General features: G+C 73.0%; 44 protein-coding genes (1 of these 44 running past the window's edge). 18 read left to right on the top strand and 26 right to left on the bottom strand.

The features are described from left to right. The 5 genes from scpA to A949_RS31940 form a co-directional block, all read left to right on the top strand. Positions 1-931, top strand: partial view of a methylmalonyl-CoA mutase gene (gene scpA / locus A949_RS0100485; RefSeq protein ID WP_237735696.1) — the 3' portion only. Its footprint begins 1,376 nt before the window's first position; only the last 931 of its 2,307 coding nucleotides appear in the window; the start codon falls outside the window, past its left edge; the stop codon is at positions 929-931. Between the two features lie 4 nt (positions 932-935). Continuing rightward, positions 936-1,931, top strand: a complete 996-nt coding sequence (meaB, locus tag A949_RS0100480) for a methylmalonyl Co-A mutase-associated GTPase MeaB (RefSeq protein WP_026004209.1) — start codon at positions 936-938, stop codon at positions 1,929-1,931. A 362-nt stretch (positions 1,932-2,293) separates the two neighbouring features. Then, positions 2,294-3,715 (top strand): APC family permease, encoded by a 1,422-nt coding sequence (locus A949_RS0100475; protein WP_019354046.1) that lies wholly within the window; start codon positions 2,294-2,296, stop codon positions 3,713-3,715. Between the two features lie 524 nt (positions 3,716-4,239). Continuing rightward, a complete protein-coding gene (locus A949_RS0100470) occupies positions 4,240-5,028 on the top strand; it encodes a hypothetical protein (RefSeq protein ID WP_019354045.1) in 789 nt (262 codons plus the stop codon). Then, complete coding sequence (locus A949_RS31940) at positions 5,025-6,224, top strand: S8 family peptidase (protein ID WP_019354044.1); 1,200 nt, start codon at positions 5,025-5,027, stop codon at positions 6,222-6,224. Before A949_RS0100470 ends, A949_RS31940 begins: the two co-directional genes overlap by 4 nt. 79 nt (positions 6,225-6,303) lie before the next feature. Here A949_RS31940 and A949_RS31935 read toward each other — a convergent pair whose 3' ends face one another. The 3 genes from A949_RS31935 to A949_RS0100450 all read right to left on the bottom strand — a co-directional run bounded on the left by A949_RS31935 (position 6,304) and on the right by A949_RS0100450 (position 10,401). Beyond that, entirely contained in the window at positions 6,304-7,617 is a 1,314-nt protein-coding gene (locus A949_RS31935) for a CapA family protein (RefSeq protein WP_078565297.1), read from the bottom strand. A 387-nt stretch (positions 7,618-8,004) separates the two neighbouring features. Next, positions 8,005-9,171, bottom strand: coding sequence for a polyprenyl synthetase family protein (locus A949_RS0100455; protein WP_019354042.1), 1,167 nt, complete (start codon positions 9,169-9,171; stop codon positions 8,005-8,007). An 807-nt stretch (positions 9,172-9,978) separates the two neighbouring features. Next, positions 9,979-10,401 (bottom strand): ATP-binding protein, encoded by a 423-nt coding sequence (locus tag A949_RS0100450; protein WP_019354041.1) that lies wholly within the window; start codon positions 10,399-10,401, stop codon positions 9,979-9,981. Positions 10,402-10,917: 516 nt separating this feature from the next. Here A949_RS0100450 and A949_RS0100445 point away from each other — a divergent pair. From A949_RS0100445 to A949_RS0100435, 3 genes are all read left to right on the top strand, one after another. Further along, positions 10,918-11,418, top strand: coding sequence for an STAS domain-containing protein (locus A949_RS0100445; protein WP_019354040.1), 501 nt, complete (start codon positions 10,918-10,920; stop codon positions 11,416-11,418). Between the two features lie 106 nt (positions 11,419-11,524). After that, positions 11,525-12,769 (top strand): PP2C family protein-serine/threonine phosphatase, encoded by a 1,245-nt coding sequence (locus A949_RS0100440; RefSeq protein WP_019354039.1) that lies wholly within the window; start codon positions 11,525-11,527, stop codon positions 12,767-12,769. A gap of 192 nt (positions 12,770-12,961) precedes the next feature. Further along, positions 12,962-13,810 carry a metallophosphoesterase family protein gene (locus A949_RS0100435; RefSeq protein WP_019354038.1) on the top strand — a complete coding sequence of 283 codons (849 nt, stop codon included), beginning with the start codon at positions 12,962-12,964 and terminating at the stop codon, positions 13,808-13,810. 9 nt (positions 13,811-13,819) lie between these two features. Here A949_RS0100435 and A949_RS0100430 read toward each other — a convergent pair whose 3' ends face one another. The 3 genes from A949_RS0100430 to A949_RS0100420 are packed head-to-tail and all read right to left on the bottom strand — an operon-like array spanning position 13,820 to position 16,829. Continuing rightward, positions 13,820-15,541 carry a hypothetical protein gene (locus tag A949_RS0100430; protein ID WP_019354037.1) on the bottom strand — a complete coding sequence of 574 codons (1,722 nt, stop codon included), beginning with the start codon at positions 15,539-15,541 and terminating at the stop codon, positions 13,820-13,822. Then, positions 15,538-16,257, bottom strand: coding sequence for an ABC transporter ATP-binding protein (locus tag A949_RS0100425; RefSeq protein WP_026004208.1), 720 nt, complete (start codon positions 16,255-16,257; stop codon positions 15,538-15,540). Before A949_RS0100425 ends, A949_RS0100430 begins: the two co-directional genes overlap by 4 nt. Beyond that, positions 16,254-16,829, bottom strand: coding sequence for a GNAT family N-acetyltransferase (locus A949_RS0100420; RefSeq protein ID WP_019354035.1), 576 nt, complete (start codon positions 16,827-16,829; stop codon positions 16,254-16,256). The genes A949_RS0100425 and A949_RS0100420 overlap by 4 nt, the downstream gene beginning before the upstream one ends. 301 nt (positions 16,830-17,130) lie before the next feature. Between A949_RS0100420 and A949_RS0100415 the strand changes: the two genes are divergently transcribed. From A949_RS0100415 to A949_RS31930, 5 genes are all read left to right on the top strand, one after another. Then, positions 17,131-19,470 carry a YncE family protein gene (locus tag A949_RS0100415; RefSeq protein WP_026004207.1) on the top strand — a complete coding sequence of 780 codons (2,340 nt, stop codon included), beginning with the start codon at positions 17,131-17,133 and terminating at the stop codon, positions 19,468-19,470. A 53-nt stretch (positions 19,471-19,523) separates the two neighbouring features. Next, the gene (locus A949_RS0100410) at positions 19,524-20,474 is read left to right on the top strand and encodes an AAA family ATPase (RefSeq protein ID WP_019354034.1); all 951 of its coding nucleotides are present in this window, start codon (positions 19,524-19,526) and stop codon (positions 20,472-20,474) included. Beyond that, positions 20,474-21,649, top strand: a complete 1,176-nt coding sequence (locus tag A949_RS0100405) for a DUF58 domain-containing protein (RefSeq protein WP_019354033.1) — start codon at positions 20,474-20,476, stop codon at positions 21,647-21,649. The genes A949_RS0100410 and A949_RS0100405 overlap by 1 nt, the downstream gene beginning before the upstream one ends. Positions 21,650-21,840: 191 nt before the next feature. Next, positions 21,841-24,204 carry a transglutaminase domain-containing protein gene (locus A949_RS0100400; RefSeq protein ID WP_237735695.1) on the top strand — a complete coding sequence of 788 codons (2,364 nt, stop codon included), beginning with the start codon at positions 21,841-21,843 and terminating at the stop codon, positions 24,202-24,204. Further along, positions 24,201-25,769: a serine/threonine-protein kinase gene (locus A949_RS31930; protein WP_051019346.1), complete on the top strand. Its 1,569-nt coding sequence runs from the start codon at positions 24,201-24,203 to the stop codon at positions 25,767-25,769. Before A949_RS0100400 ends, A949_RS31930 begins: the two co-directional genes overlap by 4 nt. Before the next feature lie 27 nt (positions 25,770-25,796). Here the strand turns inward: A949_RS31930 and A949_RS0100390 are convergent, their stop codons facing one another. Next, a complete protein-coding gene (locus A949_RS0100390) occupies positions 25,797-27,728 on the bottom strand; it encodes a hypothetical protein (RefSeq protein WP_158687517.1) in 1,932 nt (643 codons plus the stop codon). Between the two features lie 136 nt (positions 27,729-27,864). After that, positions 27,865-28,173: a hypothetical protein gene (locus tag A949_RS0100385; RefSeq protein ID WP_019354030.1), complete on the bottom strand. Its 309-nt coding sequence runs from the start codon at positions 28,171-28,173 to the stop codon at positions 27,865-27,867. Between the two features lie 306 nt (positions 28,174-28,479). On the opposite strand from A949_RS0100385, the gene A949_RS0100380 reads away from it, so the two are divergent. Continuing rightward, positions 28,480-32,907, top strand: a complete 4,428-nt coding sequence (locus A949_RS0100380) for an FtsK/SpoIIIE domain-containing protein (RefSeq protein ID WP_019354029.1) — start codon at positions 28,480-28,482, stop codon at positions 32,905-32,907. A 229-nt stretch (positions 32,908-33,136) separates the two neighbouring features. Here A949_RS0100380 and A949_RS0100375 read toward each other — a convergent pair whose 3' ends face one another. From A949_RS0100375 to A949_RS35295, 5 genes are all read right to left on the bottom strand, one after another. Next, positions 33,137-33,403 (bottom strand): WXG100 family type VII secretion target, encoded by a 267-nt coding sequence (locus tag A949_RS0100375; RefSeq protein WP_019354028.1) that lies wholly within the window; start codon positions 33,401-33,403, stop codon positions 33,137-33,139. A gap of 264 nt (positions 33,404-33,667) precedes the next feature. Further along, on the bottom strand, positions 33,668-35,752 hold the full coding sequence (locus tag A949_RS0100370) for a serine/threonine-protein kinase (protein ID WP_019354027.1): 2,085 nt from the start codon (positions 35,750-35,752) through the stop codon (positions 33,668-33,670). Between the two features lie 52 nt (positions 35,753-35,804). Beyond that, the gene (locus A949_RS31925; RefSeq protein WP_019354026.1) at positions 35,805-37,982 is read right to left on the bottom strand and encodes a serine/threonine-protein kinase; all 2,178 of its coding nucleotides are present in this window, start codon (positions 37,980-37,982) and stop codon (positions 35,805-35,807) included. A gap of 5 nt (positions 37,983-37,987) precedes the next feature. Next, on the bottom strand, positions 37,988-40,198 hold the full coding sequence (locus A949_RS35830) for an outer membrane protein assembly factor BamB family protein (protein ID WP_237735697.1): 2,211 nt from the start codon (positions 40,196-40,198) through the stop codon (positions 37,988-37,990). 24 nt (positions 40,199-40,222) lie between these two features. Then, positions 40,223-42,562, bottom strand: a complete 2,340-nt coding sequence (locus tag A949_RS35295; protein ID WP_019354024.1) for an outer membrane protein assembly factor BamB family protein — start codon at positions 42,560-42,562, stop codon at positions 40,223-40,225. Between the two features lie 265 nt (positions 42,563-42,827). Between A949_RS35295 and A949_RS0100350 the strand changes: the two genes are divergently transcribed. Then, on the top strand, positions 42,828-43,265 hold the full coding sequence (locus A949_RS0100350; RefSeq protein ID WP_019354023.1) for an SPW repeat protein: 438 nt from the start codon (positions 42,828-42,830) through the stop codon (positions 43,263-43,265). Positions 43,266-43,697: 432 nt separating this feature from the next. Then, positions 43,698-44,852, top strand: coding sequence for a YihY/virulence factor BrkB family protein (locus tag A949_RS0100345; protein WP_019354022.1), 1,155 nt, complete (start codon positions 43,698-43,700; stop codon positions 44,850-44,852). A 143-nt stretch (positions 44,853-44,995) separates the two neighbouring features. Here the strand turns inward: A949_RS0100345 and A949_RS0100340 are convergent, their stop codons facing one another. From A949_RS0100340 to A949_RS0100330, 3 genes are all read right to left on the bottom strand, one after another. Then, the gene (locus A949_RS0100340) at positions 44,996-45,220 is read right to left on the bottom strand and encodes a (4Fe-4S)-binding protein (RefSeq protein ID WP_019354021.1); all 225 of its coding nucleotides are present in this window, start codon (positions 45,218-45,220) and stop codon (positions 44,996-44,998) included. A gap of 28 nt (positions 45,221-45,248) precedes the next feature. Continuing rightward, positions 45,249-45,557: a GNAT family N-acetyltransferase gene (locus tag A949_RS0100335; protein ID WP_026004203.1), complete on the bottom strand. Its 309-nt coding sequence runs from the start codon at positions 45,555-45,557 to the stop codon at positions 45,249-45,251. A gap of 145 nt (positions 45,558-45,702) precedes the next feature. Beyond that, complete coding sequence (locus tag A949_RS0100330; protein WP_019354019.1) at positions 45,703-46,359, bottom strand: hydrolase; 657 nt, start codon at positions 46,357-46,359, stop codon at positions 45,703-45,705. A 330-nt stretch (positions 46,360-46,689) separates the two neighbouring features. Here A949_RS0100330 and A949_RS0100325 point away from each other — a divergent pair, with 330 nt between their 5' ends. Further along, positions 46,690-47,157 carry a MarR family winged helix-turn-helix transcriptional regulator gene (locus A949_RS0100325; RefSeq protein ID WP_026004202.1) on the top strand — a complete coding sequence of 156 codons (468 nt, stop codon included), beginning with the start codon at positions 46,690-46,692 and terminating at the stop codon, positions 47,155-47,157. Positions 47,158-47,311: 154 nt separating this feature from the next. On the opposite strand, the gene A949_RS0100320 is transcribed toward A949_RS0100325, so the two are convergent. The 5 genes from A949_RS0100320 to A949_RS0100300 form a co-directional block, all read right to left on the bottom strand. Then, complete coding sequence (locus tag A949_RS0100320; protein WP_019354017.1) at positions 47,312-48,316, bottom strand: MerR family transcriptional regulator; 1,005 nt, start codon at positions 48,314-48,316, stop codon at positions 47,312-47,314. Then, positions 48,310-48,993, bottom strand: a complete 684-nt coding sequence (locus A949_RS0100315) for a HEAT repeat domain-containing protein (RefSeq protein WP_019354016.1) — start codon at positions 48,991-48,993, stop codon at positions 48,310-48,312. The genes A949_RS0100320 and A949_RS0100315 overlap by 7 nt, the downstream gene beginning before the upstream one ends. Before the next feature lie 42 nt (positions 48,994-49,035). Next, entirely contained in the window at positions 49,036-49,698 is a 663-nt protein-coding gene (locus A949_RS0100310; protein ID WP_019354015.1) for a class I SAM-dependent methyltransferase, read from the bottom strand. Between the two features lie 214 nt (positions 49,699-49,912). Further along, a complete protein-coding gene (locus tag A949_RS0100305) occupies positions 49,913-50,899 on the bottom strand; it encodes a helix-turn-helix transcriptional regulator (protein WP_019354014.1) in 987 nt (328 codons plus the stop codon). A gap of 236 nt (positions 50,900-51,135) precedes the next feature. Beyond that, on the bottom strand, positions 51,136-52,344 hold the full coding sequence (locus A949_RS0100300; protein ID WP_019354013.1) for a S1 family peptidase: 1,209 nt from the start codon (positions 52,342-52,344) through the stop codon (positions 51,136-51,138). A gap of 485 nt (positions 52,345-52,829) precedes the next feature. Here A949_RS0100300 and A949_RS31915 point away from each other — a divergent pair, with 485 nt between their 5' ends. After that, entirely contained in the window at positions 52,830-53,861 is a 1,032-nt protein-coding gene (locus A949_RS31915) for a hypothetical protein (RefSeq protein WP_019354012.1), read from the top strand. A 209-nt stretch (positions 53,862-54,070) separates the two neighbouring features. Here A949_RS31915 and A949_RS31910 read toward each other — a convergent pair whose 3' ends face one another. From A949_RS31910 to A949_RS0100270, 5 genes are all read right to left on the bottom strand, one after another. Further along, positions 54,071-54,292, bottom strand: coding sequence for a hypothetical protein (locus A949_RS31910; RefSeq protein ID WP_019354011.1), 222 nt, complete (start codon positions 54,290-54,292; stop codon positions 54,071-54,073). Positions 54,293-54,302: 10 nt separating this feature from the next. Further along, complete coding sequence (locus A949_RS0100285) at positions 54,303-54,509, bottom strand: hypothetical protein (RefSeq protein WP_019354010.1); 207 nt, start codon at positions 54,507-54,509, stop codon at positions 54,303-54,305. Positions 54,510-54,657: 148 nt separating this feature from the next. Continuing rightward, complete coding sequence (locus tag A949_RS0100280) at positions 54,658-55,266, bottom strand: DUF5947 family protein (protein WP_019354009.1); 609 nt, start codon at positions 55,264-55,266, stop codon at positions 54,658-54,660. Then, complete coding sequence (locus A949_RS0100275; protein WP_019354008.1) at positions 55,263-55,808, bottom strand: NifU family protein; 546 nt, start codon at positions 55,806-55,808, stop codon at positions 55,263-55,265. Before A949_RS0100275 ends, A949_RS0100280 begins: the two co-directional genes overlap by 4 nt. Next, positions 55,801-57,615, bottom strand: coding sequence for a nickel-dependent hydrogenase large subunit (locus tag A949_RS0100270; RefSeq protein WP_019354007.1), 1,815 nt, complete (start codon positions 57,613-57,615; stop codon positions 55,801-55,803). The genes A949_RS0100275 and A949_RS0100270 overlap by 8 nt, the downstream gene beginning before the upstream one ends. Between the last annotated feature and the right edge of the window lie 56 nt (positions 57,616-57,671).

The raw sequence follows: 57,671 nt of genomic DNA, 5'->3' as shown, positions 1-57,671 counted from the left end.
GCTGCGCGTCGAGGAGGCGGCGGCGCGCACCCAGGCCCGGATCGACTCCGGCCGGCAGCCGGTGATCGGGGTCAACAAGTACCGGGCGGTCGACGACGAGCAGATCGACGTGCTGAAGGTCGACAACTCGGCGGTGCGGGCCCAGCAGGTCGAGAAGCTGCGGCGGCTGCGCGCCGAACGGGACGAGGCGGCCTGCGGGGCGGCTCTGGAGGCGCTCACCCGGGCCGCCGGGGCCGCTTCGGGGCCGGGTCTGGAGAACAACCTGCTGGCGCTCGCGGTGGACGCGGCGCGGGCCATGGCCACCGTCGGGGAGATCTCGGACGCGTTGGAGAAGGTGTACGGGCGGCACGCGGGCCAGATCCGTACGATTTCCGGTGTGTACCGCGAGGAGGCCGGAGTGTCGTCGTCCCTGACCCGCACCCGCGAGCTGGTGGACGCCTTCGAGGAGGCGGAGGGCCGCAGGCCGCGGCTGCTGGTGGCCAAGATGGGGCAGGACGGCCACGACCGCGGACAGAAGGTGATCGCCACCGCCTTCGCCGACCTGGGGTTCGACGTCGACGTCGGCCCGCTGTTCCAGACTCCGGCGGAGGTGGCGCGGCAGGCGGTCGAGGCGGACGCGCACATCGTGGGCGTCTCCTCGCTGGCGGCCGGTCACCTCACGCTGGTCCCGGCGCTGCGCGAGGAGCTCGCGGCGGCGGGCCGGGACGACATCATGATCGTCGTCGGCGGGGTGATTCCGCCCGCCGACGTGGCGGCGCTGCACGAGGCCGGCGCGACGGCCGTCTTCCCGCCCGGCACGGTCATCCCCGACGCGGCCTACGACCTGGTGCGCAAGCTGGCCGCCGAGCTGGGCCACCCCGCGGAGCCGGGTGCGGGCGAGCCGGGCGGGAGCGAACCGGGCCGGGACGCCGCCGAGGGCCGTGAGGGCTGAGCGGATGCCGCGGGCGATCGACATCGACAGCTATGCCGAGGGCGTGCTGGCGGGCTCCCGCGCGTACATCGCCCGGGCGATCACGCTGGTGGAGTCGCGCCGGGCCGATCACCGGGAGCTGGCCCAGCAGTTGCTGACGGTGCTGCTGCCGCATGCGGGCGGCGCCCGGCGGGTGGGGATCAGCGGGGTGCCCGGGGTCGGCAAGTCGACGTTCATCGACGCGCTGGGCACTCTGCTGACCGAGCGCGGCCACCGGGTGGCGGTGCTGGCGGTCGACCCCTCCTCCACCCGCACGGGCGGCTCCATCCTGGGCGACAAGACCCGGATGGAGCGTCTCGCGGTCAACCCCGACGCCTTCGTGCGCCCCTCCCCCACCGCGGGGACGCTGGGCGGGGTCGCCAAGGCCACTCGCGAGACGATGCTGGTGATGGAGGCCGCCGGCTACGACGTCGTGCTGGTGGAGACGGTCGGCGTCGGCCAGTCGGAGGCGACCGTCGCGCAGATGGTCGACTCCTTCCTGCTGCTGTCCCTGGCCCGTACCGGCGACCAGCTCCAGGGCATCAAGAAGGGCGTCCTGGAGATCGCCGACGTACTGGCCGTCAACAAGGCGGACGGCCCGCACGAGCGGGACGCCCGCTCGGCGGCCCGCGAGCTGGCGGGTGCGCTGCGGCTGATGCGGGCTTCCGACGCGGCCTGGACCGCGCCGGTTCTCACCTGCAGCGGACGTGAGGGCACCGGGCTGGCCGAGGTGTGGGAGCGGTTGGAGCGGCACCGCGCGGTGCTGGAGTCGACCGGGGAGCTGGCCGCCAAGCGCCGCGACCAGCAGGTCGAGTGGGTGTGGTCGATGGTCCGGGACGATCTGCTCAGCCGTCTCGAACAGCACCCGGAAGTGCGGCGGCTGGCACCGCTGCTGGAGGAGCAGGTCCGCGAGGGCGGGCTGACGGCGACGCTGGCGGCGCAGCGCATCGTGGAGGCGTTCGGCCTGCCGCGCGCGGACTGACCATTTCCCGCCTCCCGCCTCCCGCTGCCCTTCCGCGGGCCCCGGGATCGGCCGGCCGGCCGCATCCTGAGACGGCGCAGGCTGCGCGGGGGTGCGGGGCCGAGAATTCGAGAATCGTCGCTGCGGTTTCCTCGTAAGCAGGAATCGGCCGCACAGGACGCGTCCCGCAACCGTAAAAGACCCCATGAGGCCGTTTGGGCAACGGATTCCGTCGAGTGGAGGTCTTGACTCCGGTTTGCCGCAGGGGCTTGTATGCGGCGACCGGATCGCGTTCCGGCACCGCCGCTTCCGCACCGCCGCACGGTGCGCCACCGGAGGCGACAGCGCACCCCGCCCAGTACGCACGGTACGAACGGAACAGCATGACCGACACGCGCGAGGCGAACAGCAGGCCGCGGCTCACCCGCTCCATCGGCGTCGTGGGCGGCACGCTGCTCACCCTGTCCTGTCTGACCCCCGCCTCGTCCCTGTTCGTGATCGTGCCGGACTCGTTCGGCACGCTGGGCACCGGGACCGCGCTCGCCCTCACCGTCGCGGCCCTGCTGTGCGTCGGCGTCGCCTTCACCTACTCCGAGCTGGGCACCCTGATCCCCAGCTCGGGCGGCGAGTACGCGATGGTCGGCACCCTGCTGGGGAGGCTGGCCGGCTGGCTGGTGTTCGTCCTGTCGCTGACCGTCGTCATGATCGTGCCGCCGATCATCGCGCTGGGCACCGCCGACTACCTCGCGCCCCTCGTGCACCTCGATCCGCGGTTCGCCGCGGCCGCCGTGATGCTGCTGTCCACCGCCATGGGGCTGCTGGACCTGCGGGCCAACGCCTGGATCACCGGCGTCTTCCTCGCCCTGGAGGTGGTGGGCGCCGCCGTCGTCGCCGTGCTGGGCTTCACCCACACCCGCCGCTCCGCCGCGGTACTGGTGCACCCGGTCATGGACGGCGGGGACGGTCACACCGCGCCGGTCACGGCCGGGCTGATCGTCGCCGGGCTCGCCACCGCGCTCTTCATCCTGCAGGGTTTCTCGACCGCCGTGTACCTGGCCGAGGAGATGGAGAACCCGCGGCGCACCGTGGCCCGCACCGTGCTGTGGACTCTCGCGCTCGGGTTCACGGTGGTCATCGTCCCGGTCGTCGCCATCACCCTGGGCGCACCGGATCTGCACGCCCTCGCCGGTGGCGACATCGCGGGCATGGTCCGGGGCTGGAGCAATTCGGCCGTCGGGACGTTCATCAGCCTGTGCATCGCGTTGGCGATCATCAACGCCGCCATCGTCATGGTCATCCAGAACTCGCGGGTGGTCTTCGCCTCCGCCCGGGACTCCGCCTGGCCCGCGCCGGTCAACCGCGCCTTCTCCCGGCTCGGCAGGCGCTTCGGCTCCCCCTGGGTGGCCACTCTCGTGGTCGGCGTACCCGGTGCGCTGCTGTGCTTCGTCGACCTGGAGATGCTGAGCGAGGTCACCGGCGTCGCGGTGGCAGGCATGTACGTCTTCGTCGCGCTCGGCGCTCTCGCGGCCCGGCGCGCGGAGTTCAAGCACCGGGCCGCCTGGCGCATGCCGCTGTGGCCGGTGCTCCCCGCGCTGCTGATGGCGGTGCTGCTGTGGGTCCTGTTCCGGCAGAGCCCGGAGAGTCTCGCCGTCACCGGCGGCATCGTCCTGGTCGCCGTCGCCTACTGGGCGTGCTATCTGCGCCCGCGCCGGCGGACCCGCTGGGTCATCGCCGTCCCCGAGGACGAGCAGGCTCCGTCAGCGGCCCGCCAGGACAGCGCCGCCGAGGCGTTCCAGCCGGTCTGAGGGCACGGGCGAACCGATACGGCGGGCCTTCCGGTGCGATCGGTGCGGCCCTCCTCCCCCGCCCACGGGCTGGTATGTCCTGAACTGTTCTGACCTGCAGTTCTGTGACACAGACGAGACCGGAGACAGAGCTTCCGGCCCAGGAACGGCCGATAGGGTCTGCTACGCAAACGCGGGGGCACGCGCGTTAAATCAGTGAGCGCAGACGTCTCCCCCCGCTGCTCTGCACCCGCGCTCAGGGGTGCCGATCGCCGAGGAGGGGAGCCATGTCCTACCCGAGCCCACCCGAGCCCCCGGGCAGTGCCGGGGGCTACGGGCGGCAGCCGGGCCCGCCGCCCGCGATGCCGCCCGGCCCGCCGCCGGGTCCGCCGCCGGGTCCGCCCGGCATACCGGGGCCACCCGGCATGCCTCCGGGCCAGGGTGGCCCCTCCCCGCAGGGCGGCCCGGCCCCGCACGGCGTGCCGGGACCGCCGCCGGGCATGCCGCCGTCGGGGATGCCCGGCGGCGGACCGCCAGGAGCCGGGATGCAGCCGGGTATGCCGCTCCCGCCGCCCAAGAAGAACACCGGTCGCACCTGCCTCACCGCGTTCCTCGGCGTCGTCGGCGCCCTGGCACTCCTCGCGGGCGGCGCACTGGCGGCGCACACCGTCTCCAACGCGCAGCAGGACGTCTCCAACCGCACCGGCTACGGACCGGCCATGTGGCGCAACGAACCGGTGGACAAGCTCTTCCCCAAGACACTGGGGCCGAAGGCGGACGCCCAGTCGGAAGCGGACGACCCCAAGAGCGCCGAATGGCACCGGCTGGGCATATCCGAGCAGACCGGCTGTGCCGACGCGCTGACCGGGACGCTGGCGGCCGAGGCCGAGAAGCGCGGCTGCAAGGCGGTGCTGCGGGCCACCTACGCCGACCCCACGGGCAACTTCGTCGCCACCGTGGCACTGATCGTCCTGCCCGAGGTCGAGGACCCCGAGGAGGGGATGGGTACCTTCTTCGACGCGGAGCGGGACAAACGCACCGAGAGCCACGGGGTCAAGGCGCTCCCCGTCCCCGACACGGTGGCCGCCGGCTGGAAGGACTCCCGGCGCAACGGCTCGGACGGGATGCAGGCGGGCGGTCTGTATCTGCCGTATGCCATCGCGGCCTCGGCCGGATCGGCGGACGGCCGCAAGGCGGGCCGGCTGCCCGGGCAGTGGGGCCGCACCGAGCACGACGCCAAGTCGGACCGGATGCCCTGGCGGGAAGCGGCCGAGACACTCGCCCACGACCTGTCCCTGCACATCGGTGACCTGCTGATGGAGGAGACGTCATGACGCGTCGGCGCATCGGCACCGCGGTCGCCGCTGCCGGACTGAGCGCGCTGCTGTGCGCGGCCACCGCGGCCCCCGCCCGGGCCGACACCCCTGCCAGTTGGGAGGCGGGAGCGCTCGGGCTGTCCTCGGCCCAGCGCGCCTCGCAAGGCGACGGGGTGAAGGTCGCCGTGCTGGACAGCGGCGTCGAGGAGGACCACCCGGCCCTGGCCGGCAAGGTCACCACCGGGCCCGACTTCCTCAAGGACGGACTCCACTCCGGCGATCCGCGCTGGGGAGGCCACGGCACGGCCATGGCCTCCGACGTGCTCAAGGTCGCCCCCGAGGCGGACATCCTGTCGGTGCGGGTGATCGACGACAAGAAGGAGCACGACGTCGGTGACTGGAAGACCGGCCCCAGCCCGGTCGCCCAGGGCATCACCTACGCGGTCGACCACGGTGCCGACGTCATCTCCATGTCACTGGGCGGCGACACCTTCGGGTCCTCGTTCGACGAGGAGGAGACCAAGGCACTGGCACACGCCGCCTACCAGGGGGTGACCGTGGTGGCCTCGGCGGGCAACGACGGCGACGTCTTCAACGAGTCGTCCTACCCGGCCGGCTACCCGGGGGTGATCGCGGTGGCCGCCGTCGCGCAGGGCGGCAGCCGGGCCGGCTTCTCCACGGTCCGGACGTACAACAGCGTCGCGGCTCCCGGCGTGGGGATCGTCAGCGCGAAGAACACCGGCGGCTACGCGCCCGTCAACGGCACCTCGCCCGCGGCGGCCCTCACCTCCGGTGTGGTGGCACTGATGCTCGGCAAGGACCACGAACTCAAGCCCTCCCAGGTCCGCGCCATCCTCACCGACACGGCCCACCACCCGCCGGGCGGCTACGACCCGAGGGTGGGCCACGGGACGATCGACGCGGCCGCGGCCGTGCGCGCCGCCGGTGATCCGCCCGCCGACGGCGCGGCCGCCACCGCGTACAAGGACAAGAAGTTCCTGACCCCGCCGAACGGCGTGAAGCCCACCCAGCACCCGCCGATGGAGACGGCGCCGCTGGCCATCGGCTCCTCGGTGGCGGGCGTCGGACTGCTGATGGTGATCGGTGCCGTGGTGATCAGCCGGACGGGCCGGCGCCGTGCCGCTGCTGCGAACCCGGGAGGACCGGGGGCACCGGCAGGACCGGCAGGACCCGGGGGCTTCCCCGGCCGGTAGCCTCCCGAACCGTGGGCGGGGCCCGCACCCCGCCCACGGCCCCCCTCCCCCGCACGGCCGTTCCGCAGCCGTTGCGCCGTCAGGGGGCCATGCGCAGCCCGTCCTTCGCGGCTCCCCGGCTGAAGACCGCCTCGCGGATGGCCGCGTACGCCTCGTCCTGGGCCGGGTCGCCCGCGCTCCGGCTGGCCTTCGAGGCGAGGTTGACGAGGGTGTGGCGGGGCGAGGTCTTCATCATGAACGGGGTGAACTCGGCCTTCCGCACGGTCCAGGCGGCCGCGCCGCGGTCGTCCTCGGGTGGCACGAAGCGGAAGCGCGCTGCGGTGCCCATGCTGCCGCGCGGGTCGTTCATCTTGCCGGCGATCTGGTCGCCCATGCCGTAGACGACCCACGTCCCGTTGACCTTCTCGTACGCCTGGGGGACGTGGGCGTGGGTGCCCAGGATCAGGTCGATGTCGCGCCGTCCGCCGGAGCGCGCGGCCGTCAGCTTCCTGGCCAGGGAGCGCTGGAGTCCGTCGGGTTCCTGCTGCCACTCGGTGCCCCAGTGCATGCTGGCCACCACCACGTCGGCGCCCGCGCGGCGGGCTGCCCGGGCATCCCGGATGATGCGCTCGGGGTCGATGAGGTTGACGAGCCACGGCTTGTTCTCCGGCAGGGAGATGCCGTTGGTGCCGTACGTGTAGGAGAGCTGCGCCACCTTCGCGCCGCCGGCCCGCAGCATCGTGGGGCGGTGGCCCTCGCGGGCCGACCGTGCCGACCCCGCGTGCCGGAGACCGACGCTGTCCATGGCGTCGAGGGTGCGGTTCACCCCGTCCGCGCTGTCGTCCAAGGTGTGATTGGAGCCGGTCGAACAGGAGTCGTAGCCCGCGTCCTTGACGGAGCGGGCGAGCTGCGGCGGCGTCTGGAAGAGCGGGTAGCCGGTGAAGGGGCCGTCGTCCGGGCCGTAGACGGTCTCCATGTGGCAGATCGCCAGATCGGCTTCTCGGGCCGACGGTTTCGCGGCCGCGAGCATGCGCCCGAAGTCGTACCCCGAGCCGCCCGCGTCCGCACGCGCCTGCCGGATGAGCGAGTCGTGGACGAGCAGGTCGCCGGTGGCGAACAGCGAGAAGCCGTGTGGGGCCCGTCCGCCGCGCACCCGCTCCGCCTGCTCTGCGCTGCCGTGCCCGGCCGGTCCTCCGCCCCGTCCGGAGCCCCCTCCGGTCTGTCCGCACCCTGCCGCGCCGCCGACCAGGGCTGCGAGGGCGAGCGCCGCCGTGGTCCGGTGGAGGACGCCGCGCGTCCGGGGGCGGCGAGGGGCGGCGCGTGGCCGCGGACCACGGGTCGCGGCGGGCGTCCGGGGGATGGTGGGGAGCACGGTCGGGAGCAGGGTGGGCAGCGGGCATGGGCTCTCCTCCATGACGAGAAAGTCATATAAGTCCTATTAACTGACTTCGTCACTCGTCCCCGCTGCCACGCAGCGACACCGCTTCCACCGCCGAACGGCCCACAAGATCCACCCGGTCACTCGTTCGAGGCAGTCGTCGATCCTCGTCGCCGACGAGGCGCACCGCCCTGGCCGCGATCGACAATGCACAGCTCGGACGCCCTCCGCCGGCGCCCCCAGGAGGCTTCCGCGACCGCCCTCCGTGCCGCGCGCCAGGACACCCGCGCACCGGCAGCGCAGCGGGGCGGCCGTCGGCTGGTCCACGGTGGACCAGCCGACGGCCGCTCCGCTGCTCGTCCCCCTCTGCATGTCGGTCGCGGCCCGCGGCCTTCGTCGTACTGGGCCGGTCGGCGGCCCGGCTCAGGAGCGGGTGACGGTGTGCCGGAAGAGTGCGCGGAGCGCCGTGTGCGAGGCGGCAGGCAGCGAGGCCTTGTCCAACTGCGCGTACGCCTCGGCAAGCTGCCAGGCCGAGATCTCGTGCGCGGCGGCGCGTCCGCCCGCGGTCTCGATGAGGTCGGCGAGCTCGTCCGGGGGCGGCGGACAGGCGGGGCCGCCGCCCAGCGACCGGGCGAGAGTGCGAGCGGCCGGGTTGACCGCACGCAGCGCGGTGATCAGCGGAAGGCTCGGACCGCCCTCGCGTAAGCCGCTCATCACCGGCCGGCCGCTCAGCGCGGTCCCCGACCAGAGGTCCTCGATGTCGCGCTCCGCCTGTGCGGCCACCCCCAGATGGTGGCCCGCCCGCGTCAGCGCCTCGACGACCCGCTCCTCCGCGCCGCCCAGCAGCGCCCCCGCCGCCAGCGCGCACTCCAGCAGCGAGCTGGTGCGGGCCGCCGCGACCGCCGCGTACTCCGCCACGCTGATCCCCTCCGGGGCCCGGCGGCGCAGCGCCAGTTCGGCCGAGCGGCCGCTGATCAGCCGCGACGTCGTCCGGGACAGCAAGCGCAGTACGGCGGCCCGCTCCTCCCCCACCGCCTCGTCGTTCTCCAGTATCTCCGCCTCGGCGGCCGCGTCCCGGGCCGCGGACAGCTGCGTCCCTTCCGCCGCCCGGGTGCCGTCCGGCTGCCCGGACGCCAGCAGGCAGCGGGTGGCGGCGCCCAGCAGGGCGTCCCCGGCCAGCACGGCCCAACCGGTGCCGTAGACGGCCCACACGGCTGAACGGCCCCGCCGCAGCGCTTCCCCGTCCATCACGTCGTCGTGCAGCACGGCCCAGTTGTGGACGAGTTCCACGGCCGCGGCCCCCGGCAGTGCCGCGGCCGTGGAGGTCTCCGGCGCTCCGCCGTTCCGTTCCGGCTCGCCCGCGCCCGCCGCGTGCAGGGCGAGCGCCGCGTGCGGATACGGGCCCGGGGTGACGCCGTAGGTGGGGCTGCCGTCCGGCCTGGTCCAGCCGAAGTGGTAGCCGCAGACCCGCCGCAGCTCGGGTTGGAGTGCTGCGACGGCCTCCCTGAGTACGGGTTCGGTCCGCTCATGCGCGTACGCCAGCAGGGAGGGTGCGGCGGCAGGGACGTCAGAGAGGTCGTAAGTCGTCATACCGGAGCGGGTTCTCCTTTCTCCGGCCCAGGCGCGCCATGCAGCGCGAAGCCTTTAGGAATGGTGCGCTCTCAGTAATCGGCTTTCCCACCCTCCGCTGCGGTGACTCCCACTCGGCGGCCCCGGCGGGAAGCACGCGGGGGCGCAAGGGGCGGCAGGGCGCGACAGGGGGAGGCAGGGGGAGGCAGGGGGAGGCACGTGACGACACAGGGCGGCGGGGCGGAGCGGGGCCGGTGCGCGCGCCGGGCGGGGAGGCGCGCACTCGGCGGGCCTCGGCACGTGTGCGCTCCGCCTGGGCGAGGGGGCGCGTGGAATCCGCCGGAGGCGGTGGCGCGCCCTTCGGCGGAGCGGGAACCCGGCAGAGCACGAATTCGGCGGAGCAGGCACGAGGAGTGCGGGCCCCGGGCGGTGCGGGCCCGGCGGGCTCCTGGACGGCGTCCGGGCGGCGGCACCGGGCGTCCCGATGCCGGGAGGGGACGCGAACCGTCCCGTACCTGCGAACCGCGCCGTCGCCCGGGGTGCGGGAACGGACCGGGGACCGAGGGGGCACGGAGGCGCGCGACGACAGCGCGGGCGCGGGGAGCGACAGCGCGGGCGCGGGGAGGCCGCCGCTGCGCGGAGTGTCCGTCCGGTGTCACCGCGGCCGGGGTGCTGCCGCGCATTCGCGGCTCAATACGGCTTCCGGGCCGCTCGATTTCCCGGACCCCGGCCCGGCCCCGCGGGCCACCCATTCCTTCTCAGCGTCGAGACGGGAACACGCTTTTCCGATAAGGGAGTTCGCCGTCCGCCGCAGCGTTCGACGCGCCGCTACAGCGGGATATTCGCACGGATGATCTTTCCGGTGTCGGGGTGCAGCCGAATGGTGAGGTCGCGGGCCAGACGGCAGACGATGGGCCAGCCGAAACCGCCGCCTTCCGCCTCGGCGAAATCCTGCGGGCTGCGGTCCCGGGGAAGCACCGGACTGGAATCGGCGACCTCGACCGTGACGGAGTCGTGCCCGGCACTCAGCCGGAAGTCCCGGACCCCCCGGCCGTGCCGAAGCGCGTTGGTCACCAGCTCGGACACGACCAACAGGACGGTCTCCACGGCGTCGGACGAGGGCGGGGGCGAGACCGTGGCCAGGAAATTCCGCGTGATCCCGCGCGCCTGGAAACTGCTGCGCAAATACCGCGTCCGAGCTGTGTCCGCTGTCACACCCTCTTCGTCCCGGAGGGCCGCTGCCTGTTCCATGCTTGTCTCCCGTCTCCGCGGGGTGTTGCCGCCGAAAGCAGCCCGACCCGCGAATGTGGGGGTCTTTCCTCTGCCAACGGGGTACCGCGCTCTGCGTGAATACCCACCGCCGTCGAACGGTCCCCCATGTGAACGCTCGAACGGCTGCAGGGTCAGTTACCCGGGGCCTTCGTCTTCATGCATCATCCGGCGCGAAGAGCGCGGACGAGGAAAGGTCAGACCATTACGGGAGACCGCAGGCGATCTTTTCCGCGACGGGAGCTCCGCCGATGCCGACCGCTCGCGCCGCGGGTTACCAGGGGAAACGGCCGCCGGTCCCGCGCGAAGCGGCTCTCGCGCCCGGTGGCAGCACGTACGATCACTGGTGCAGAAGAGGCACTGGCGGGTGAGAGGCGCGGGCGGGTGAGGGGCACGGGCGGCCTCGCAGGGCACCGGCTTTGGAATACTCGGAATCCGCGGATCCGCGCCTGGGCGGATCCGCAGAGCACCGGCTCCGTGCCGGGGGACGGAGGCCGATTGAGGTCGCGGGAGAACGACCGTCTGGCCATCACGCCGCTGACCGTCAAGGACGAGTGCGCGGTGCTCCGCTTCAGCGGCGAACTGGACCAGGGGTCCGAACAGTTCTACCTGGACCGCATCGGTGCCGTGGTCACCAGCGGCTACCGCCATCTGGTGCTGGACGTCACCGCGCTGGTCTTCTGCGACTCGCGGGGGCTCAACTGCCTGCTCGCGCTGCGCTGGCTGCTGCAGCGCCGGGACGGCAGCCTGCTGCTGGCCTGTGTGGGGCGGCGGCTCGCGGCGGTGCTCGCGCTCACCGGCAGCACCGAGATGCTGCCGGTGTTCTCCAGCGTCAGCGAGGCCCTCCGCTCCCTCCCCGCCGACCAGCGTCCGGACTGGCCTCCCACCGGCGGCGCCGGCCCGGAGATCCCGCTGCACAGTCCGGAGCCGCTGGAGACCTCGTGGCAGAAGGACCACAACCCGCACTTCCCGCGGGATCCCGAGGGCAGGGACTCCTGACCCGAGGGCCTCGTACGCGGTGTCGCGGCGGGCGGCGGGCCGTACGCGGGTGAGGATGGAGGGTCGCACAGCAGACCCTCGCCGCATCGCACCCTAGGAACGGGCCATGGAACAGCAGCAGGCCGGACCGCGGCCGCAGCAGTCCCCCGATCAGGCGCAGCGCGCCCTGGGGCACCCGCAGCCCAAAGCGCTCTCCACCCCGGCCTTCCTGGCCTGGGTCCTCGGTCTCACCCTGCTGGTCTTCGGGCTCAGCTTCCTGGCCGGATCCGAGACGCGCCTGGTCGGTCTGCTGATCTTCCTCCCCGCCATCGCGGCGAGCGTGGGCACCGTACGGCAGACCCAGGCCGCCTCCGTCTGGGCCACGGCGGGAGGAGCCATCTCGGTGGCCCGCAACCCGGGCTACCATCTGGACGACGCCATCACGCTCGTGCTCACCCTGCTGTTCGCCGTGCTGGCGGTCTTCGGGGCGCGCTGGCGGATCGCCCGGGACACCGAACTGCTGCGGCTGCGCTCGACCGCCGCCGTCATCCAGCAGCACATCCTGCACCCGCTGCCCGAGTTCACGTCCCAGGTGCGGGTGGACGGGATCTTCGAGCCGCTGCAGGAGGACAAGCTGTTCGGCGGCGACATCTACGACGTGGCCGACACCCCCTACGGCACCCGGGTGCTGATCGGCGACGTGCAGGGCAAGGGGCTCTCCGCGGTGGGTGTGGCGTTCGCCGTGCTGGGCGGGTTCCGGGAGGCCGCGCACCGCGAGCCGGCGCTGACCGGACTGGTCGGCGCGCTGGAGACGTCCGTGGTCCGGCACAACGCCTACGCACGCCACTCGGGTGAGGCCGAACGGTTCGTCACGGCCCTGGTCGTCTCGATCGACCCGCTGGACCGGGGTACGGCGCAGGTGGTCAACTGCGGCCACCTGACACCGTTCCTGGTCCGGGACGCACTGCCGCCCGACGCTGTGCGGCTCGGTGCGACGGGCGTACCGCTGGGGCTGGCGTCGCTGGTGCGCGAGGAGCGCTCCGCGGCGGGCGTCTGCTTCCCCCCGGACTCGACCATGCTGCTGTACACCGACGGGCTGTCCGAGGCCCGGGACGGGCACGGTGCCTTCTATCCGCTGGCCGAGCGGCTCGCCGCCCTGGTGGGGCCCGCGGGAGCCGCCGCGGACACGACCGGCGGGGAGCTGGCCCGCGCGCTGCGCGACGACGTGCGCGCCTTCTCCCATCCCTACCAGCAGGACGACCTCGCCGTCCTCACCCTGCGGCGGATCTCCCCGGCGGACCGTGCCCGGGCGGTCCGGCCCGGTGTCGCCGCCGCCAGGCCGAACCCGCGCGAGGATCCCCCGGAGGAGTGAGGCCGCACAGTCCCCGCCGACGCGCCGTCGTACGCCGCCCGTTGCGTCCCGTCCGCAGCGCTCGTCGGCGGCGGACGTTAGGGTCGGTGCGGACGGAGCGGCGGCAGCGCCGCGGCGCTGCGCCCAGGAGTCCGCTGAGGGACGAAGCGGGACGCAGCGGGGGACACAGCGGGACACGCAGGGGGGAGCCGCATGACATCCGGCCGGGGTCGGCTGCTGGCAGTCAGCGATCTGCACGTGGGGATGACGGCCAACAAGCCCGTCACCGAGTCGCTGCGCCCGCACACCGACGAGGACTGGCTGATCGTCGCCGGGGACGTGGCCGAGCGGTTCGACGAGGTGGAGTGGGCGCTGCGGCTGCTCGCCGGCCGGTTCGCGCGCGTGGTGTGGACACCGGGCAACCACGAGCTGTGGACTCCGCACGGCGATTCCGTGCAGTCCAGGGGCGCCGAACGGTACGCGCAACTGGTCGAGATGTGCCGTGCGGTGGGCGTGCTGACGCCCGAGGACCCCTACCCGCGCTGGGCCGGGCCGGCGGGCGAGGTGGTGATCGCGCCGGTCTTCCAGCTGTACGACTACACCTTCCGGGCCCCGGGGACGCACACCAAGGAGGAGTCGCTGGCCGCAGCGCACGCCTCCGGCGTCGTCTGCACGGACGAGTACCTGCTGCACCCGGACCCGTATCCGGCCGTCGACGACTGGTGCCGGGACCGGGTGGCCGCGACGGAGAAGCGGCTGGACGCCCTCGACCCCGGCACCCCGCTGGTCCTGGTCAGCCACTGGCCGCTGGTGCGGGAGCCGACGGACGTGATGTGGTATCCGGAGTTCGCGCAGTGGTGCGGCACGGAGCTGACGGCCGACTGGCACACGCGCTACAACGTGGCCGCCGCCGTCTACGGCCACCTCCACATCCCCCGGACCACATGGCACGACGGGGTCCGCTTCGAGGAGGTCTCCATCGGTTATCCCCGGGAGTGGCGCCGCCGCGGACATCCGCGCGGGCTGCTGCGGCAGATCCTGCCCGCGCCCGAGGAGGAGTGAGCGGGCCGCTCAGGGCGCCGGGCGGCGCAGCTTCGCGGCGCCCCGCGCGGCGGCGAACAGCAGGGCGCAGCTGAGCCCGACCGCTGTCGCCACCGGACGCACCAGGTCCGGTGCCCGCGCCCCCGGGTCGAGGACGCCGCTCGATGCGAGCCCGGCGGTGAGCGGGGCGACCGCGGCGAGGAACGGTGCCGCGTACCAGAAGAGGAAGACGAAGACGCTGGCGTCCCCCGCAGGCGTCACCAGCCCCAGGGAGAGCAGTTCAGTCCGCACGGGACCGCGCACCGCGGCCAGCACCGCGGCGGCGGCGAACGGCGGGGCGCACAGCGGCATCAGCAGCAGCGCCCACTCGCCGCCCCGCAGCGCGAAGGGAACCGCCGCCGCGAGGGCGAGCACCGCGCCGACCACCGCGGGCGTGATCGCGTGCTGCAGCATCAGGCTGCCGAGGCGGAACGGCGACCAGGAGGAGCGCCGGGTGTCGTCCGCCTCCAGTCGCGCGGTCTCCGCGAGCCGTCCCACCGCGAACCAGCCGAGCGCCAGCGCCATCGCGAGCGCGGCGATGCGCCCGGCGCCCGCCGACGCCACCGCGAGCCCCGCGGCGCCCGACGCCGCCGCGGTCCACAGTGCGGCGCTCACCACCCGCCCCGGAGCGCGCAGCAGGGCCATCGCGTCCCGCCGCACGACAACGAGCCGGGGCGAGCGCGGCAGGGGCAGCCGGCGCAGGCTGCCGGAGGCACCATCCGCGAGGGCTGCGTCGACGGCGAGCTTGGCCGCGCGCAGTTCGGCCGACCACAGCACCGAGGCGACGGTCGCCGCGGTGGCGGCGCGCGCCCGCAGCCGCCGGGTGGGGAGCGCTCCGACCGACCGGAGTGCGTGGCCGAGCGCGGCGGCGGTAACGGTGGCCAGCAGCGCGAGGGCCCAGGGCCATCCCGCTGCGCGCACGCCCGCCGCGTGCAGGACCGGTTGCGCGGCCCAGCCCCAGGGGCCGGACCACAGTTCGACCGTCTCCAGGAGGGCCGACCGGCTGCCCCGCGCCGCGCACACCGCCTGCAGGACGAGCAGGAGCAGCAGCAGTACGGCGTACGGGGTCAGTGCGCGCGCCCGGCGGGCCGCACCGTCGTCGCGCTCCACGCGGAGGGCGAGCGCGCAGGCCAGCAGCGGCAGGCAGACCCCGCCGGGCAGGCACAGCGCCAGTGCGGGCCCGAGTTCGGCGAGTCCGCTCAGCCGCAGCAGCACGGCACCGCCGATCGCACACAGCGCTCCCGCGGCGGCCGTCAGGGCCGCGGAGAGCCGGAACGCGGGCAGCAGCACCCGGCTGCGGCGCACCGGGTGGGCCAGCAGCCAGTCCAGGTCGCAGCGGGGCACCAGCACCGGGCCGCGCCACAACGCGTCCCGCACGGCGAGCAGCGCGAGGGCGCAGGCCGGCAGCATCAGCACGGCGGGCAGGGCGCTGCGCACCGCCTCTGCGGTGGCGTCCTGTGCGGTGAGCCGTTCGAGTCGCCGGACGAGGCGGTACCCCAGGGTGCCGCCGTACCCGACGGCCATCAGCAGCACGGCGTAACCGGTGACGGCCAGGTCTCGGTTGCGCCGGCTGCGGTGGGCCCGGCGCTTGCCGCGCAGCAGGTCGAGGGTCTCGGACGTCCGGTCGTCGGCGGCCGTCCACGCGGCGCCGGTGGAACCGGCACCGTCCTCGCCGGCCGGCTCCGCCCGGTCGCGCGGGGCGAGGCTGCTCATCGGGGGCCGCCGCGGGGGTGCGCGGCCGCCTCGTCCAGCACGTCGGGGCCGCCCTCGGCGACGACCCTGCCGTCCTCGAGGACGACCACGTGGTCGGCGACGGCGTGCACGAGTTCGGCCTGGTGGGTGGCGAGCAGCACCGCGACGCCGTCGTCGGTCTCGCCGCGCAGCAGCGCGCCGAGGCGGGTGCGGGACGCCGGGTCCAGACGCTGCTCGGGCTCGTCCAGGACGAGCAGGTCCCGCGGGCGGACGAGCGCGGCGGCCAGGTGCAGTGCCTGGGTCTGGCCGGAGGAGAGCGCGGAGGGGAGCTGGTCGGCGTGGTCGGTGAGCCGCCGGTCGGCCAGTACCTGGTCGATCCACGGACGGGGGTCGGCCACTCCGTGTGCCACGGCGACCAGTTCCAGGTGGTCGCGGACGGTCAGGTCCGGATAGCAGGCGACGGTGTCCCCCGTGACGGCCACCCGGGCGCGTACCTGCGGGTCGTCCTCGTCGACCGGGGTGCCGTCGAACAGGGCGGTGCCGGTGGTCGGCCGGTCCCGTCCGCAGGCGAGCCGCAGCAAGGTGGACTTGCCCGAGCCGTTGTGGCCGAACAGGGCGGTGCAGGTGCCCGCCCGCACCTCCAGGTCGAGCGGGTGCAGGGCCTGCCGCTCGCCGTAGCGGCGGCTCACCCCCGCCAGTCGCAGCAGCGGCGGGTCCGCCGCGGGCACCGCTGTCATCCGGCCGGGTGGCCGGGCAGGCCGCCGGACCGGTGCCGCAGATGGACGGTGACGCGGTGGCCCAGGAAGGTGTCCTCGCGCCCGGGCGTGAACCCCAGCCGCCCGGCGACCTTGCGGGAAGCGGTGTTGTCGTGGGCGATCATGGCGGTGAGGTAGGGGACGTCCAGCGTCTCCAGCCCCCACTCCACCACGGCCCGGGCGGCCTCGGTGGCGTATCCGCGGCCCCAGCTGGACCGCCGGAGCGTCCATCCGGCCTCCACCTCGTCGAACTCCTCCCAGTGGTTGAGGCCGCAGCGGCCGAGGAGTGCGCCGGTCTCCTTCGATTCCACCGCGCACAGTCCGTGGCCGCGCTCGGACCACTGCCGCTGGATCCCGGCGAGCCGTTCGCGGGCCTGTTCGCGGGTGAAAGCGGGGACGAAGCGGGTGACTTCGGGATCGCTGTGCAGCTCGACGAAGAAGTCCAGGTGGTCCGTCGTCAGCGGGCGCAGCAGCAGCCGCTCGGTCTCCAGGACGGGTCCGGTGGCACCTTCGTGCACGGTGAAAGCGTGTTCGGTCAGCCCCATGGCGGTCATGCTCTCAAACCGTCTCCTCCACCGGTCCGTTCGGCCGAGCGTTCGGCGGGCCCGGCACCCGCGGACCGCCGCGGCAGCGTCCTGCCCGGCCGGCGCCGCGCGCCAGGGAGGCACCGGCGGGCGCCGCACGGGGACGCAGCGCGGGGAGGGTGACGGCCGGGGGGCGATGATTACGTGGCGGAGAGGTCATACTCCTGTCACAGCCCGCTGCCGGATGCTGACCGCGTGCCCCGTCGGTTGGTTAACCTGCACAGTGCGGCACACCGCTCGGAGTGGGCGGAGGTGACGGGGGGAGGATGCGATGCCGGATGCTCGGGGGAGCTCCGAAGAGGACCGTACGCCGGGGCTTCGTCCGCGTCGGCTGGTCGACGCGGCGCAGCGGCCCGGCGAGCCGCCCGGACCCGGGGGATTCGCCGCGCTCCGCAGGCGGTGCGGGGGGCTGCTGGCCGCCGCGTGGGCGGCCGTGCGCCCCGACCGCCGCCGGACGACCGGCTACATCGCGCTGTGCTCGGTGGGCGCGCTGGTCGGCACGTCCGTCGTGGTCGGCTCGGGCTCGGCCGGAGCGGTGCCCGACCTGGCCGACATCGGTGCCTGGCTGACCAGTTCGCGCACGGGTGAGGCTGCGCACGCCAACGGCCTCACCGGAGACGTGGACGGCAAGGTGAAGCTGCCCGGCATGGGCGACCACCCGGTCTCGATCTCGCAGGACGGCAAGACGGTGCTGGTGCTGGACGAGAAGACCGGCAAGCTCGTCCGTATCGACCCCGCGCAGCTCACGGTCGAGCAGTCCGCGCGCTACGGCGCGGGGCTGCAACTGGTCTCCGGCGGCCGGTACGCGTATCTGGTGGACCCCGTCAAGGCGCGGGTGCAGCGCATCGACCCGGTGCGCACCACACCGGTCGGCGCCCCGGTCGATCTCGGCAGGGGGCCGCTGGGCAAGGCGGTGGCCGATCCGAAGGGCACCCTGTGGGTGCCGGTGCCCGGCAAGGGAGAGGTCGTACCGTTCCCGCACGGCAGGAAGGCGCCCGGGATCGAGGTGGCGGGCAGGAGCGGCAAGGCCGCCACGCTGCTGATGACCCTCGCCGACGGCCGCCCCGTGGTGACCGACACCAAGGGCGGGACGGTCACGCTGCTCGAACGGACCGGACGCGGTATGCGGTTCAAGCTGCCCAGCAGTGTCGCCGAGGAGCCGTCCGGTTCGGTGCTGGTCCCCTCGGCGACCGCCGGTGACGTGGTGCCCGTGCTGGCCCGCAAATCGGGCCGGATGGCGCTCGTCAACACCCGTACGGGTTCGCTGCTGACCGCGTCGCTGGGCTCCTCGGACCACCGGTACGGCACGCCGCAGGTACTCGGCTCGAAGGTCTACGTGCCCGACCGGAGCAACGGGACGCTGAAGGTGTACGACACCGAGGCGGCAGCGCTCACCGAGCCGGTCGAGGTCACCGGCAAGCCGGGGAAGCTGAGCCTGTTCGTCCGCGACGGACTGCTGTGGGTGAACGACGCGGACAACGCGACCGCCGTGGTCATCAACTCCTCCGGACACGTCAACCGGGTGCACAAGTACGACAGCAGGGCGCCCTCGGGGCGCACTCCCCGGGAGAAGGACCGCACCGGCGACGGGGGCGGCCGCGATCCGGCGCGGGACCCGCTGCCGGAGACACCGTCGCGGCCGGGCCGGGACGACACGCAGGCGGACACCGACCCGCCCGCGCGGAAACCGGCGGGCCGCGAGCGCGGTGGTGATCCGACCCCCGGGAAGAAGTCCCCGCCCCCGGACGACGCCGAGGACGAACCCGCGGAGCCCCGGCCGCCCGGCGTCCCGCAGGCCGAGTCGGGCGCCGGCAGCATCCGCGTCTCCTTCGCACCGTCCTCCGGGACCAAGCCGACCGGATACCGGCTCAGGGGCGCACCCGCCGGTGCGCGGGTCGTGCCCGGGAAGGTCGGTCCGAGCGGGCCGTTCACCTTCGAGGTGCGGGGCGGCTCCTGCGACAAGCAGTACCGCTTCACCGTGGTGGCCGAGTTCGCGGGCGGGCGGACCGCCGAGTCGGGCCGCTCCGGCCCCGCCCGCCCCTGTGTCGCGCCCGGCCGACCGCAGCAGGTCACCGAGGACTTCCCGCAGGGCGGCAAGGGCATCGATCTGAAGTGGCGGGCACCCGCCAACGCGGGCGAGGGCACCACCTACACCGTGACCGGCGGAGGTGCCGACACCGACGGGAGCAGGCGCAACACCGCTGCCCGGCTGCGGAACCTGACGAACTTCAGGACCTACACCCTCACGGTCGCCGCCCGGAACGCGGCCGGCTCGGGCGGCAGCGTGGCCCACCAGGTGAACCTGTCGAACACGAAGAGCATCGACGTCGCCGACAACGTCGACGACGGGGACGACGTCGGTGTCCGCAGCGAGCCCAGCACCACCAGCGGCACCCGCCGGGGAAGCATTCCGGCCGGTCAGACACCCGGACTGAAGGTGATCTGCCAAACCCACGGCACCATGGAGACGCACGACACCTACAAGTGGAAGAGCGACGTCTGGGACCGCATCGAATGGAAGGGCGGGACCGCCTACATCAGCGACCTGTGGGTCGGCACCACCAAGCACAAAGTGGGCAAATTCTCGCCGGAGGTCTGGTCGTGCGACTAGAACACCATCAAACACTTGCTGCTGGAACCGATTCCGCGGCCTCCCAGGAGTCCGTGGCCCTGCTCGCCCAGTGCTTCCACGCGCTCGGCGACAACATCGAACGGGTCGTCAAGGGCAAACGCGAGACCGTCGAGCTGGCCCTGGTGTGCCTGTTCTCGGAGGGGCATCTGCTGATCGAGGACGTGCCCGGGACCGGCAAGACGACGCTGGCGCGGTGTCTTGCCGCCTCGCTGGACGCCGACTGGCACCGGGTGCAGTTCACGCCCGACCTGCTGCCCTCGGACATCACCGGCGTGACCGTCTACCGGCAGAACACCGGTGCGTTCGAGTTCCTGCCGGGCCCGGTCTTCGCGAACATCGTGCTCGGCGACGAGATCAACCGGGCCTCTCCCAAGACGCAGTCGGCGCTGCTGGAGGTGATGGAGGAGCGGCAGGTCACCGCGGACGGCAGCACCCACGCGGTGCCGCGCCCGTTCATGGTGATCGCCACCCAGAATCCGGTGGACATGGGCGGCACCTATCCGCTGCCGGAGGCGCAGCTCGACCGGTTCCTGATGCAGGTGACGCTGGGCTACCCGGACCACGCCTCGGAGGTCGCGGTGCTGTCCGGGGCGGCCGCGCAGTCGGGTGTCGAGCAGTTGCCCACCATCGCAACGAGCCGGCACATCGCCGAGTTCGTCCAGCTCGCCCGGCGGATCCAGGTGGCGCCGCGGCTGTACGACTATCTGGTTCGGGTCGTCGCGGCCACCCGTGAGCTGCCCGAGGTGCGGCTGGGCGCCAGCCCGCGCGGCTCGGTGGCGCTGCTGCGCGCCGTGCGGGTGCGGGCCGCCTCGCAGGGGCGCACCTACGCGCTGCCCGAGGACGTCAAGGCGCTGGCGCGGCCGGTGCTGGCGCACCGGCTGATCCTCACGCCGGAGGCCGAGTTGAGCGGCCGGAGCGGAGTCGACGTGATCGCCGAGGCATTGGCCACGGTTCCGGTACCGCAGGCGGGGGCAGCGGGCTGATGCTGTCGCCGACGGGTTGGGGGGCGCTGGTCGGCGGTACGGGTCTCGTGGGGGCCGGGTACGGGTTCGGCTACCCGGAAGCCGCGGTCCTGGGGGTCGGTTGTCTGCTCGCGGTGGCCGCGGCGCTCGTCCGGACGGGGCGCTCGCCGCGGCTGGCGGCGCGCCGCCGGGTCACTCCGCGGAAGGTGGCGCGCGGGGACCGCGCGGACGGGTCGGTCACCCTCTCCAGTGCCGGGCGCCGTGTCCGGCGCGGGCTGGAGGTCGTCGACCGGTGCGGCGAGTTGCCGCTGGTGCTGCGGATTCCGCCGCTCGCGGCGGGCGCGGAGCACACCGTGCGGTACGCGCTGCCCACCGGGCGGCGCGGGCGGATCACGCTGGGCCCGCTGCGGCTGGAGCGTACGGACCCGCTCGGGCTCGCCCGCCGGGTGCGGGTGTTCGGTCCCGGCGAGGGCGGTACGGACACCCTGCTGGTGCGGCCCCGGGTGTGTCCGCTGCCGGTGCTGCCTTCGGGGACGGCGCATCATGTCGAGGGGCCGACCTCGGACACCGCGGACGAGGGGTCGCTGACCTTCCACGCGTTGCGCGAGTACGTGCTCGGCGACGATCTGCGGAGGGTGCACTGGCGGTCCACGGCCCGCACCGGGACGCTGATGGTCAAGCAGCTGGTGGACGTCTCGCTGCCGCACACCACCCTCGTCCTGGACACCCGTACCGCTGCCTACCGCACCGAGGACGACTTCGAACTGGCCGTGGACTGCGCCGCTTCCGTGGCCTTCGCCGCGGCCCGCTCCCACTTCCCCGTCGACGTGCTGAGCGAGACCGGGACGGTACTGCGGACGGACGGTGCGGGCGGCAACGACGCGGAGGCGCTGCTGGACCGGCTCGCGCTGGTGCGCCGCTCCGAACGGGCCTCGGCAGCGGGCGCCTTCGACGGTCTGGAGCAGACACGCCGCCGCGGGTCGCTCACCGTCATCACCGGTACGGGCGATGCCACCGGGCTGGGCGCCCTGGACCGGGTACGGCGCCGGTTCGACCGCACGGTGGTGCTGCGCACCGGCGGTGGGGCGGAGGACGCTCCGCACGAGCCGTCAGCGCTCGGCAGCGATGTTCCGCAGCTCCGGGTGACGGCGCTGGAGTCCCTGGTGGCAGCCTGGCGCAGCGAGGCCGTGCGATGAGTCCGGCCTCCTCGCCGCGTGCCGCCGCGCTGCCGGGGGTGCGGCCGACGGGACCTGCCGGGCACGACGGCCCGTCCTGGGCGCCGCCGCGTCCGACGGCTCCGGGCGCGACGGTGCCGGATCCGGTGGCCTCCGCGCCGGAGGGCGGATGGGACGGCGACGGGCGCCGGGGCGGCTCCGGGAGCGGAGGGGTGAGGCCGGCTCGTCCGGCGCCGCGCCTGATCCCGCTGCACCGCCGCCTGTGGTCCCTGCTGCCGGTCGCCGGACTGCTGGCCGGTGCGGGCCTGGGCTTTCACCGGGTGTTCCCGGTGGGCTCGCTGCTGCCCGTGCTGCTGGTCGCCGTGCCGGTGCCGATGGCGGTCTCGGCGGGGCTGTTCCTGGCCCGGGCCCGGAGGGAGGGGCCGGCACCGTTGTGGCCCTCGCTGGTGCTGGGGGCCGTGGTGTGGCTGGTGACGGTGCGCGTGACGCTGTTCCGGGACGCGGCGGGCGGGCTCGCCTCGGGCGGCGCCGTGGGCGAGATCCGGTCCACGCTGCTGGACGCACCCCACGCAGTCCTCACCACGATCCTGCCCGCACCGACCGGCCCCGGATTCCTCGTACTGCCGCACGCGGTGCTGTGGTCGGCCTCGCTCGCCGCCACGGAACTGGCGCTGCGCACCCGGTCACCGCTGCTGCCCGCGCTGCCGCCGGTGCTCGCGTTCGGCGTCCCCCTGGTGCTGGGCGTCTCCGGGCCGGGCTCGAACACGCCCCTCGCGGCCGGCCTGGTGGCCGGCACGGGGCTGCTGATGCTGCTGCGGTCGCCGACGGCCCGGCACGGTACGGTCCGTGGCCTGAGCACCGGTCTGCCGGTCGTCGCGGTGCTGGCGCTGGCCGCGGCGCTGCTCGGCCCGCGGCTGCCCGGGCTCGCCGCGCGCGAACCGTACGACCTGCGCCACCAAGTGCGCCCGCCGACCGTGCACCCCCAGTCCACCAGCCCGCTCGACCAGGTCGGCGCCTGGTTGCAGCACCCGGAGACGCGGCTGTTCAGAGCCCGGACCACGACCGGGGGCCACAACTGGCGGCTCGCCGTGCTGGACCGCTACGACGGCGTGAAGTGGACGTCCGGCGCCGAGCTGACCCGCTCCGGCGGCCGGGTCCCCCCGCAGCCGGGCACCGACCCGGGCGGCCGGGAGCGGGTGGAGCAGCAGGTGACCCTCCAGAACCTGCCGGGCATCTGGCTGCCCGCGGCCGACCGGCCCGCCTCGGTGAAGATCACCCGCCGGGGCAGGGGCGATGCCCCCGAGACCGTGGGGCCCGGCCCGGCCGGCTCCGGCGACGCGGAGCGGCAGCTCGCGGTCGACCCGCGCAGCGGCGTGCTCGCACTGGGCGGGGGCGACGGTGCGGGTGTCCGCAACCGCGGCCTGTCCTACACCGCCGTCTCGCAGGCGCCGGTCTTCGACGCCAAGCGGCTCCAATACGCGGCGGTGCCGGACGGCGCGACCCACTCGGCCGCCACCTCGCTGCCCCGCACCGACGCGGCGGGCAAGCCGATCAAGGCGGTCGAGACGTTCGCCGAGCTGGCGGCGGAGGCCACGGCCGGCAGCAGCTACCCGTACCAGCAGGCGCACCGGCTCGCCGGCTGGCTGCGCGAGCACTACCGCTACGACCCCACGTCGCTTCCCGGGCACGCCTACCGCAACCTGGAGTTCTTCCTCACGACCGGCAAGCACGGCACCTCGGAGCAGTTCGCGGCGTCGTTCGCGGTGCTGGCGCGGACGCTGGGTCTGCCGACGCGGGTCGCGGTCGGCTTCCGCGCGGACGGCGCCGGGGCCCGGGGCGCGGGCGGGAACGGCAGCGCGCAGATCACCGGGCGGGACGCGCTGGCGTGGCCGGAGGTGCGGTTCGAGGGCGTCGGCTGGGTGCCGTTCTATCCGACGCCGGGACAGGCGGCGAAGGACGGTTCGTCCGTCCCGCCGGCCGGGCGGCCCGAGAAGCGTGAGAAGACCGACCGGGCCATCACGAAACAACCGCCCCCCTCCGCGGCGCCCGACCAGCAGGACGACGGCAAGCAGCACGACGGGGCCGCACCATCCGGCGGCGGTGGGCTGCCCGTGTGGGTGTACGCCTCGGCGGCGGTCGTGCTGCTGCTCCTGGCGTACTGCGGCGGTGCGGCCTGGGCTCCGCACCGGGTCCGCCGTCGGCGCCGACGCGCCCGTGACCCCGGGCAGCGGGTGCTGGGAGCGTGGCAGCAGATCGTCGACCGGCTCACCGAGGTCGGGCTGCCGGCGACGGCGGCGCACACCGCGACCGAGGTGGCGGCCTTCGGCGTCGCGCGGCTCGGCGGCAGCGGCAGCGGCAGCGGCAGCGGCGGGCAACTGCCCGCGCTGGCCCGGCTGGTGAACGAGGTCGGCTACGGGGGCCGGGCACCCGACGAGGCGGCCGCGGAGGCCGCCTGGCGGCACTGCGACGCGATCGAGAGGTCCGTCGCGCGGACGGTACCGCGCCGGGAACGGGTCAAGCGGGCACTGCGGCCCGGCACGCTGCTACGTCACAGCCGATCAGGAGCACGCCAGTGAACACCACCCCGGGCCGGGACAGCGCCAAGGCTCCCGGCACACCCGCGCACCCCGCCGCGGCTGCCGCCCCGCCGGGGGCGGCGCCCGCCGGTGCCCCCGGCAGAGGCGCACCCGCCGTCGGTGCGCCCACCGACGTGCCCGCCCTGCCCGAGGGCTACCAGCCCCAGCGCCTCCTCGCGACGGGCGCGCACAGCACCGTCGTACTGTGCCGGGAGGCACCCGGCGGCCGGGAGGTGGCCGTCCGGGTGCTGAGGCCCCGGGTGGCGGACCCGCGGCGCCGGCTGGCCGCGCACTCCGAACTGCTGGCCGCGGGGGCCGCGGCCCGGCACCCGTGCGCGGTCGCGGTCGCCGACGCCGGGGCGACCCGCGCGGAACAGCTCTACGTGGTGGAGGAGTTCTGCCCAGGCGGCTCGGCCCGCAGCCGGCTCGCCGCCGGCCCGTTCCCGGTGGCGGACGTCCTGGTGATCGGCGTGCGGCTGGCACTCGCGCTGCACTCGGCACACCGCCGCGGCGTACTGCACCTGGACGTGCGCCCGGCGAGCATCCTCTTCGACGCGCAGGGCGCCCCGCTGCTGGCCGGGCACGCCCTCGGCCGGGTTCTCCAACGGGCCGCACCGTCGGCAGGGGCGGTCTTCGATCCGGCGTACGCGGCACGGGAGTTGTTCGGCTGGGAGGCTCCCGGTCCCGCCGCCGACGTGTACGCGCTGGGCGCGACGCTGTACGCGCTGCTGGCGGGTGGACCCGCGCGCGCCGAGGCTGTACGCCGGGGCGGCTCGGCCGGCTACGAGGCGGTCCCGGCGGGCGGCCTGCCGCGGCTGCCGCGCGGCGACGTGCCCGGGCCGCTGTACGCGCTGCTGGACCGGATGACGGCCCCGCACGCGGAGGGGCGGCCGCCGCTGACCGAGGTGCACAGCGACCTGCGGACGTTGCTGCCCCTCTCGTGCGCCGAGCGGGTCCCGGAGCTGCAGCCGGAGGCCGAGCCGGAGGTTCCGCTGCCGGGCTGGGACCCGGCCGACGACGCGCTGACCCAGCCGCCGCCGGAGACGGACGACGATCCCGACGCGCCGGAGGCCGTCGCCCGCCGCCGCCGGACCCGCAGCCGGGTGCTCGCGGCGTGCGGCGCCGCGGTGCTGGTGGGCGGGGCCGGGCTGGCCCTGTACCTGGTGCGGGCCGCGGACCAGGCCGGAACGGCCGACGCCACGGAGCCGCCGAAGAAGGCCACCGGATCGGCGCACCCGCTGCCCAAGGGCCAGGTTCCGGACTTCCAGGCCCAGGAGGTGAAGGTGACCCGGGTCGGGCGGCAGGTCCAAGTGGCGTGGAGCAGGCCGAAGAAGCCGCAGCCGGTGTACGGCTACGCCATCACGGCCCAGTCCGCCGACGGGAAAACGGTGAAGGTGAAGAACACCGACGCGGACGAGCCGAGCGTCGTCTTCTCCTCCCCGCCCGTGGAACCCGGCTCCTGCTACGCGGTCACCTCGCTGGTGCAGACCGCGGACGGCAGCGTGGGGCTGGCCTCGGCCGAGCCGGTCTGCGACCGGGGGGAGTCGGCCGCCCCGGCCGGCTGACTGCCGGGCGAGGCGGCCGGGGAACGCTCAGTTGGGGGCGACCGGTGGGGTGGCACCGCCGATGGTGCCACCGGCTGCCTCGGCCGCGTCGTCGACCTTGTGGTCGAACCGGTCGCCGTCTTGGCCCGCGGTGGAGTCCGTCCAGTCGGTCAGTGTCCGCAGCTTCCGCTGGAATGCGGCGCCCGGGTCCTTGCCGCCCTCCCGCTGTGCCTCCTGGCGCAGCTGATCGAACGACTTGAGGCTGCCGTCGCTGTTGACGACTTCCTCCGGCGGTGGCGGCTGCACCGGATAGCCCGACTCGTAAAGGTACTTCGTCATCCGGAACCGCTGCATGCGATCGAAGTTCTGGTATTCCTGGGTGACCCGCTTCTCGTTCGGGTTGTCGCCCTGCGCCCAGGGATCCAGCCCCAGCTTGCCGATGGCGAACTGGGCACCCTTCCAGAGGTACTCCCCCGCCTTCGAGGCGAACGGGACCTCACCCAGCCCGACGGTGGCCACATCCTTCAGCACGCCGCGGACCGCCGCCGCCTGCTTGTCCATGTCCTTGCCGGCGGCGACCTGTGCCCGGTACTCAGCCCGCGCCAGCTTGCCCAACGCCCCGGCCATCCGGGACATCTGCTGGGGGTCTTCGTGGCCGTCCCGCACCGCCGCCGCGTCGGTCTTCGCGGCACCTCGGAGGGCCTGCTCGCTGAACTCCCCGGCAGCACGATCGAAGGCGTCCGTCGCCGGCCGGCTCTCCGCGAAGGTCGTCAGGAACTTGTAGGTGTCCTGCGGGCTCAGGTAGAAGGCGGGGTTCAGGCCCGGCAGGTCGGTCCAGTTGGCGGGCCGGGCCATGCCGGACTGCCGGTAGGGGGCGTCGTCGTCGCGGGCTCCCGTCGTCAGCTCGTGGATGTAGGAAGCCCCCAGATTCGCCATGGAAACCTTCATGGACCACGGCGTGCCGTCCTCGCCCCGGCCCGCCATGTACGTCATGGCGTGGAAGGCGAACTGGGAGGCCGCCAGGCTGTGCCGGCCCGGCTCCTCGGTCCCGACGCCGGAGCCCGCCTCCATGGCCCGGCCCAGCCCGGCGGCGACGGCGTCACCCGAGCCGCGGGACCTGGCGTAGCCGAGCAGGAGGTCGTAGGTCTTCTTGAGGTCGCCCTGATGCATGCCGCGCAGCACGTCCCGGGCAGCCGCGCCGTCCTTGCCCAGCAGGTTCAGCGCGAGCGCCAGATTGTCCTCGGAGAGCCCCAGTGCCGCCGCCTGCGGAAGCGAGGTGCCACGCCAGTCGGTGCCGTCCGGGTCCTTGACGAAGCCGTCCAGCGCGAGGTTCCTCGCCGCCTTCCGGATGTACTCCGTGGGAAAGTGCCCGTGCTGCATCAGGGCCAGCCGGCCCCAGGCGTCCGAGGGGTTCTCCGAGGGGCGCAGCATCATCTGCGTGACCTTGTCGAAGCCCGGTGCGGCGAGGAACGTGGCGCTGCTGGCCGTGCCCAGGCCGCGGCTGAAGGTCCTCAGGTCCTCCTGCCCGGTCCCGCTCCCCGACTGGTAGAGGAACATCGGCAGGGTGGAGAGCCGGTTGGGTCCCAGCTGCGCGTAGAACGCGGCCAGTACCTCGGGGTCGTCCTGGAAGCGTGCCAGCTCGCCGGCGATGCGGTGGATCTCCTCCGCGCCCGAACCGTCCACCCGGTTGACCCGGTTCATCCGGTCGGCGAGCTCCTTGCCCTTGCGCTGGGCCGCCTCGAGGGAGAGGAAGTCGTCCGGGACCCGCACCAACGTGCGGCCGGCGTCCGGATGGTTCTGTTCGATGGCCACGGCCAGATCGAAGCGGCGCTTGAGGGAGGGCAGCTGCTGGTCCGCCCAGTTCCCGATGGCCACCAGTCGGCTCAGTCCGGTGGTGTCGGCGCCGAAGCCGCTGAACTGCCGGCTCCAGCCGTCGGCGCTCTTGAGTACGTGGGCACCCCTGCCCAACGCATCGATCATCTCCTTCAGCCGGCCCGGGTCGATTCCGCTGAACGTTCCCGATCCGGGCCCCGTGCCGCCTCCCGGCGGCGGCGTGGCATTCATCCCCCGACTCCCCCTCGCCCTCGTAGGACTCGTCCGACCGGCCCCGGTTGGTTCACACAGCCCTGCGGTACAGCTGCGCCTGGCTGAGCGGGACCTGCTCCGGCGTGCGGCTGAGCACCGCGTCCACCGCGTCGACGATCTCCTGGGCCAGCCGGTGCACCTCGCCCTTGCGGCCCTCGACCTCGGAGGCGAACGTCTTGGCCACCGGCCCCTCCCAGACTCCGCCACCGCCCATGTCGGACGCGGCACGGTCCAGGGTGGCGGCGATGTGGTCCTGCTGTCCGGCCACGCTCTGCCGCAGCCGCGCCAGATCCGCGTACAGCGGGCTGTCCACCAGCTTCTCGTCGTCGTGTCCGCCCATCGTGCCCCCGTTCTGCCGTGCGTTCCCGATGGCGCCGCCGCGGACCGGGGATCCGGGGGCGGCCCCTTCGATCCTAGGACGAACGGGCGGACTCGGGGGCGCTGTTGCCGGCTTGCTACGCAGCGCGGAACACCTCGGTGCGGGGAGGGTGAAGCGGGCGTGGAACGAGCTGTCCGGCTCCGGCGCGCTGTTGCATGATTGCTACGCGGAGCAGAGCGCGTCGGTGCACAGGCCGACGAGTCTGGGACGCGGACGCACGGGCGCCGGTCCGCGGAGCGGGCACCGGCCGACCACGGGGGAGCTCCAATGGAACTGCGGCTCACCGCCGCCGACGCCGCGGGCGGGCGGCGGGCGGATCTGCTGGTGGACATCGAGCCCGACGTCGCGGTCGGGGCCCTCGCGCGGGAGGTCACCCGGCAACTGGGCGCCGCCGCACCGGGCGGCCCCCCGGACGGAGGCAGGGGCGGAGGCACGGGCAGGGGCGCACCCGCCCTGTACGTCAACGGCTGCCCGCTCGATCCCACCGTCCCGGTGGCCGGCTCCCCCGTCCGGGACGGCGCCACGGTCTCGGTGGGGGCACCCGGCGCGTGCCCCGGCCCGGAGGCCCAGGGCACCGTGGAGATCCGGGTCGTGGGCGGACCGGACGCGGGCCGCGTGTACCGGCTGGGGCCGGGCGTGGCCGTCGTCGGCAGCGGCCGAGCGGCTTGGGTGCGGCCGGCCGACAGCACACTGCCCAGCACCGCCTTCGAGATCGATGTGTCCCTCGACGGCTCGGTGACCGTCGCACCGGCGTTCGGCAGCAGCGTCACCATGGACGGCAGTGCACTCCAGGAGAGCGGGACCTGGCGGCGGCGCAGTGTCGTCGCGGCCGGGCACTCCCTGTTCGAGCTGCGTGCGCCCGTCTTTCCGGACGCCGCGCTCAAACCCTCGCAGGACGGCACGGGGCTCGATTTCAACCGCCCGCCGCGGATCAAACCGTCGGCGCGCAGGACCCAGTTCCAGCTGCCGTCCAGGCCCGGTCAGTCGGAGACCCGGCCACTGCCGTGGGCGGTGGCACTGGCGCCGCTGCTGGCCGCCGTCGCGATGGTGGTGCTGCTGGGCAGCGCCATCTACCTGATCATGGCGGTGCTGACCCCGGTCACCCTGGTCGCCAACCACTTCTACGACCGGCGGCACGGCCGCCGGTCCCACCGGCGCAAACGCCGCGAGTACGAACAGCACAAGGTCTCCATCGAGTACCAGGCGCGCCGCGCGATGGCCGAGGAGACGGCGGCGCGGCGGCTGGCCTGCCCCGATCCGGCGGAGCTGTACGTCGCGGCCACCGGACCCGGCCAGCGGCTGTGGGAGCGGCGGCTGGAGGACGACGACCACGGCGTGCTCCGGATCGGCACCGGCGCCCTGCCCTCAGAAGTGGAGGTCAGCGACCCCAACCAGCAGGAGCACCGGCGTACGGAGCCGCGGATGCTGGCCGAGGTGCCCGTCTCGGTGCCGCTGCGGACCCACGGCGTCCTCGGTGTCGCAGGCCGCGGCGAACTGCCCCGCGCGCTCGGTCGCTGGCTGGTGGCCCAGGCGTCGGTGCTGCACAGCCCGGCGGACCTCGCGGTCTGTGTACTGACCGACCCGTCGGGCCGGGAGAGCTGGGAGTGGGTGCGGTGGCTGCCGCACGCGCGGGGCCGCGAGGGACATGGTGCGGTGGCGCTGCTGGGTACCGAGACGGAGAGCGTCGCCCGCCGGATCAGCGAGCTGCTGGCGCTGCTCGGCGCGCGTCAGGAAGCCGCCGGCGAGCGGCGACCTGGCGGGGACGAGCAGTGGCGCGGCCCGTCGGTGCTGGTCGTCCTGGACGGCTCCCGCCGGCTGCGTGCGCTGCCGGGACTGACGCAGCTGCTCCGCGAGGGCCCCCGCTTCGGTATCCAGCTGGTGTGCCTGGACGCGGACCGCGGGCTGCTGCCCGAGGAGTGCCGGGCGCTGGTGGAGGAGGACCACTTCGGGCTGCTCCAGGTGTCGGAGTTCGGCGGGAGCCCGGTGCAGTCGGTGCGGCCGGACTGCGTACCGCCCGCCTGGTGCGAGTCGGTGGCCCGCGCCATGGCACCGGTCCGCGACGTGAGTGAGAAGGAGAGCGGCGCACTGCCGGACGCCTGCCGGCTGCTGGACCTGCTGGAGCTGGAGCCGCCGTCCGCCGCGGCGGTCTCGGCGCGCTGGGCGGCGGGCGGGCGCTCGACCGCCGCCGTGGTGGGTGCCTCCTTCGACGGCCCGTTCACCGTCGACCTGGTACGTGACGGTCCGCACGGGCTGGTCGCGGGCACCACCGGGTCCGGCAAGTCGGAGCTGCTGCAGACGCTGGTGGCCTCGCTGGCGGTGGCCAACCGGCCGGACGCGATGAACTTCGTCCTGGTCGACTACAAGGGCGGCGCCGCCTTCAAGGGCTGCGAGCAGCTGCCGCACACCGTCGGCATGGTCACCGACCTCGACTCCCACCTGGTCAAGCGTGCGCTGGTCTCGCTCGACGCGGAGGTGAGCCGCCGCGAGCGGATCCTGGACCCGGTGGGCGCCAAGGACATCGAGGCGTACGAGAGGGCCGCCCGCCGGGACCCTTCGCTGGCCCCGCTGCCCCGACTGCTGATCGTCGTCGACGAGTTCGCCTCGATGGCCCGGGAACTGCCGGATTTCGTCACCGGACTGGTCAACATCGCCCAGCGCGGCCGCTCTCTGGGCATCCACCTGATCCTCGCCACCCAGCGGCCCGGCGGCGTGGTCTCGCCCGAGATCCGCGCCAACACCAATCTGCGGATCGCGCTGCGGATGACGGACAACTCCGAGAGCCAGGACGTCATCGGCTCGCCCGACTCCGCCTCCCTCTCCAAGAACACGCCGGGGCGGGCGCTGGTACGGCTGGGGGCTTCCTCGCTGCTGCCGTTCCAGTCGGGCCGGGTGGGCGGGCGCCGCCCGCAGACGGCCGCCGAGCGCACCACCGAGCCGTGGGCGGTGCGCGTGGAGTGGGCGGATCTGGGCCTGCCCGCGCCCGCCCGCCCGGAGGCGCCGGGCCGTTCCGAGGACGACCCGCTCACCGACCTGGCGCTGCTGGTCGAGGCGGTGCGCGAGAGCGCCGCGGCGCTGGACTCCCCGGAGCCGTACCGGCCCTGGCTTGAGCCGCTCGCCGACCTGGTCACGGTGGCCGAGGCACCCCGTCCGGCGCTCGGGCGTCGTGGCGACATCGCGCCCGTCGTGTTCGGCGTCACCGACGTACCTGCCCGGCAGGCCCGCGAAGCGCTGGCACTGGACCTGGTCGACGGCGACCATCTGCTGCTGGTCGGCGGGCCGCGCTCGGGGCGTTCGACAGCTCTGCGGACCATCGCCGGCGCACTGGCCGACAGCGCCTCCCCCGCCGAGGTCCACCTGTACGGCGTGGACTGCGGCTCCAACACCCTGGTCCCGCTCTCCGTACTGCCGCACTGCGGCGCCGTCGTCACCCGGGACCAGACCGACCGGCTCACCCGGCTGCTGGCCAGGCTCCAGGCGGAGCTCGTCCGCCGCCAGCAGATCCTGGCCCGGGCGGGTGCCGCCAACGTCGCGGAACAGCGCGCGTCCGCCGCCTCCCCCGGGGAGCGGCTGCCATGGCTGGTGCTGCTGCTGGACGACTGGGAGAGCTACACCGCGGCCTTCGAGTCCTACGACTACGGCAAGCTCGTCGACGGGATGACCCAGCTCTTCCGCGAGGGCCCTTCGGTGGGGCTGCGCGCCGTGATGTCCGCGGGCCGCGGCGGGCTGTCCGGCCCCGTCTCCGCCGCGTTCGGCGACCGGCTCGTCCTGCGGCTGGCCGACCCCAACGACTACTCCACGGCCGGGATGACGCCCCGCGACGTGCCCACCCGGCTGCCGCCGGGCCGGTGCCTGCGGCCCGGCGACGACGGGGTGCGGGAGAGCCAGCTCGCCCTGCTGGACCGCGATCCCGCCGGCCGGGCCCAGGTGGCGGCCGTCCGGCGGATCGCCGAGCGCGCGGCGGCCGAGCACGGCGAACCGCCGCGCGGACTGCGCCCCATGCGGGTGGACGCGCTCCCGGGCCGGGCCACCGCCGGCGCGGCCTGGGCGCTGGATCCCGGGTTCACTCCGCCGTCCCCGCTGTGGATGCTGGTGGGGGTGGGCGGCGACGAGCTGGCACCGACAGGTGTGGACCTCGCCCAGGAGGGTCCGGGGTTCGTCATCGCGGGGCCGCCGAAATCGGGCCGCTCGACGTCGGTGTGCGCGGCGGCACGCTCGCTGCTGCGCTCCGGTCTGCCGCTCGTCCTCGTCACCCCCAAGCGCTCGCCGCTGCGCGAACTGGCGGGCGAGCCGGGGGTACTGGGCGCGGTCCAGGACATGACGGACGCGGCGCCGCTCCAGGAACTCCTGGAGCGTGCCGCGGCCGGCGGCCGGTACGCGGTGGTCGTGGACGACGCCGAACTCGTCCACGACACCCCGCTGGACTCCGTGCTGGAAGGGGTGGTGCGCAGCGGGGTCGACGGCGGGCACGGCCTGGTCGCCGCCGGCACCACGGAGGCGTTGACCTCGCAGTACCGCGGTTTCGTCAAGGAGGCCCGGCGGGCGCGCAGCGGCCTGCTGCTCTCGCCGCAGAACAACGCGGAGGGCGAGCTGTTCTCCGTCCGGCTGCCCCGTGCCGCCGCGTCCGGGGTGCTGGGGCGCGGACTGCTGGTGCGCAGCGGCGAGCTGACGGCCGTCCAGGCGGTCGTGGACGAATGACGCCGCCGGGCCGAGCCCCGGAACATGGTCCCGCGCCCCGGACCGATCGGCTGATCGGAGGCACGTCCGGTGCCCTGGGACGGGTTCCGCACGGTGCCGTGCCGAGGGTGCACGGGCGCACCCCGCGACCGGCTCGCGGCCGAGCCGCACACGCGCCGGGGGCCGCGGCCTGGTCGGCTGCGGCCCCCGGGTGCGAACGGCTTCGCGGGGCCGAGCGCCCCGCCGTGGCTCAGTTGGTGGCGTGGTCGATGTTGTCCGCGTTGGTCCGCGCGGCGCGCCCCGCTTCCCGCAGCGTCTCCACGAACTTGTCGAACGTCGGCTTCAGGCTCTCCCACTCACCGCGGAACTGCTGCGCCTTGCCGCCGGTCCAGTAGCTGCCGCTGTCGTTGCAGGCCGACTGCAGCCTGGTGATCAGCCCCTGGAGCTGGGTCGCGTCGCCGTCGAACTTCCCCGCGAGCTCCCGCAGCCGCTCAAGATCGGCACCGTTCATTCCCATCTGGAACCCTCCCCGTCTTCCGGCTTCGACGTGGTCCGACTCCGGCACGTCTCGAAGCACGGTAGCGCAATCACCCGCCGTAGCGGTCCGGTTCGTGTCACAGCCCCTCGACGACCGTGTAGCCCCGGCGTCCGTTGAGTGCCGGCGCGTGTGAATCCCCGCAACAGGGCAGCTCCGCAGACCAGTTGCTCTTCTCCCGGCGGCATGTCAGGCATCGGCCCCGTCCGCCGGGCTCGCCGGAGGCAGAGTTCCGGGCCGCCAGGGTCAGAAGACCGGCATGGCGGCCACGGTGCCGCCTTGCAGCAGGAAGACGCGGTTCCCCGCGGAGGCGGTCTGCCAGGGACCGGCGGCGCCCTGTACGAAGGTCCACGCCTGTGCACCGTTACGGGTGTCCACCGCGGCGATGCCGTCGGCGCCGTCTTCATACAGGGGGAGCCAGGCCGTGTGCCGCTGGAGCGTCGGCGGTTCGGGCGGGAGCGCCGTGGTGTTGAGCGTCACCGTCCACTTCGCCGCGCCCTCCGCTGTACCGCGGGCCTCCAAGTCCGTCTCGTTCGACGCGTACAGCACCTTGCCCTGGAGTGCGGGGGCGCCCCACCCGCCGTCGCCGCCGGCGGGCTCGGCCCACTTCACGGAGCCGTCGGAGAGGGCGAGCGCGGTGAGCCGTTCGCCGCCGAGGTAGACAGTGCTGCCACCGATCGCGGGGACGAGAGCCGTGCCGTCCTCGCTCTGCTTGCGCGGACCCCAGACCGTGCGGCCGCTCGCGGTGTCGACCCCGGCGACCTTGCCGTCCGCGCCGTGGACGACCAGTCGTCCGCGTCCCGCCGCGGCTCGGGCCGGGCGCTCGTTCGTGGAGCCGACCGGAAGCCGCACCGTCCACAGCGCCTTGCGCGAGGTGAGGCTCACCGCGCACAGCCTGCCGCTCCCGGTGACGAAGTAGACAGCCGTCGCGTCAGCCGTCAGCAGCACCGCGGCGTCGGCATCGGCCGACCAGCGCTGTCTCCCGTCCGCCGCGGCGAGCCCGACGACCTCGCCCGATTCCCCGACGCCCAGGACCGATGGCCGCTCCTCGACTGAGACGAGCAGCCCGGCTGATCCGGCTGCCACCGAGTCTGCGACCTTCCAGCGCCGACGGCCGTTTCGGACGTCGTAGGCGTGCAGACCCCCGCCCTTGCCCGCGACGATCACCACATCCCCCACGGGCAGCGGATCCGGGCCCGATTCGGCGGCCACCGCGAACGGGCCCCAGAGCGGATCGGGTGGCTTCCCGCTCTCGTACCCGGACAGTGGCTCGGCGTCCCACTGGTGCGGCCCCTCCCCCTCGCCGTCCACGCTGCCGAGCCAGTACCAGGCGCCCGCGCCCCCAGCAGCCAGCAGGGCTCCGCCGCTCGCGAGCGCGGTGAGCAGTCGGCGTCGCGAGGGCTTCCCGCCCAGGTACCCGCCGGAGCCGGCCGGCCCGTCGGCGGGCAGGGCTGTCAGCCGACGCGCTGTGCGTTCCCGCTCGGCGATGTCCTCGGCGAGAGCCCCCTCCCGCCACCCCCGCTCCGCGCCCCGGGGCGGCGCGAGTGCCCGGCCCAACCGGTCGGGCGTGGGACGGCGGCCGGGCTCCTTGTCCAAACAGGCCCCGACCAGCGGCAGCAGGCCGGGCGGCAGCGCGCCCAGCCGGGGCTGTCCGTGGACCACTTCGTACTGGACCGCCGCCACATGCTCCCCGGTGAAGGCACGTTCTCCCGTCGCTGCAAAGGAGAGCACGGCACCGAGCGCGAACACGTCGGCCCCCGGGCCGACGCGCTGCCCCAGCACCTGCTCGGGCGGCCCGTATCCGGGCGTGACCGGCACCTGCCCCGTGGTGGTGAGGGTGAGTCCGTGCTCCGGCCGGGCGATCCCGAAGTCGATGACGCGAGGCCCCGCAGAGGTCAGCACGATGTTCGACGGTTTCAGGTCCCGGTGCACCAGCCCCGCGGCGTGGATGTCGTGCAGCGTCCGCCCCAGCGCCGCACCGAGCGCCCGCACCGCGGCTTCCGGGAGCGGTCCGTGCCGCTCCACGGACTCGTCCAGAGTGGGCCCGGCGAGGAACTCGGTGGCGATCCACGGGCGTCCGCCCTCGGTCTGCGCCCCCAGCACCCGCGCCACGCCGCCGCTGCGGACCGCGCTCGCTGCCTGCGCCTCCCGCACGAAGCGCCGCGCCATCGCGGCCTCGTGCGCCAACTCGGGCCGCAGCACCTTCAACGCGGCCGGCTTTCCCGCGGTGTCCCGCCCCAGATACACCTTGCCCATCCCCCCGGACCCCAGCACGCCGACCAGGCGGTACGGGCCGAGACGGAGGGGGTCACCGGTGCCGAGGGGATTCATTGCCGGGTGCTCCTGGGTTTGCTGAGGGCGGGCGGTGGACCGGGGCAGACCGCTATTTCGCGGGCAGGCCGAAGACTCTCCGGTCGGTGGCGACGACGAGCTGCCTCGAGTCTCCGTGCGGCAGCAACCGCGGCAGCCGCTCCTGATCGTCGCTGGTGAGGACCCACTTCACCGCGCGTTCCTTCCGATCGACGGCGGTGATCAAGCGTGGGCCGTCGGAGGGGAAGTACAGGTACCGGTCGCCGGCGGCAGGAACCGCATCAGGTGGGACTTCTGCGGCCCACCCGGCCTTCATCTCCCAGCGCAGCCTTCCCGTGTCCGCTTCGAGAGCCACCACGCCGTTGCCTGGTTCCAGCACGTAGACGGTGCCGTCCTTGTGGAGTGGAGTTCCGTAGTACGGCTTGGCGCCCCGGTGTCCCTTGCGGTCCGTGGAGACTTCCAACGGTCGCCCCGCGCCGAAGCGCCATACCGTCTTGCCGTCCGACACCCGCAGCGCATGGACCTTCTCCAAGCCGAGGTAGAGGTAGCCGTCCGGATTCACGCCGACGGCCGACATGTTCTTGTCGAGTGCCGCGTCGAACTTCCTCGACCAGGTGACGTCACCCGTGGACACGTCGAGTCCCCATATGTTGCCGAGTGCATCGACCAGGATCAACGTGCCCCTGACCGTCGCCACGAGTGTGGCTTCGAAGTCCGACCTCGCACGCCATTTGATCTTCCCTGTCCGCGTATCGAGAGCGACCACATGCCGCTTCAGCGAGTCCTCGGGGACGCTCTTCGGTTTGCCCTGCACTACGAGGACGCTTCCACCAGCGCCCAGCAGGATCGGCCCACTGTGCACCTGCAGATTCTGCAATCCGAGATCGTTCAAATCGGCCACAGGTCCGCCGAATTCCGCGGTTCTGGGGTCGACGCGGCAGAGCAGGAGTTTGTTGCTCACGCCGTACAGGTGCTCACCGTCGGCGACGGTGGGTTCGTCCTCCTGTACGTACCGGTTGGTGCCCGCGTCCTCACCCTGCATGTCGAAGGTGGTGAGACGGTCGCCCGCGACCACTGCCACGTACTCCCCGGCCAGCGCGGGGCGTAGCTCACCCCCGTCGAAGAGCTGCTGCCAGGAGGGTTCGGGAGCGGCAGTCGGTGCGCTCCCGCGAGGCGGCGAGAGGGCTTCCGGCATCGGATCTTCCGGGGTTTCCTGCGCCCGGAACACCGACCACGCGCCGACTGCGACACCGGCCGCCACCGCAGCGCCCCCTCCCAGCCTCAGCGCACGTCGCCGAGTCGGGCGGGAGTGGGCCGAGCCTCTCGTCTCCGCCACCAAATCGGCTTCCGGGTCCGGGAGAGAAGGTGGAGGTGCTTCCCATACGGCCCCGCAGCGCTGGAGAACGTCCGCAAGCACAGCGTCAGGCAGGCAGTCCGCGAACTCGGCCGCACGCCCGTCGAGTCGGGCAGCGAGATCCTGCGTGGTCGGCCGTTCCGCCGGATTCTTGGACAAGCACTGCGCGAGCAGCGTCACCAGCCCGGTGGGGACCTCGGACAGATCCGGCTCACCGTACCGGACTCGATAGAGCAGATCGGCGGTCTGGCCGGTGCCGAACGGCCCTCGGCCGGTGGAGGCGAAGACGAGTACCCCGGCCAGGGCGAAAACATCTCCCGCAGAGGCGTGTTCCTGTCCCGTCGCCTGTTCCGGAGACATGAAGGCCGGGGTGCCCGCCGCCGCTCCGGTCCTGGTGACTCGATCCTCCCCGGCGGCCCTGGCGATACCGAAGTCGATCACTTTGGGTCCGGCGGCGGTCAGGAGAATGTTGGAGGGCTTGAGGTCGCGGTGGACGACATGGGATGCGTGCAACTGCGCGAGGGCTTCGCTCAGCCGGGAACCGACGGCCCGAGTGGCGTCCTCGGGCAGTGGTCCGCACCGGGCAACCATGGCGTCCAACGGCGGCCCGAGCACATATTCCGTGGCCAGCCACGGCGTTCCGGCCGAGACATCTGCGTCCACGACCTCGGCTCCGTGGAACCCTCCGATCACCCTGGCGGCGTCGACTTCCAGCTGGAACCGGGCCCGGAACTCCCGCTGAGCCGCGAAGTCGGGGTGCAGCGTCTTGAGTGCGACCGTGCGACCACGCGGGGATCTGCCGAGATAGACGGTTCCCATGCCCCCGCTGCCGAGTCTGGCGACGAGACGGTAGCCGCCGAGAGTTCGCGGATCGTCGTGCGCGAGGGGAGAGAGCACGGCTATCAGTCCACCGGAAGTGCGTAGATGCTGCGGAGGTTGTCGACAATCACCAGGCCGACCGTGCTGGCCACCGCATTGCCCGGGTTTCCGGATGTTTCTCCGGTCCCCGCCGTCGCGAATCTCCACAGGACGGAGCCGTCACGCGAGTCGAGAGCATCGATCTCGGACAGGCTGCTCTGAAGGATGGTCCGTCCGGAGGCGCTGAGCGTCATCCCGGACAGCGTGGTGCTGTTGCTCTTCGGGTTCGCGTGCTTCGTTCTCCACGGCACCTTGCCGGTTCGGATGTCCACCGCGGAGACCGTCAGTTTCTTGTCGGCGACGTACAGTCTGTCCCTCCGAAGCGCCGCCTGCGCGTTCGCCCAGCCCTCGACCTCCACCGTCCAGCGTTCCTCACCAGAGGACAGCGTCATTCCGCGGAGACCATCGTCCGTGCTCGCGACGAGCAGATCACCGCTCCGGGGGAGGACCAGGCCCGCCGATTCCTTTCCGATCCCGGCGTACTCCCTTTTCCACTTCCGACGACCGCTGCGTCGGTCGAGCGCGATGTAGGCGAATTCGTTCTCTCCGCCACCAGTACCGGTGTTGGCTATGAGCAACTCGGATTCCAGTACGGCAGGTCCGGATGCCCGCCCTTCGGGGGGCGACGAGGTCCCGACAAAGCCGGAGGGGAGCGATGTACGCCACAGCTCCTTCCGTTTCCGGAGGCTGTAGGCCACGGCAGCCATCTTCACCTCACCGGACGAGCCGGAACTGTAATCCTCCACCACGAACCACACCACGCCTCCCGCCACGGCGAGCAGACCGGCCATCGAGGCAGGTGCTTCAGTGCTCATGTACTCCCTCTCCCGCCACTTGATCCGCCCGGAGCGCGCGGAAAGCAGAAGGAACTCGCCCTGATCACCCCCGGAAGCGATCAGGGCATCCCCATGCCCGGCGTCCAGCACACGGGACGGCAACACGTCGTCACGGGACCACAGTTGCTTCCCGCTGTAGACGTCGATCCCCAGGGTGCCCTCTTTGTGGCCCACGAGGAGGGTTCTCCCGCTGAGCAGGAGGAGTTGAGAAGTCGTCGGATCCCGATCCGGAAGCGCGTGACGCCAGATCGGGGGTGGCGCTGTCCCCGGGACGGACTGTTTCGCACGTTCGTGGCGCGCGGGAGCGTACCGCCTGCAGGCACCCGCCCCTGCTGCGCCCATGGCCAGTCCGGCGGTCGCCGAGGCTGCCGTGACGATCAGGGCACGCCGTGACGGTGCAGAGGCAGGGCGGGTCGACGGCCCATGCGCGGTCGCGAGTTCCCGGTCATCGAGTCCTCCGCCCTGCTGCGGGATCCGGGCCGGGGCGGTCGGCGTCGTCTCGCGGAGTCTGGCAGCCTGTCCGTCCAACGCGGCGGCAATCTCCTGGGGTAGTCCGCGGTCGGCCGGCGGCGCCGCATCGCGAAGCGCCTGCAGTAGTTCCTCCGCTCGCGGGCGCTGTGCAGGATCCGTGGCGAGACAGCGGTTCAGCATGTGTCCGGGAACGGTCGCGGCCCCTTTCCGTGAACAATGCGCTGCGCGCGCGAAGAGGAGGACGTACGCCAGGGCGTAGACGTCACCGGGAGGCCGCGGTCGAGCACCCGCACGCTGTTCGGGCGGCACGCTCCCATCATCGACACCGGGTACGGACTCCCGCCGCGTTCCCTCCGCCGCCGCTGCCCGCACCAGTCCATAGCCGGTGAGAAGAGCGCCTTGCCGTGTGATCAGCACCGACTGAGGTGCGATGCCCGCGTGGACCAGACCATGGGTGTGAGCGCGCAGCACTGCCTCGGCAAGCGGCAGCCCGAGATTCCACACCACCGGTTCCGGAAGACAGCCGCCGTGGGCTTCGAGCACGGTGGTCAGCGGAAGAGCAGGAATGCAGTCGTAGGCCACCCATGGCACGGGGGCCCGCGCGGACGACACCTGCCGGACCGGAGCGGTCCCCCGGCCGGTGAGCCGACGGGATTTGTTCGCCTCGGCCCAGAAGCGCAGCCGGTATCCCGGGTCGTCGGCCCGCTTCGTATCGGGCGCCATGACGATCGACGGCGCGCCATCGGCCTCCACCGCGAGCCATCTGTGTACGCCTTCGCCGCCGGTGTCGATGCGCTCGACACAGCGGTACTCATCCAGATCGGGAGCCATCTGCCCCTGCGTCTGCATCTGGTTCTCCCCAGCGGCGGATTCGGATTCGAGCGGCATCGACACGGGTTGTCCGTCGCAATCTCACTGCAGCGGCAGCGAGTAGGCGCTGCGCTCGCTTGCTACCAGCACGTACTCGTCCCCGGCCGTCACATGCCGGCGCCGCAGCGGGTCGCCGGGGCCCGACGGAAGATCCATGAATCTCCACAGCAATGAACCGCTCCGGGTTTCGTATGCGTCCACCTCCACCTGACTGGAGGAGAGCAGTATCCGCCCGTCAGGACTGACCGCCGTGCGCGGAGTTGCCTCGCTCTTCGCCGCTTCGAGATCCAGACGGGCCTCGGTGCGCCAAACAACCTTGCCCGTCCGGGCGTGGATCCGACTGGCTCCGTAGTCGCTGTCGCTGACGTAGACCGCGTCCTTGGACGAAATGGGTGTGCCGAGGAAGTCCGGTCGTTGCCCGTACTTGTCCTCGATCTTGGTCTCCCACGACTTCTTGCCGCGCGGCTCCGCCAACCCGTATGCCCGCAGGATGTTCTTGTCCGCGGCGACGAGTGCGGGCGGGTCGGCGACGGTGGTGAAATGGCCTGCTTCGACGGACTTGTAGGTGTGCTCCCAGGTCTTCTCACCCGTCTTCGGGGCGAAGGCGGTGAGGCGCGCGGGGTCGCCCTGCTCCGCGGTCACCACTACGAGCGCGGCGGGGAGCAGGTGGCTCTCCTGGTAGCCGGTGGGGAGGCGCGCGGTCCACAGTTCACGGTCTGCGGCGAGATCGTAGGCGACGACGGTTCGATGGTGCGAGGCGGAGGAGCCGCGGTTCCCGACCACGAGCCAGACAACCGTTCCGTCGGCGGCGAGGACCGCCACACAGGGGCGGCGGCCGCTCGTGCGGTAGCGCTCCGAGTGCCATCGGATCTCGCCGTCGCGGGGGTCGAGCGCCAGCAGGTCCTCGGAGCCGGCGAGGAGCACCAGTCCGTTGTGGAGGGGCCAGGCCCGGCCGGAGGGGGAGGTGTCCGCACGGCGCCACAACTCCTTCCCGGTACGCATGTCGATGCCGGTGACGTCCGCTCCGTCGGCCAGGAGGGCGACCTCGTCCTGCCACAGCAGAGGCGTGAACTTCTCGGCAGGCTCGGTGAAGTCGTAGCGCCACCGCGGAGTGGGCGGCGCGCCCTTGAGGCGTTTGCGGGACGGGTGTTCGCGTTCCAGTCGTTGCGCCGGGGAAAGGACGGGTGGTTCGTCGGCGGTCACCGCCCAGGTGAACGAGCCGCCGACGGCGACGCCGGCGGCGCCGGCTCCCGCGGCGGTGATCAGGGAGCGGCGTGACGGTGCACGGGTGCTTTTTGCGGCAGAGCCGGCAGCCGGGCCGCCGGGGGTGCCGGGCGTGGGCGAGCAGTCGGCCGGTGCGGGGCCGTCCGTCTGGGTCGGGACAGGGGCGGAAGCGGGTGCGGGGGCGAAGTCCTCGTCGGTCTCGGCCGCGAGGACGGCTGCCGTCTGCACGGCGAGGGCCGCGCTCACTCTCTTCGGCAGCCACCCCGGTACCAGGAGACCGGCCGCGCGGCCGGCGCCGTTGTCCAGTGCCGTGTCCCGGCCGGGCGCGGGGCCACCGTCCAGCATCGTGCTACCCGGGCCGCCGCGCGGCTGCGAGCCTCCGGGCCGCGCCGGTTCGGCCATCCGCGAAGAGTGGTCCGCCGCCTGGACGCTCCCGCCCGTGCCGCCGTGCGGCAGCCGCCGGAGGAACTCCGCCGCCGACGGACGGTCGGACGGATCGGCCGCCATGCAGGTGTGAAGGAGAACGGTGAGCTCGGCAGGGCCGGGGACACCCGGTTCCGCCGCCGTTCCGATTGCGCTCAGTCGTCCCGTCACCGCGTAGCGGAGGACGGCCGCCAGCGCGTACACGTCCCCCAGCGGGCGGGGGCGCCCGCCCGCGACCTGTTCCGGTGCGAGAAAGGGGTGTGCGGTGCGGGGTTCACCGTCCGGGGCGGAGATCCGGGCCGCGCCGTAGCCGCCGAGACGCGGCCCCTCACCGGTCAACAGCACCGCATCGGCTGTGACGCCTGCATGGGCCGCCCCGGCGGCGTGCAAGTGGGCGAGCGCTTCCCCGAGCGCGGTGCCGACGGCGAGCACAGTGCGAAGCGGCAGCGGTCCGCAGGTCTCGACGACGGTCGGCAGCGGCAGTGCGGGGCGATAGGGGGACGCGTTCCAGGTCGGCGCCGAGGGTTCGACCGGCCCGCTCACTTCGCTGACCGGCAGCAGCCAGGGGGTATCGGCGGTGAGCTGCTGGGCGGCCAGGGCCTCGGCGCGGAACCGGTGCAGGGCGGCGGCGGACCGGTCCCGCACGGTGGAGAGGAGAACCGTCCGGTCGCCGTCGGCGGTGCGGCCGAGGAAGCGGTGGAGGGTGGGGCGGACTTCGCTCCCCGCACGGTCCAACCGGCCGACGACGTGCGTACGGTCCCAGCCGCCGTGGATCGTCGTGGCGCAGCCGTTCCATGCCCTCCCCTATGCATGACGGAGAGGAGCAAGCCTACGTCACCGTGATCCCCCGGCCACACAGCGCACTCAGGGGTGACTGGAGAGCCCGAATATGATATAAATCACACTGGATGGGGTGATTTACCCCGTTTGCTGGTCACTCAAGAGGAGTGGTGGACGGTTTGGCCGTTCACCGAAGGCACTCCAAGGAAGGAGGAGGACCATGGCAGTGCCTACTACCGGCAGCACCATCGAGCACCACCCTGACCTCGTGGAGATGCGGGCCCGGTACGAGAAGGCGGGATCCACTCCGACCGCGCAGATCGTCGAAGGGCTGGCCTTTCTCTCCGGCCTCTACATCGCGATCTCACCGTGGGTGGTCGGTTTCAACGGGACGACGAGCCTGGCGGCGAGCAACCTCATCGTGGGGCTGGCGTTCGCGGTGCTGGCCTTCGGATTCGGTTCCGCCTACGAGCGGACGCATCTGCTGGGCTGGACCGCACCGCTGCTCGGAGCCTGGGTGATCGTCTCGCAGTGGGTGATCAACGGCGCTCCGGACACAGCGCAGATCGTGGTCAACAATGTGGTCGCGGGAGGTGTGGCAGCACTCTGCGGATTCGCGGTCATGGGGTTGGCCCTCATGGGCAGGCGAAGGACGTGAAGCCCGTCGGCTGACCCGCGGACAGCAGAATCAATCACGACGCGCGGTATCTGATGCGCGTCCGGAACGGGCGGAGCGGCCCCAGCGAGGCTGCGCCGCCCGTCTCGTGTCTCCGGGGCCGCAACGATGATCCCGCCGGCCACCTGCGCCGCACAGCGGCCTCCGGTCCTCTCAACCCGCCGTCGGCCGCCGCCCCGGCCCCCCGATCCCCCGCCGGACGATCCGGCACCCGCCGGATGGCTCTCCGGGGAGTGCGCACGGGTACGGGCTGGGGTTGGCTGGGACGGCGAGAGCGGACCGGTACCGGCGCCGGGCGGGGTCCCCGCCCGGCAGCACGAACCCCCGCACCTGGTTCCCCGTGCGGGCGACCACCGCGAGGCATCGGTCGGGCGCACGGGCAGACGGGCAGGTCGAGGAGGCGTCCGACGGGCCATGGGCATGGGCACGGCGCAGCGGATCGACGCCTTCCAGCAGCGGCACCGCTGGGCCGGTCTGCCGCTGGCCGTCGTCTACAAGGTCTTCGACGACCAGGCCCTCTATCTCGTCGCGCTCCTCACGTATTACACCTTCCTGTCGATCTTCCCTGTGCTGCTGCTGTTCGTCTCCGGGCTCGGCTTCTTCCTGGAGGACAACCCGGATCTCCAGCGGCAGCTGCTGAACTCGGTGCTCGGGGAGTTCCCGGTGCTCGGGGAGCAGCTCAGAGGGCGGATCCACGCCTTCCGCAGCAACGGCATCGCTCTCGCCATCGGCATCCTCGGCAGTCTGTACGGGAGTCTGGGTGCTGCTCAGGCCGCGCAGTACAGCCTCAACAAGATCTGGGCGGTCCCGCGCTACCAGCGGCACGACCCCTTCAGGTCGCGGCTGAAGGGGATGCTCTTCCTGACGACGGTGGTCTGCGGGCTGTCCGTGACACTGCTGCTGTCGCTGGCGGCCTCGGAGTCCGAGGCGTTCGGGACCGACCTGGGCACCGGGCTCCGCGCGACGATCACGCTGGTGGCGGTGGCCGTGAACGCCGGGCTGCTGCTGGCCACCTACAGCTTCCTCACCCATCATCGGGTGGCGCTGCGCGGGCTGTGGGCGGAGTCGCTCGGCGCCGCCTGCGCCTGGCAGGCGCTGCAGTGGGCCGGCGGGTACTACGCGACCAATGTGCTGCGCGGCGCGAGTGCGACCTACGGGATGTTCGGCATCGTGCTCGGCCTGCTCGGCTGGATCTACCTGGGTGCGTTGATCTTCATGGTGGCGGCCGAGGTGAGTGTGGTGCGGGCCCACCGGCTGTGGCCCCGGAGCCTGCTGACCCCGTTCACCGACCGGGTGTGGCTGAACTGGGCCGACCGCCGGGCGTACACCTCCTACGCGACGACGGAGACCTTCAAGGGCTTCGAGACCGTCACCGTCGAGTTCCACCAGCGCCCACCGCCGGGCCCCCGCCCGGCAGCGGGCTCTGCGGACGACCCGTGGGGCGAGGACCCGGCCGAGGCACCCTCTCCGGAAGCGGACCCGGCACGGCGGCACCGGCCCCCGGCGGATCCGGCGGAGAACGAGCCCCCGGACGCGGACCCGGGGCCGCCGGGCTGGAAGCACGAGTGAGGTCCACCGTCGTGGCCCGAGGCGCGGAGCGGCCGTGTGACGTTGCGCGTGTGGTCCGGTGGTGCGGCCCTCACCTCCTGGTCTCCGCTTCTCGCCGTGACCGCGGCCGGGCACCCTCGTGGGACTCAACCCTCCGGTGGGATTCAACCCTCCAGTCGGTACTGCAGTGCACCCGAGGGACAGCGCCGGATCACTTCGGCCAGGCGCTCGGCCTCGGCACCGTCCGGCCGGATCCAGGGGCGCTCGCCCGGGTCGAAGACCTCCGGCAGACCGCGGACGCATTCGGCGGCATGCAGGCAGCGCCCGGCCTCGAAGGTCACGGTGATGGACTTTCCCTCGTACGTCTTCTTCTCGGCTCGGCCGCTCATACCGCCTCCGTCGCTGCCATCCGGGTGTTCAGTCGCTGACTCTGCTGCGGGACTGGTAGAGCAGGTCCCGGTACTCGGGGTGCCGGTCGATCCAGCCCGCGAAGAACGGGCAGGTGGCCAGCACTCGCAGGTTCGCGGCACGCGCCTCGTCGAGGGCGGTGCGCGCCAGGGCCGCTCCGACTCCCCTGCCTTCGTGTTCCGACGAGACCTCGGTGTGCACGAACGCGATGAGTTCCGGCGTACGGAGGTACTCCGCGACGCCCGCGACACCGGACTCTCCGCGGCCGCGGGCCTCGTACCGCCGGGCCTCGGGAGCGTCGCTCACTTCCACTGACACGTGTCCTCCATGCGGCCGTTCCCCTGGGGTACTGCCACGTCGATCGATGCGGTTGGTGCGTCGATGCCGGTCCGGTGCCCGCTCACCTCGAAATGAGCGCGCACCGGAATGCGGCGCACCGGCGGGAGCCGGTGCGCCCGTGTCCTCAGGCTGCGGTTCCCGCACGGCCGGCGAGGAGCTGCGTCTCCCAGGCGAAGGCCACCCCGCCGGCACCGCCGTGCTGCTGCTGGATCTCGGCGACGCCCGGCACGGTGGCCTCGCGCGCCCAGTCGCGCTGCCACTCGCCCAGGACGGCCATCCAGGTGAGGGGCACCACGCCTGCCTGGACCATGCGCTGCACCGCCATGTCGTGGGCCTCCTTCGAGACGCCACCCGATGCGTCGGTGACGACGAAGACCTCGAAGTCCTCACCCGCCGCCTGTATGGCCGGCATCGCCACACAGATCTCCGTCCAGAGGCCGGCGATGATCAGTTTCCGGCGTCCGGTAGCCCTGACGGCGTCCACGACGCGCTCGTCCTGCCAGGTGTTGATGAAGGTCCTGTCGAGGGGCTTCTGCTCCGGGAACACGTCCTGCACGTCCTGGAGGAGACGGCCGCCGCGCTCCTCCAGGACGGTGGTCAGCACGGTCGGCACGTCGAACACCTTGGCGGCCTTGGCGAGTCCGACGACGTTGTTGACGACCATCGTCGGCTCGTGGCTGTTCAGGTTGGCGAACTGGAACGGCTGGTGGTCGATGAGTACGAGGACGCTCTCCTCGGGGGTCAGCAGCGAGTCGAGTCCGGCCTTGTGCTCGGTGCTCATGAGGTTCCTTTCCGCAGCTTCGCGTCCGCGGGGCCCGGAGAGCGAGCACCGAAGTCCCGATGCCTGCGGCGAGCCGAATACGGCCGTCTCGGACGGCACCCCCGCTCCATTTGGTTGACGCATCATCTACATTAGGGCGCGGTGGTTGACGGGTCAACCAACTGTCCATGTCTTCCCGCCGGGACCGATGGAAGCGGGAGGACGACTGCTGTGGCCCGCCCCGGTCCATGACCGCTGCCCGCCGCACCCAGGACGCTCCCGGCAGCGCCGGAGGACCGGCCGCCCCTGCCCGATGGGCGGCCTGCCGACGCTCTCGTTACGCTCCACCCCATGGACCCAACGCCTCGCTGGCTGACCTCGGAGCAGACTGCCGCCTGGGACAGCTTCATCCGCATGCAGGAGAAGCTCATCGGGCGGCTCTCGCGCCGGGTCCAGGCCGACTCCGGCATGTCGGCCTCCGACTACATCGTGCTGGTCAAGCTCACCGAGACCGGCGACGGGCGGCTGCGTTTCATGGATCTGACGAAGTCGGTGGAGTGGGAGAAGAGCCGTATGTCCCACCAGATCGCGCGGATGGCGAAACGCGGACTGGTGGCCAAGGAAGAGTGCCCCGACGACGGACGGGGAGCGTTCATCGTCGCCACCCCGGCCGGCTACCAGGCGATCGAGGAGGCCGCGCCCGTGCACGTCGAACACGTCCGCCGCCTGTTCATCGACGCACTCACCGGCGAGGAACTCGACACACTGGCGCGGATCTCGAACCGCGTCCTCGCCCATATGGAGCGGCAGCCCGACTGACGCCTCGACCGGCGGGCTGCCGCCGACGCCGACCACACTCCGGCCGGCGGCCGCCGCGACAGAGCGGCGACGCGTCCTCCCCTGGTACCGAGGCTGGACCACGTGTGGACTCGGGCCCAGGGCCCGCAGGCCCCCGGCCCGGAGAAGTGGACCCTCAGCGTGCCTCGCGGAGTTGCAGGAGATACTCCGCGGTCAGCGCCACCGCGCGGTCCTCGTCGTGGGACAGCTCCTGGAGGGCGCGGGACGCCGTCGCTCCCGGAATGCCCGCCAGGGCTTGGGTCAGGCGGCCCCGTGCGTCCGCTTCGGCCGTCTCGTGCGCGAGGCGGCCGACGAGCCCGGCCGCGATCCGTTCGGCCGTGGCGGTGTCGCTCGCCAGCTCGCCCAGTACGTCGGCCGCCTCGGTGTCGTTCGTTCCCGCCACGATCATGTCGACGAGTACGGGCAGCGCTTCGGCCGCCCCGCGTGGCCCGAGCGCCAGGGCCGCGTGACCGCGGACTTCGGGGTCGGGGTCCGCGAGAGCGTCCCGCAGGTGCGCGGTCGCCGCGCCACCGGGCAGCTCGGCGAGGGCCTGGACGGCCCGCCGGCGCACTCCGGGCGCCGGTGCGGCGAGACCGTCGGCAAGCAGCTCCGCGCCCCCGCCGCCGGAGTGCGCCAGCGCCCAGCGAAGGGCGCCCGCGACGTTCGGGTCCGTCTCGTGCAACACGGCCTCGACCAGGGCTCCCACCGGCACCGGAAGCCCCTCCGCCGAGGAGAGTGCCGCGCGCTGACGGTCGTCGGCGTGCTGGGACCCCAGCGCTCGGAGGAGGGTGACGACCCGGAGGACGTCCTCCCAGCCGGCGGGATCCGCGGCGTCGATCCGGCGCAGCCGCGTGAGCAGTTCCGTCTCGGCCGCGATGCGGTCCTGTGTCCGGCGGATGAGGTCGGTGACGAGGGCCGAGGGCGTGAACCCCGGGTCGTCGAGCGCGCGCCCGATCTCCCGCAGCGACAGGCCCAGCGACCGCAGGCTCTCGATGTGGAAGATCCGCCGGACGTCCTGCGCCGAGTACTCCCGGTATCCGGAGCCCGTACGGCCCGACGGCCGGACGAGGCCGAGCGATTCGTAGTGCCGGAGCATACGGGCGCTCACCCCGGACCGGCGGGCCACCTCACCGATCAGCATCCTTCTTCTCGTCCCTCCTGCGGAGCCCCGGCGAGGGCCACGATGCGCTTGGCCTCCTCGACGGCGGGCCCGAATCCGGCGTCCGGGTCGTGCAGCAGCCGCCGGGTGGCGAGCGCGTGCGCGCGCACGCCCGGGTCGCCGGCGAACGCCGCCTGCGCCAGGGCCGGTGCACTCACTTCGCCGAGCGCGACCAGCGCCTGGCTGAGACTCAGCTGCGTCTCCCGCTCACCGCGCCCGAGCTGCGTCGCCAGCGCCTCGGCCAGGGCGGACTCGTCGCCTTGCGGCACGAGCACGACCGCGGTCCGCCAGGCGCTTCGCGCCACCTCGTCGTCGGCGTCGGACAGCAGCGCCGGTGTGATCGCGGGCCACGCCTGCCGGTCTCCGATCTTGGAGAGTGTGTGCAGTGCCTGGCTGCGCGCCTGGGCGCGTTCCGCGCGGACTTCCCGGAGCAGTCCGGGGAGGGTCAGGGACGCCGGGTGGCGGGTGAGCGCCCAGGTCAGCATGTCGCGGACGAAGAAATCGGGCTCGATCGCGCAGTGCTCGAGGAGCTTGCCCACGAAGCTCGGGTCGGGTGCCGTCCCCGCTGCCAGCGCGGTGCGCAGTCGCACCGCCGAGCGGCTGTCCTCCAGTCCTCCGAGCACCTGTGCCGGGTCCCTGTCCTGTCCCACCGTGGTCATCGGACCACCTCCTCGGGAAGCAGTGAAGACCTTGACACCGTGTCAAGGGCAACCGGGACCGGCGGCTCGGGCCAGCACGTGGGCGTCGAGAAAGCCCCGTTCGGAGGCGGGGTCGTGGAGCAGCCGGGCGAACGGGACGAGTCCGGCCCGGGCCAGCAGTGCGGCGAACCGGTCCGTCGGCCAGCTGTAGGCGGGCGTGACCTTGTGGTCGAAGCGGACCGGATCGGGCCCGTCGGTGGCGAAGAACGAGGCCAGGAGCAGGCCCCCGGGCTCCAGGACGCGCACCTGCTCGGCGAGCAGCGCCGGCAGTTCCCCGGGCGGGGTGTGGATCATCGAGTAGTGGGCCAGTACGCCGCCGAGCGCGCCGTCCGCGACCGGCAGGGCCTCCATCCGTGCCTCGTCGAACCGCAGCGCCGGATGGGCCCGCCGGGCGTGGTCGACCATGGCCGGGGACAGATCGAACCCGAGCGCGTCCAGCCCCAGGTCGGCCAGCATGGCCGTGAGATGTCCCGGCCCGCATCCGACGTCGGCGGCCCGCGGGTTGCCCGTTTCGCGTACCAGCTCGGCGAAGGTGCCGATCATGTTCCGCGCGAAGGGCTGCCCCTCCAACCGGCCGGCGAACAGCGACGCGTACAACTCGACGACCCCGTCGTAGGCCGCTCTGGTCTTCTCCTGGTGTGCTGCCACGGAGAGGAAGTCAATCATCCGCCGCCCGCGTCGCGTCTCCCCGGCACCGACGCACCGGGTCCGACGCCCTTCACCCGTCGCCGGGGACGCTCGCGGCAGCCGCGTTCGTCCCTCGGGAGCACCCCGGGGCGGGAAGCGGCCGCTCGGCCGAGGGAGGCCTCGCGCCTCGGCTCGCTCTCCCGCACTCTGGCGGTCTCCTCGGGCTGCCGGCGGTGCTGCTGGAGGCGGCCGGTCAGTCGATCCAGCCCTTGCGGACAGCGAGCAGCGCCAGTTGGAAGCGACTGGCGGCCCCGGCACGCGAGCTGAGGTCGGCCAGGTGGCGGGAGAGGGTGCGGCGGCTGATCCCCAGCAGTTCGGCCATCGTCTCGTCCGTGAGGCCGCTGCTCAGCAGCTCCAGGATGCGCCGTTGGAGGGGCCTGAGTGCTCGGGGTGCACGTTCGCCGAAGTGCAGCGGGAGCGCGGCCTGCCAGGCGGTCTCGAACAGTCCGACCAGTGCGGACAGCAGGCTGGAGGGCCGGACGACGAGCAGCGAACCGTCGGCCTCCGTGCCGGTCGAGGACATCGACACCTGTGCCTCCCGGCCGTCGAAGACTGCCAGTTTGACCGGCACGCCGGAGGTCACTCGGGCCTGCTCCCCGGCGCTGATGCACGGCATGACGTTGCCCGCGTAGTAGGCCGTGTTCTGTACGGCGGACTTGGCGTAGACGGCGCGGTAGACCACGCCGCGGGCCAGATTGTCGATCTCCAGCGGGTTGGGGCCGCCTCCGGTGTGGTAGGGCGGGGAGTCCAGCCGCAGCACCTCGTGTTCCACGGCAGCTTCCGCCTGGTGGATCCGCTCCCTGATGCGGTCTCCGGTCACCACCTCCACCAGGTCCTCGGTGGCGGGCGGGTGCACGGTGCGGCGGAAGACACGGTAGGCGTCGGCGGCGGCCAGCCGGGCGTCCTGCAGTTCGGCGGACCGGGCGGTCAGGAGCCGTTCCAGGGCCCAGGCGGGTTCGAGCGGGACCACTCCGGGGCGGCTGTCGCCGGAGCCGGCCAACAGGCCCAGTCCGATGAGCCGTTCGGCGACGGCCTGTACGAGCGCCGGGTCGCGGTCCAGGCGGGAGGCCAGCTGTTCCAGCGTGCAGGGGCCGGCGGCGAGGGCGGCGCGGTAGAGGGCCTCCTCCTCCGCGTCCAGCCCGAGGCGCCGCAGATGGACGGCGAGTGCCTCGTCGGGCATCCGGCTCTCCCTGTGTCCGGTCGGCAGCGGTACGCACCGGGCACCGGTCGCCGCACGGCCGTTCCGTCGGCGGCTCCGCGTTCCAGCACGCCGCCATTCTGCCCCGACACGGCCGCGGTGCGGCCGGTCGTGCACCGAATGCGAGGCGGTGTGCCCGGAGCCGCACTGGCGTCCGGGCACACCGCGGGAGGGAAGGCCGCCGCAGGACGGCGGGGCCGGCGGGGCCGGCGGGAAGGTCAGCGGGTGGTGAGGTCCAGGTCGTAGTACGACAGGGCGTCGTCCAGCGGCTGGAAGTACGAGTGGCCCTCGTCGTAGACCCCGCCGCAGGTCTGGCCGATGGGGCCGCCGGAGGTCATGCCCTGGGCCTGGTTGCCGGAGATGTAGGCACCTCCGCTGTCTCCGCCCTCGGTGCAGACCGTGGAGCTGCCCAGTCCGGTCACCACGGTGTCCGGCCCGCCGTTGCGGTCCGTGTAGGTGACGCTCACGTCATAGCCCTCGACCGAGCCGCAGGTCCAGCCGGTGGTGGAGCCGGACTTGCACAGGTCCGCGCCGACGGGGGCCCGGTTGCTGCCGCGGACGGCGACGTTGCCGGTACTGCCCCAGGTGCCCACGGTCGGGGTGATGTCCCAGCCGGAGTCCACCCGGGCGACGCCCATGTCCACGCTGTGCTCTCCGACGTGGAAGCGGCCGGTGGTGCCCTTGGCGAATCGTGACCCGTCGAAGTAGAGGCCCGGGAGGTTCTCGATGCAGTGGCCGGCCGTCACCAGGTACTCGGTGCCGGAGGAACTGGTGGCACCGAAGCCGACGGAGCACCAGGAGCCGGGGTCGTTGTTCAGGTTCATCCGGCTGCCGGGGTACACATCCCGCTGCACAGCCAGGCGTTCGGTGTCCTTCTCGATCCGCACGGCCTTGCCGTACTCGCGTGCGGCGGCCAGGAACGTGCGGGTCGCCGCGTCCCGGCCGGCGTCGGCCACCTTCACCACGACGGTGTCGGAGCTCAGGTCGGCGGACCAGGAGACGACGCCGGAGGGCGTCTTGTCCCGGGCACGGGCATCCAGTTCGTCGGTGATCTTCTCCAGTGCGCGGGCGCCGCGTTCGGGCACCCGGGCGCTGAGTCCGGCGTGCCGGGCGCGTTCGGCATCGGACCGGCCGGTGACGTTGAGGGTGAGTCTGCCGTCCGTGAAGTAGGTTCCGTCGGTCTCGACCCCGTCCCGTCGCAGCCGGTCCAGCCGCTGCTGCTGCGTGTGCTGGTCGTCCAGGCGCTGAACGGCCGCGTGCTTGCTGATGCCGAGCGAGTCGGCGAGGGCCTCGACCATGGCGGGTTCGTACGTGCTGCCGGAGCCGGTGGGGGCGGGCTGTGCCTCGGCGAGCCCGCTGGAGGCCATGACGGCTGCGATCGACGTGGCGGCGAGCAGACAGTTCCGTATGCGGCGCATGCTGCGCATTCGGGGGGTTCCTTCCGCATGGGGGTGGTGGGAGCCGCGCAGCGGCAGGAATTGCCGGGACATTGGTGGGGAAATGCCGTACGGCGCCGTTTCCGGGCGAAGGTCGTCCGCCGCGGAGTGGGCATTCCGGCCGCTGCGCAGTTCGAGAGTGGCGGGCTCGCTACTTTGCCGACAAGAGCCGGGCGGGCACCGCCTGTTAAGTCGACGGTGCGCTTCTCTTAATGCCCCACCCGCGGCACACCGGACACCGGGCGCCAGCGCGCACGCGCCTGACCGGGCCGCGGGACCGGCGGCTTTCGCCCCAGCCGGCCCCGGACCGCGCCCGATTCCGCCAATGGCACATCCGGGACACCGACCGCGGCGTATTCCCGGTAGAACGGCTCCGGCACGGCGGACTCCGCAATGCCCGTCGCGCCGCACCGGGTTACGGGGACCAGCTGGGACGGGCCCGGAATATTGGTCCGGACTTTCGCGAGGAGAAACGCATGACGACCACCCGGCCGGCGCGTTCACAGAATGCGGAGAATTCCCGCGGGGAGCGAGGGCGGGGTGCGGGGGAAAGCACCGTCGGCCGGCCGGGGAGCGCCCCGGGACGCGGCGCCTTCGCCGCGGAACTCCGTGCGGCTCTGGTGCACCGGGGCCTGCCGTTGGAGCGGGTGTGCAGCCGACTGGCTGCGCGCGGTATCCGCCTCTCCCCCGCGACACTGAGCTACTGGCAGCACGGTCGCACGGTCCCCGAACGGTACAACTCGCTGCGGGCCGTGGCGGAGTTGGAGGACATCCTGCGGCTGCCGGGCGGCACGCTCGGCGCACTGCTGCCGCCGCAGCGCCCGCGGGGCGGAGCCCGCGACGGCACCGCGGTGGGCAGGGCCGCCCGTCAGCCGCTGTTCGGCGCCGGGTCCTGGCAGGAGCGGGCGCTCGGCACGGACCTCAGCCGTCTCAACGAGAACTTGACGGTCGTCTCGACCCGGGAGGTGCTGCATCTCGACGACCGGGGGCGGCTGAGCCAGCTGAGCGTCAGTCACCTGGTGCGGGCCCGGGAGAACGGGGCCCGCCGCATGGTGAACCTGCACTGCCTGGACAATCCGGGGGCCTCGCGGGTGCACGTGGACCCCGTATGCGGACGGACGGAGCGGCTGCACCTCCACCCGGAGAGCGGGAGTGTGCTGATCGCGACGCGCTTCGGGCGCGATCTGCTGCGCGGGGAGACCGCGCTGGTCGAGTACCGGCTGCGCCCGGAGGACGGGGTACTGCCCGCCGGCCGGCACGAGCACGGGGTGAACAGCCCGCACCGGGCGTATCTCCTGCAGGTGTTCTTCCATCCCGCGCGCGTGCCGGCGGTGTGCCAGACCACCTTCCGGCCGGACGCGGACGCCGAGCCGAAGGGACTCCGGCGGCTGCGGCTGGATGTCCCGCACAGCGCCCATCTGCACCGCAACCGCTGCGAACGAGGGCTGCACGGCCTGGCCTGGACATGGCCGAAGGACCTCGTGGCCGGACGGCCGGCCGCAGCCTGATCCGGTTCCCGCCTCCGGACGGCGCTCCGCGGTGACTTCACCGCCGGTGGATCGTCAGGTCCGCTTCCGGCAGGAAGGGCCGGGCACCGAGGTGGCTCGGCCCGCTCGGTTCGCGGCCCGGTGCACCCTTCGGGGGTCCGAACCGGCACCTGGAGCGGGCCACCGCAGCGGCCCGCTCACCGCGCGGGCCCGGTCATCCCGCGGCCCGCTCACTGCGGCGGCCGCGCTCCGGAGGTGAAGCCGATCATGCGCCAGATCCGGACCTCGCGCACCAGGCCCGGGAACTCGCGGACCAGCATCGCCAGGACGACGGCTCCGAGGACCGCGCCCTGGCCGAGCAGTACCCGCTTGGCCGCGCACGGGCCGGAGCGGGACCGCCGGCCGCGCGCGGAGGCGCACCGTGATGTCTGTGACGTGGGACGTCGCTGCATGTGCCGCTCCTCAGCCGGGCGAGATGTTGGGCATGATCTTCATGATGGCGTTGTGCTTCCTCCCCTGGACGCCGGTGGACCGCCTCGCGTCCGCGGTGCCGTCCTCGTGGTGACCCGGCTGCCGGTCGCCGGGGCCTTCGTTGCCCTGGCGGATGCCCCGGACGTGGGTGGGAGTGTCGGGTGCGACGTGCGGTTGTCCGACGCGGATACGGCCCATGGCGTCCTCCCTTGCCTTCCGTTGTGTCCGGGACCGGACGGTCCGGTCCCGGACGGTCCGGCCCCGGGGCTTCCGCCCCAGGGCTTCCGGCCCGGCTGTCCGGTCCCGTCGCCGCTGTGCGCGGGCCGGCGCCCGGTGTGTCGCGCGGTCACCCCGGCTGTTCGGCCAGCTCGGCGAAGAACCGGTCGATCTCGGGCCACACCCGGCTGCCGCCGCTCAGGCCCCGCCACTCCCGCCGGACGACCGCCACCATCCGGAAGCAGTCGTCGATCGGGACGATCCAGTGCTGCTCCCGGCCCTGGACGGTGTTGACGAGCAGCGCCTCCACGTCGAGGGCCAGGTCTTCCAGCGCGGGGCAGCGTGCGACGGCCCCGCGCCACGCCTCGGGATCGAGTTCCCACTGGGTCGCCCCCGCTGGACTGGGATAGTGCGCGCGTACGCTCCCGTCCGCGCGAGGGACGAAGAAGGCCAGGCCGACCGGGACGCCGAGCTGCGCGGTCGGTACCGGCTCCAGCCGGGTGCGCCGGTGCGGGATCAGCCGGTAGTGCCCCTCGCTGGCGGCTTCCCGGACGAAGAGCACCGAGCACGGCCGGCAGGCGCACAGCACCTGCTCGGCTGCGGTGTCCAGCAGGTGCCGGTGGTCGCCGGGGGCGGGGGCACCGCACAGGTCGCAGCGCTCCGCGTCCGGCCGGACGGCGGGCCCGGTGTCCGGGTCCGCCGCGTCACGGATGACGCGGGCGAGCGCTCCGGGGGTCATGTCGTCCCCGCGGCGGGTGCGGCGGTGGGCAGCAGGGTCTCCAGCGGTACGAAGGCGGCTGCCGGTTCGTCCGGCACCCGGCGGACGTCCAGGAGTTCGGGGGCGGCGGCCAGCAGCGCGTCGCGCACGGCTTCCTCGACGCCGGACGCGGAGCCGCCGCACCCCTTGGTGCTGAGCCGGACGGCGGCGACGCCCTCGTCGATGCCCACCAGTTCGAGGGTGGTGCCGCGCCGGCGCAGTGCTTCCGCGGCGTGTTCGACGGCGGCGGCGACGCGCTGTTCGACGGGGTCGGGGTGGAGCCGGTGCAGCACCAGGAGGTGGTCGAGGAGCTGGTCGCCGGTCAGCCGCTCGGCCAGTTCGGGATCGGCGAGGTCGCGGATCCGGGCCAGCGCCTCGCCGTAGATCTCCGTGAGTCCGCGCACGGCGGCGAGGGCGGCGTCGGCGGCCGGCCCGGCGACCGTCTCCACGCGTTCGAGGAGTTCGTCCAGGTGGGCCAGCCGCTGTTCGACGTCGTCGTCGGTCAGCCGGAGGGTGTCAGCCATGGCCGGCTCCGGTCCCGTTGCCCGCGCCGAACATCGGCGAGTGCGTCTGCTGGAGTTCCTTGCCCTTGCCGAGGTACATGTGGACGCCGCAGGGCAGGCAGGGGTCGAAGCTGCGGACGGTGCGCATGATGTCGATGCCCTTGAAGTCGTCCGGGCCGTTCTCCTCGAAGACGGGCTGGCCCTGCACCGCGTCCTCGTAGGGGCCGGGGTTGCCGTAGATGTCCCGGGGGCTGGCGTTCCAGGGGGTGGGCGGATAGGGGTGGTAGTTGGCGATCTTCTTGTCCTTGATCACCAGGTGGTGGGAGAGGACGCCGCGCACCGCCTCGTGGAATCCGCAGCCGATCCCCTCCTCCGGCAGCTCGTAATCGTTGAAGATCTTGGTGTCGCCGGCCCGCACCAGGTCCATCGCCTGCTCGGCGAACTGCAGGGCCATGGCCGCGGAGTAGGCGACGAAGTAGGGGCGGGCCCGGTCGCGCTCGAGAGTGTTGGACCACTTCGGGATCTCCCACTCGAACGTCATCTCGGGCAGCTTCTCGCTCTTGGGCAGCGAGATGCGCACACTGCGCCCGGTCGCCTTGATGTACGGCGTCTCCACCAGTCCGTTGAGCGCCGTGGACCAGAGCCTGGCCAGCGGGCCGCCGCCGGTGTCCAGCGGCAGATGCTGCCCGCTGGCGCTGTCGTACCAGCGGGGGCTCATCACCCAGCTGTAGTTGCCCTCGAAGTCGCGCTTCTGCGGTGCGGGGACGGTCGTCTGGTTCCACGGGTGGCGCATGTCGACGGGGTTGCCGAGCGGGTCGCGGGTGACGAACGGCTCCTCGTTGACCCAGTCCTCGTAGTACGAGCTGCCGAGCAGGATCCGCATGCCCAGGTTGATGTCGACGAGGTTGTTGGTGACCAGTTCCCCGTCGACGATGATGCCGGGGGTGACGAACATCTTCTTGCCCCAGGCGTTCATGTTCTCGTAGCGGTAGTCGCATGCCTGGTGGTCCTGCCAGGCGCCCCAGCAGCCGAGCATGATCCGGCGCCGGCCCACTTCCTCGTAGCCGGGAAGCGCCTCGTAGAAGAAGTCGAAGACGTCGTCGTTCATGCAGACGGACTTCTTGACGAAGTCGAGGGTGCGCATCAGGCGGGAGAGGTAGTCGGTGAAGGTGGTGGGCGAGGGCATCGTCCCCACCCCGCCCGGATACAGCGTGGAGGGGTGCACATGGCGCCCCTCCATGAGGCAGAACATCTCCCGGGTGATCCGGCTGACCTGCAGGGCCTCCTTGTACACGGCGCCCTCGAAGGGGTTGAAGGCGCGCATGAGGTCGGCGATGGTGCGGTAGCCGTGCACGTGGGCGTGGGGGGCCTCGGTCCGCTCGGCCTTGGCCAGCACGCCGGGGTTGGTGGCCTTGACCATGGCCTCGCAGAAGTCCACGAAGACCAGGTTGTCCTGGAAGATGGTGTGGTCGAAGAGGTACTCCGCGGCCTCGCCGAGGTTGGTGATGTGCTCGGCCAGCGGCGGAGGCTTGACCCCGTAGGCCATCTGCTGCGCATAGTTGGAGCAGGTGGTGTGGTTGTCGCCGCAGATGCCGCAGATGCGGCTGGTGATGAATCCGGCGTCCCGCGGGTCCTTGCCCCGCATGAACACCGAGTAGCCCCGGAACAGCGACGAGGTGCTGCGGCACTCGGTCACCTCGCGGTTGGCGAAGTCGATCTTCGTGTAGATGCCGAGGTTGCCGATGATCCGGGTGATCGGGTCCCAGGACATGTCCACGACCTGCGGGGTCTTGCGCCCCGCAGTGGCCCGGTCAGCGGTTGCCGTCATATCAGTCCTTACCTGGTCACCGGGCCGGGGCCCGTCGCGGATGGTCTGCTGTCGTG

The organism is Streptomyces sp. AA1529 (assembly GCF_000280905.1).
GTDB lineage: Bacteria > Actinomycetota > Actinomycetes > Streptomycetales > Streptomycetaceae > Streptomyces.
This window is presented reverse-complemented; position numbering and strand designations above follow the sequence as displayed.

Coding starts and splice junctions, on each gene's coding strand:
- meaB (WP_026004209.1), top strand. CDS start 936: ATGCCGCGGGCGATCGACATCGACAGCTATGCCGAGGGCGTGCTGGCG.
- A949_RS0100475 (WP_019354046.1), top strand. CDS start 2,294: ATGACCGACACGCGCGAGGCGAACAGCAGGCCGCGGCTCACCCGCTCC.
- A949_RS0100470 (WP_019354045.1), top strand. CDS start 4,240: ATGCAGCCGGGTATGCCGCTCCCGCCGCCCAAGAAGAACACCGGTCGC.
- A949_RS31940 (WP_019354044.1), top strand. CDS start 5,025: ATGACGCGTCGGCGCATCGGCACCGCGGTCGCCGCTGCCGGACTGAGC.
- A949_RS31935 (WP_078565297.1), bottom strand. CDS start 7,617: ATGGAGGAGAGCCCATGCCCGCTGCCCACCCTGCTCCCGACCGTGCTC.
- A949_RS0100455 (WP_019354042.1), bottom strand. CDS start 9,171: ATGACGACTTACGACCTCTCTGACGTCCCTGCCGCCGCACCCTCCCTG.
- A949_RS0100450 (WP_019354041.1), bottom strand. CDS start 10,401: ATGGAACAGGCAGCGGCCCTCCGGGACGAAGAGGGTGTGACAGCGGAC.
- A949_RS0100440 (WP_019354039.1), top strand. CDS start 11,525: ATGGAACAGCAGCAGGCCGGACCGCGGCCGCAGCAGTCCCCCGATCAG.
- A949_RS0100435 (WP_019354038.1), top strand. CDS start 12,962: ATGACATCCGGCCGGGGTCGGCTGCTGGCAGTCAGCGATCTGCACGTG.
- A949_RS0100430 (WP_019354037.1), bottom strand. CDS start 15,541: ATGAGCAGCCTCGCCCCGCGCGACCGGGCGGAGCCGGCCGGCGAGGAC.
- A949_RS0100425 (WP_026004208.1), bottom strand. CDS start 16,257: ATGACAGCGGTGCCCGCGGCGGACCCGCCGCTGCTGCGACTGGCGGGG.
- A949_RS0100420 (WP_019354035.1), bottom strand. CDS start 16,829: ATGACCGCCATGGGGCTGACCGAACACGCTTTCACCGTGCACGAAGGT.
- A949_RS0100415 (WP_026004207.1), top strand. CDS start 17,131: ATGCCGGATGCTCGGGGGAGCTCCGAAGAGGACCGTACGCCGGGGCTT.
- A949_RS0100405 (WP_019354033.1), top strand. CDS start 20,474: ATGCTGTCGCCGACGGGTTGGGGGGCGCTGGTCGGCGGTACGGGTCTC.
- A949_RS0100390 (WP_158687517.1), bottom strand. CDS start 27,728: ATGATCGATGCGTTGGGCAGGGGTGCCCACGTACTCAAGAGCGCCGAC.
- A949_RS0100385 (WP_019354030.1), bottom strand. CDS start 28,173: ATGGGCGGACACGACGACGAGAAGCTGGTGGACAGCCCGCTGTACGCG.
- A949_RS0100380 (WP_019354029.1), top strand. CDS start 28,480: ATGGAACTGCGGCTCACCGCCGCCGACGCCGCGGGCGGGCGGCGGGCG.
- A949_RS0100375 (WP_019354028.1), bottom strand. CDS start 33,403: ATGGGAATGAACGGTGCCGATCTTGAGCGGCTGCGGGAGCTCGCGGGG.
- A949_RS0100370 (WP_019354027.1), bottom strand. CDS start 35,752: ATGAATCCCCTCGGCACCGGTGACCCCCTCCGTCTCGGCCCGTACCGC.
- A949_RS35830 (WP_237735697.1), bottom strand. CDS start 40,198: ATGCCGCTCGAATCCGAATCCGCCGCTGGGGAGAACCAGATGCAGACG.
- A949_RS0100350 (WP_019354023.1), top strand. CDS start 42,828: ATGGCAGTGCCTACTACCGGCAGCACCATCGAGCACCACCCTGACCTC.
- A949_RS0100345 (WP_019354022.1), top strand. CDS start 43,698: ATGGGCATGGGCACGGCGCAGCGGATCGACGCCTTCCAGCAGCGGCAC.
- A949_RS0100340 (WP_019354021.1), bottom strand. CDS start 45,220: ATGAGCGGCCGAGCCGAGAAGAAGACGTACGAGGGAAAGTCCATCACC.
- A949_RS0100330 (WP_019354019.1), bottom strand. CDS start 46,359: ATGAGCACCGAGCACAAGGCCGGACTCGACTCGCTGCTGACCCCCGAG.
- A949_RS0100325 (WP_026004202.1), top strand. CDS start 46,690: ATGGACCCAACGCCTCGCTGGCTGACCTCGGAGCAGACTGCCGCCTGG.
- A949_RS0100320 (WP_019354017.1), bottom strand. CDS start 48,316: ATGCTGATCGGTGAGGTGGCCCGCCGGTCCGGGGTGAGCGCCCGTATG.
- A949_RS0100315 (WP_019354016.1), bottom strand. CDS start 48,993: ATGACCACGGTGGGACAGGACAGGGACCCGGCACAGGTGCTCGGAGGA.
- A949_RS0100310 (WP_019354015.1), bottom strand. CDS start 49,698: ATGATTGACTTCCTCTCCGTGGCAGCACACCAGGAGAAGACCAGAGCG.
- A949_RS0100305 (WP_019354014.1), bottom strand. CDS start 50,899: ATGCCCGACGAGGCACTCGCCGTCCATCTGCGGCGCCTCGGGCTGGAC.
- A949_RS0100300 (WP_019354013.1), bottom strand. CDS start 52,344: ATGCGCAGCATGCGCCGCATACGGAACTGTCTGCTCGCCGCCACGTCG.
- A949_RS31915 (WP_019354012.1), top strand. CDS start 52,830: ATGACGACCACCCGGCCGGCGCGTTCACAGAATGCGGAGAATTCCCGC.
- A949_RS31910 (WP_019354011.1), bottom strand. CDS start 54,292: ATGCAGCGACGTCCCACGTCACAGACATCACGGTGCGCCTCCGCGCGC.
- A949_RS0100285 (WP_019354010.1), bottom strand. CDS start 54,509: ATGGGCCGTATCCGCGTCGGACAACCGCACGTCGCACCCGACACTCCC.
- A949_RS0100280 (WP_019354009.1), bottom strand. CDS start 55,266: ATGACCCCCGGAGCGCTCGCCCGCGTCATCCGTGACGCGGCGGACCCG.
- A949_RS0100275 (WP_019354008.1), bottom strand. CDS start 55,808: ATGGCTGACACCCTCCGGCTGACCGACGACGACGTCGAACAGCGGCTG.
- A949_RS0100270 (WP_019354007.1), bottom strand. CDS start 57,615: ATGACGGCAACCGCTGACCGGGCCACTGCGGGGCGCAAGACCCCGCAG.